General features: G+C 62.2%; 48 protein-coding genes and 1 tRNA gene (1 of these 49 running past the window's edge). 26 read left to right on the forward strand and 23 right to left on the reverse strand.

All coding sequences use genetic code 11. The features are described from left to right. Positions 1–418 precede the first annotated feature (418 nt). Genes AC2FNZ_RS02695 through AC2FNZ_RS02705 form a run of 3 tightly spaced genes read left to right on the forward strand, consistent with a single transcriptional unit; the run spans position 419 to position 2,720 of the window. The gene (locus AC2FNZ_RS02695; protein ID WP_170441367.1) at positions 419–682 is read left to right on the forward strand and encodes a DUF3489 domain-containing protein; all 264 of its coding nucleotides are present in this window, start codon (positions 419–421) and stop codon (positions 680–682) included. Further along, on the forward strand, positions 679–1,092 hold the full coding sequence (locus tag AC2FNZ_RS02700) for a DUF2924 domain-containing protein (RefSeq protein ID WP_496839454.1): 414 nt from the start codon (positions 679–681) through the stop codon (positions 1,090–1,092). Before AC2FNZ_RS02695 ends, AC2FNZ_RS02700 begins: the two co-directional genes overlap by 4 nt. Beyond that, complete coding sequence (locus tag AC2FNZ_RS02705; RefSeq protein WP_496839455.1) at positions 1,092–2,720, forward strand: recombinase family protein; 1,629 nt, start codon at positions 1,092–1,094, stop codon at positions 2,718–2,720. Before AC2FNZ_RS02700 ends, AC2FNZ_RS02705 begins: the two co-directional genes overlap by 1 nt. Before the next feature lie 182 nt (positions 2,721–2,902). Here the strand turns inward: AC2FNZ_RS02705 and AC2FNZ_RS02710 are convergent. Further along, positions 2,903–2,977: transfer RNA gene (locus tag AC2FNZ_RS02710), tRNA-Gln, on the reverse strand. Positions 2,978–3,068: 91 nt separating this feature from the next. After that, entirely contained in the window at positions 3,069–4,058 is a 990-nt protein-coding gene (locus AC2FNZ_RS02715) for an NADPH:quinone reductase (protein ID WP_496839456.1), read from the reverse strand. 89 nt (positions 4,059–4,147) lie between these two features. Here AC2FNZ_RS02715 and AC2FNZ_RS02720 point away from each other — a divergent pair, with 89 nt between their 5' ends. After that, positions 4,148–5,056, forward strand: a complete 909-nt coding sequence (locus tag AC2FNZ_RS02720) for a haloalkane dehalogenase (protein ID WP_496839457.1) — start codon at positions 4,148–4,150, stop codon at positions 5,054–5,056. A 9-nt stretch (positions 5,057–5,065) separates the two neighbouring features. Here the strand turns inward: AC2FNZ_RS02720 and AC2FNZ_RS02725 are convergent, their stop codons facing one another. Beyond that, entirely contained in the window at positions 5,066–5,530 is a 465-nt protein-coding gene (locus tag AC2FNZ_RS02725; RefSeq protein ID WP_244952386.1) for an SH3 domain-containing protein, read from the reverse strand. Between the two features lie 191 nt (positions 5,531–5,721). On the opposite strand from AC2FNZ_RS02725, the gene AC2FNZ_RS02730 reads away from it, so the two are divergent. From AC2FNZ_RS02730 to AC2FNZ_RS02745, 4 genes are all read left to right on the forward strand, one after another. Continuing rightward, positions 5,722–6,708, forward strand: coding sequence for a 2-hydroxyacid dehydrogenase (locus AC2FNZ_RS02730; RefSeq protein ID WP_496839458.1), 987 nt, complete (start codon positions 5,722–5,724; stop codon positions 6,706–6,708). A 138-nt stretch (positions 6,709–6,846) separates the two neighbouring features. Beyond that, entirely contained in the window at positions 6,847–8,640 is a 1,794-nt protein-coding gene (gene ggt, locus AC2FNZ_RS02735; protein WP_496839459.1) for a gamma-glutamyltransferase, read from the forward strand. 88 nt (positions 8,641–8,728) lie between these two features. After that, a complete protein-coding gene (locus AC2FNZ_RS02740; protein ID WP_496839460.1) occupies positions 8,729–10,126 on the forward strand; it encodes an FAD-binding oxidoreductase in 1,398 nt (465 codons plus the stop codon). 176 nt (positions 10,127–10,302) lie between these two features. Further along, positions 10,303–12,810, forward strand: a complete 2,508-nt coding sequence (locus AC2FNZ_RS02745; protein WP_496839461.1) for a GcvT family protein — start codon at positions 10,303–10,305, stop codon at positions 12,808–12,810. Between the two features lie 41 nt (positions 12,811–12,851). Here the strand turns inward: AC2FNZ_RS02745 and AC2FNZ_RS02750 are convergent, their stop codons facing one another. From AC2FNZ_RS02750 to AC2FNZ_RS02765, 4 genes are all read right to left on the reverse strand, one after another. Beyond that, on the reverse strand, positions 12,852–13,187 hold the full coding sequence (locus tag AC2FNZ_RS02750; protein ID WP_496839462.1) for a carboxymuconolactone decarboxylase family protein: 336 nt from the start codon (positions 13,185–13,187) through the stop codon (positions 12,852–12,854). 69 nt (positions 13,188–13,256) lie between these two features. Continuing rightward, positions 13,257–13,910: a DUF938 domain-containing protein gene (locus AC2FNZ_RS02755; RefSeq protein WP_496839464.1), complete on the reverse strand. Its 654-nt coding sequence runs from the start codon at positions 13,908–13,910 to the stop codon at positions 13,257–13,259. Next, the gene (locus tag AC2FNZ_RS02760) at positions 13,910–14,974 is read right to left on the reverse strand and encodes an NAD(P)/FAD-dependent oxidoreductase (protein ID WP_496839466.1); all 1,065 of its coding nucleotides are present in this window, start codon (positions 14,972–14,974) and stop codon (positions 13,910–13,912) included. Before AC2FNZ_RS02760 ends, AC2FNZ_RS02755 begins: the two co-directional genes overlap by 1 nt. After that, positions 14,971–15,912 (reverse strand): aldo/keto reductase, encoded by a 942-nt coding sequence (locus AC2FNZ_RS02765; protein ID WP_496839468.1) that lies wholly within the window; start codon positions 15,910–15,912, stop codon positions 14,971–14,973. Before AC2FNZ_RS02765 ends, AC2FNZ_RS02760 begins: the two co-directional genes overlap by 4 nt. 126 nt (positions 15,913–16,038) lie before the next feature. Between AC2FNZ_RS02765 and AC2FNZ_RS02770 the strand changes: the two genes are divergently transcribed. The 3 genes from AC2FNZ_RS02770 (at position 16,039) to AC2FNZ_RS02780 (ending at position 18,367) form a co-directional block, all read left to right on the forward strand. Continuing rightward, on the forward strand, positions 16,039–16,440 hold the full coding sequence (locus AC2FNZ_RS02770) for a hypothetical protein (protein ID WP_437342871.1): 402 nt from the start codon (positions 16,039–16,041) through the stop codon (positions 16,438–16,440). A 3-nt stretch (positions 16,441–16,443) separates the two neighbouring features. Further along, complete coding sequence (locus AC2FNZ_RS02775; protein ID WP_170337786.1) at positions 16,444–17,676, forward strand: HlyD family secretion protein; 1,233 nt, start codon at positions 16,444–16,446, stop codon at positions 17,674–17,676. A 70-nt stretch (positions 17,677–17,746) separates the two neighbouring features. Further along, positions 17,747–18,367, forward strand: coding sequence for a CDP-alcohol phosphatidyltransferase family protein (locus AC2FNZ_RS02780; RefSeq protein ID WP_496839470.1), 621 nt, complete (start codon positions 17,747–17,749; stop codon positions 18,365–18,367). A gap of 53 nt (positions 18,368–18,420) precedes the next feature. On the opposite strand, the gene AC2FNZ_RS02785 is transcribed toward AC2FNZ_RS02780, so the two are convergent. The 7 genes from AC2FNZ_RS02785 to xdhA all read right to left on the reverse strand — a co-directional run bounded on the left by AC2FNZ_RS02785 (position 18,421) and on the right by xdhA (position 27,804). Further along, positions 18,421–19,494 (reverse strand): BMP family ABC transporter substrate-binding protein, encoded by a 1,074-nt coding sequence (locus AC2FNZ_RS02785; RefSeq protein WP_170337473.1) that lies wholly within the window; start codon positions 19,492–19,494, stop codon positions 18,421–18,423. A gap of 32 nt (positions 19,495–19,526) precedes the next feature. Continuing rightward, positions 19,527–20,447, reverse strand: a complete 921-nt coding sequence (locus tag AC2FNZ_RS02790; RefSeq protein ID WP_170337474.1) for an ABC transporter permease — start codon at positions 20,445–20,447, stop codon at positions 19,527–19,529. A gap of 2 nt (positions 20,448–20,449) precedes the next feature. Then, the gene (locus AC2FNZ_RS02795; RefSeq protein ID WP_496832385.1) at positions 20,450–21,532 is read right to left on the reverse strand and encodes an ABC transporter permease; all 1,083 of its coding nucleotides are present in this window, start codon (positions 21,530–21,532) and stop codon (positions 20,450–20,452) included. A 62-nt stretch (positions 21,533–21,594) separates the two neighbouring features. Continuing rightward, positions 21,595–23,112, reverse strand: a complete 1,518-nt coding sequence (locus AC2FNZ_RS02800) for an ABC transporter ATP-binding protein (RefSeq protein ID WP_496839471.1) — start codon at positions 23,110–23,112, stop codon at positions 21,595–21,597. Then, positions 23,109–24,044: a xanthine dehydrogenase accessory protein XdhC gene (xdhC, locus tag AC2FNZ_RS02805; RefSeq protein WP_496839472.1), complete on the reverse strand. Its 936-nt coding sequence runs from the start codon at positions 24,042–24,044 to the stop codon at positions 23,109–23,111. Before xdhC ends, AC2FNZ_RS02800 begins: the two co-directional genes overlap by 4 nt. Then, a complete protein-coding gene (xdhB, locus tag AC2FNZ_RS02810; RefSeq protein ID WP_496839473.1) occupies positions 24,044–26,446 on the reverse strand; it encodes a xanthine dehydrogenase molybdopterin binding subunit in 2,403 nt (800 codons plus the stop codon). Before xdhB ends, xdhC begins: the two co-directional genes overlap by 1 nt. Then, complete coding sequence (gene xdhA, locus AC2FNZ_RS02815; RefSeq protein WP_496839474.1) at positions 26,443–27,804, reverse strand: xanthine dehydrogenase small subunit; 1,362 nt, start codon at positions 27,802–27,804, stop codon at positions 26,443–26,445. Before xdhA ends, xdhB begins: the two co-directional genes overlap by 4 nt. A gap of 345 nt (positions 27,805–28,149) precedes the next feature. Here xdhA and dnaE point away from each other — a divergent pair, with 345 nt between their 5' ends. Further along, the gene (gene dnaE, locus AC2FNZ_RS02820; RefSeq protein WP_496839475.1) at positions 28,150–31,650 is read left to right on the forward strand and encodes a DNA polymerase III subunit alpha; all 3,501 of its coding nucleotides are present in this window, start codon (positions 28,150–28,152) and stop codon (positions 31,648–31,650) included. A gap of 20 nt (positions 31,651–31,670) precedes the next feature. Here dnaE and AC2FNZ_RS02825 read toward each other — a convergent pair whose 3' ends face one another. The 3 genes from AC2FNZ_RS02825 to AC2FNZ_RS02835 all read right to left on the reverse strand — a co-directional run bounded on the left by AC2FNZ_RS02825 (position 31,671) and on the right by AC2FNZ_RS02835 (position 38,942). Beyond that, positions 31,671–35,762: a translocation/assembly module TamB domain-containing protein gene (locus tag AC2FNZ_RS02825; protein ID WP_496839476.1), complete on the reverse strand. Its 4,092-nt coding sequence runs from the start codon at positions 35,760–35,762 to the stop codon at positions 31,671–31,673. Further along, on the reverse strand, positions 35,759–37,486 hold the full coding sequence (locus tag AC2FNZ_RS02830) for an autotransporter assembly complex protein TamA (protein WP_496839477.1): 1,728 nt from the start codon (positions 37,484–37,486) through the stop codon (positions 35,759–35,761). The genes AC2FNZ_RS02825 and AC2FNZ_RS02830 overlap by 4 nt, the downstream gene beginning before the upstream one ends. Before the next feature lie 232 nt (positions 37,487–37,718). Continuing rightward, positions 37,719–38,942, reverse strand: a complete 1,224-nt coding sequence (locus AC2FNZ_RS02835) for a urate hydroxylase PuuD (protein WP_496839479.1) — start codon at positions 38,940–38,942, stop codon at positions 37,719–37,721. A 95-nt stretch (positions 38,943–39,037) separates the two neighbouring features. On the opposite strand from AC2FNZ_RS02835, the gene AC2FNZ_RS02840 reads away from it, so the two are divergent. Then, complete coding sequence (locus AC2FNZ_RS02840; protein WP_496839481.1) at positions 39,038–39,952, forward strand: LysR family transcriptional regulator; 915 nt, start codon at positions 39,038–39,040, stop codon at positions 39,950–39,952. A 4-nt stretch (positions 39,953–39,956) separates the two neighbouring features. Here AC2FNZ_RS02840 and uraH read toward each other — a convergent pair whose 3' ends face one another. Then, entirely contained in the window at positions 39,957–40,313 is a 357-nt protein-coding gene (gene uraH / locus AC2FNZ_RS02845; protein ID WP_496839482.1) for a hydroxyisourate hydrolase, read from the reverse strand. A 202-nt stretch (positions 40,314–40,515) separates the two neighbouring features. Here uraH and puuE point away from each other — a divergent pair, with 202 nt between their 5' ends. The 3 genes from puuE to AC2FNZ_RS02860 all read left to right on the forward strand — a co-directional run bounded on the left by puuE (position 40,516) and on the right by AC2FNZ_RS02860 (position 43,913). Continuing rightward, complete coding sequence (gene puuE, locus AC2FNZ_RS02850) at positions 40,516–41,934, forward strand: allantoinase PuuE (protein ID WP_496839483.1); 1,419 nt, start codon at positions 40,516–40,518, stop codon at positions 41,932–41,934. Then, positions 41,931–42,419 (forward strand): ureidoglycolate lyase, encoded by a 489-nt coding sequence (locus tag AC2FNZ_RS02855; RefSeq protein ID WP_496839484.1) that lies wholly within the window; start codon positions 41,931–41,933, stop codon positions 42,417–42,419. Before puuE ends, AC2FNZ_RS02855 begins: the two co-directional genes overlap by 4 nt. A gap of 66 nt (positions 42,420–42,485) precedes the next feature. Then, positions 42,486–43,913: a uracil-xanthine permease family protein gene (locus AC2FNZ_RS02860; RefSeq protein ID WP_170337488.1), complete on the forward strand. Its 1,428-nt coding sequence runs from the start codon at positions 42,486–42,488 to the stop codon at positions 43,911–43,913. 40 nt (positions 43,914–43,953) lie between these two features. Here AC2FNZ_RS02860 and AC2FNZ_RS02865 read toward each other — a convergent pair whose 3' ends face one another. The 3 genes from AC2FNZ_RS02865 to AC2FNZ_RS02875 form a co-directional block, all read right to left on the reverse strand. Then, positions 43,954–44,943, reverse strand: a complete 990-nt coding sequence (locus AC2FNZ_RS02865) for a type I glyceraldehyde-3-phosphate dehydrogenase (protein WP_496839485.1) — start codon at positions 44,941–44,943, stop codon at positions 43,954–43,956. A 54-nt stretch (positions 44,944–44,997) separates the two neighbouring features. After that, positions 44,998–45,321, reverse strand: a complete 324-nt coding sequence (locus tag AC2FNZ_RS02870) for a hypothetical protein (protein ID WP_093962808.1) — start codon at positions 45,319–45,321, stop codon at positions 44,998–45,000. A 111-nt stretch (positions 45,322–45,432) separates the two neighbouring features. Beyond that, on the reverse strand, positions 45,433–46,266 hold the full coding sequence (locus AC2FNZ_RS02875; RefSeq protein WP_496839486.1) for a bifunctional allantoicase/(S)-ureidoglycine aminohydrolase: 834 nt from the start codon (positions 46,264–46,266) through the stop codon (positions 45,433–45,435). 177 nt (positions 46,267–46,443) lie between these two features. Here AC2FNZ_RS02875 and AC2FNZ_RS02880 point away from each other — a divergent pair, with 177 nt between their 5' ends. After that, positions 46,444–46,800, forward strand: a complete 357-nt coding sequence (locus AC2FNZ_RS02880) for a hypothetical protein (RefSeq protein ID WP_170456201.1) — start codon at positions 46,444–46,446, stop codon at positions 46,798–46,800. Between the two features lie 7 nt (positions 46,801–46,807). On the opposite strand, the gene AC2FNZ_RS02885 is transcribed toward AC2FNZ_RS02880, so the two are convergent. Beyond that, complete coding sequence (locus AC2FNZ_RS02885; protein ID WP_496839487.1) at positions 46,808–47,743, reverse strand: 2-hydroxyacid dehydrogenase; 936 nt, start codon at positions 47,741–47,743, stop codon at positions 46,808–46,810. A 129-nt stretch (positions 47,744–47,872) separates the two neighbouring features. On the opposite strand from AC2FNZ_RS02885, the gene AC2FNZ_RS02890 reads away from it, so the two are divergent. From AC2FNZ_RS02890 to AC2FNZ_RS02905, 4 genes are all read left to right on the forward strand, one after another. Further along, a complete protein-coding gene (locus tag AC2FNZ_RS02890; protein ID WP_496839488.1) occupies positions 47,873–49,108 on the forward strand; it encodes an acyl-CoA dehydrogenase family protein in 1,236 nt (411 codons plus the stop codon). Position 49,109: 1 nt separating this feature from the next. Further along, entirely contained in the window at positions 49,110–49,925 is an 816-nt protein-coding gene (locus AC2FNZ_RS02895) for a thioesterase family protein (RefSeq protein WP_496839489.1), read from the forward strand. Between the two features lie 86 nt (positions 49,926–50,011). Next, positions 50,012–50,641, forward strand: a complete 630-nt coding sequence (locus AC2FNZ_RS02900; protein ID WP_496839490.1) for a DUF1007 family protein — start codon at positions 50,012–50,014, stop codon at positions 50,639–50,641. Continuing rightward, entirely contained in the window at positions 50,626–51,561 is a 936-nt protein-coding gene (locus AC2FNZ_RS02905) for a nickel/cobalt transporter (RefSeq protein WP_496839491.1), read from the forward strand. The genes AC2FNZ_RS02900 and AC2FNZ_RS02905 overlap by 16 nt, the downstream gene beginning before the upstream one ends. A 2-nt stretch (positions 51,562–51,563) precedes the next feature. On the opposite strand, the gene truA is transcribed toward AC2FNZ_RS02905, so the two are convergent. Beyond that, positions 51,564–52,331 carry a tRNA pseudouridine(38-40) synthase TruA gene (gene truA, locus AC2FNZ_RS02910; RefSeq protein WP_496839492.1) on the reverse strand — a complete coding sequence of 256 codons (768 nt, stop codon included), beginning with the start codon at positions 52,329–52,331 and terminating at the stop codon, positions 51,564–51,566. A 112-nt stretch (positions 52,332–52,443) separates the two neighbouring features. Here truA and AC2FNZ_RS02915 point away from each other — a divergent pair, with 112 nt between their 5' ends. From AC2FNZ_RS02915 to AC2FNZ_RS02935, 5 genes are all read left to right on the forward strand, one after another. Beyond that, a complete protein-coding gene (locus AC2FNZ_RS02915) occupies positions 52,444–53,856 on the forward strand; it encodes a YcjX family GTP-binding protein (RefSeq protein WP_496839493.1) in 1,413 nt (470 codons plus the stop codon). Further along, on the forward strand, positions 53,853–54,296 hold the full coding sequence (locus AC2FNZ_RS02920) for a GNAT family N-acetyltransferase (RefSeq protein WP_496839495.1): 444 nt from the start codon (positions 53,853–53,855) through the stop codon (positions 54,294–54,296). The genes AC2FNZ_RS02915 and AC2FNZ_RS02920 overlap by 4 nt, the downstream gene beginning before the upstream one ends. Before the next feature lie 3 nt (positions 54,297–54,299). Then, entirely contained in the window at positions 54,300–55,289 is a 990-nt protein-coding gene (locus tag AC2FNZ_RS02925) for a YcjF family protein (protein WP_496839496.1), read from the forward strand. Positions 55,290–55,349: 60 nt separating this feature from the next. Continuing rightward, positions 55,350–56,060, forward strand: a complete 711-nt coding sequence (locus tag AC2FNZ_RS02930) for a VIT1/CCC1 transporter family protein (protein WP_496839497.1) — start codon at positions 55,350–55,352, stop codon at positions 56,058–56,060. Positions 56,061–56,167: 107 nt separating this feature from the next. Next, on the forward strand, positions 56,168–57,671 hold the 5' portion of the coding sequence (locus tag AC2FNZ_RS02935; RefSeq protein ID WP_496839499.1) for a DUF2339 domain-containing protein. It continues 1,223 nt past the right edge of the window; 1,504 of the gene's 2,727 nt are visible here — the first part of the coding sequence; it begins with the start codon at positions 56,168–56,170; its stop codon lies off the right edge, out of view.

Below are 57,671 nucleotides of genomic sequence, written 5' to 3' on the forward strand. Positions count from 1 at the left end.
CGACCTGTGTGACCGTGGTCGGAGTGCTTTTGTTCCTCACATCATGGAGTGCGCCCGTTCAACCGCTCGCATCCCAGGCGGGCCCGGCGGAGAAACCACAAGAAAAGACTTTGTCGGCGCTTAGGGATTGAAAGCCGAGAAGGCCTTTCTGGGCGTGCCTTGTACGCACTATCTCTGGGCAGGATCTCTGGGCAGGACGGGCCACAGGTCGCGGGAATGAAGGTCCCCTTTTGCGATCTCATCTGTTACACGCTGCACGGCCGCGAATTCACACTTTCCGCCCGAACTTTTCCATAATCCACTGGACTTCTGAGCGCGACAGAGCGGTACTGGGCGAGCAGCGTGCCGCCCGGAATGTCCGGGCTCCACTCAGTACAGGGCGAGGGATTGGCCTTCACCCGCAGAGTGGAGAAACACGATGGCAATGTCATCTCATCAAGAGAACAAACCGGCGAGCCCAAAACCTTACGGAGGCAAGGCGACGCGCAGCGCCCAGTTGCACAAGCTGTTGACCCGGAAATCCGGGGTAACGCTGGCGCAGTTACAGAAGATCTTCGGCTGGCAGCCCCATACGGCACGAGCCGCGATCTCTGCCCAACGCAAGGCAGGCTGTCAGATCGAACGCAGCGATAGCGACAGAGGTTCGGTCTATCGCGTGGTCAGGGCGGACACTGCGGCATGAGCGGTGATAGCCCGGGCAAGCTGGAAAGCCTGATTGCAGACATCAGTGCCTTTGATCGCGCCGAGTGCCTGGATCGCTGGAGAGAGGTGTTTGGGCGTCCGCCGCCCAAATACCTCTCACCGCAGTTTATGAAACGGGTGCTGATCTGGGAGATACAGAACCGGGCGCTGGGCGGTGTGTCACTCAAGACCACCCGGCGCCTGAACCAGATCGCCTCCGGTAAAACCCTTCCAGCCACGACAAAACCGGGGTCGCATCTAATCCGCGAATGGAATGGCCGCACATATCAGGTCGAGGTCGTCGATGGGGGCTACGTCATGGATGGGAAAACCTGGCGGTCCTTGTCAGCCATTGCCCGACACATCACTGGCGCCCGGTGGTCCGGACCCCGCTTCTTCGGAGTGCAGTGATGCGCCGGATCCGCTGCGCCATCTATACCCGCAAGAGCTCGGAAGAGGGGCTTGAGCAGGATTTCAATTCTCTGGATGCGCAGCGAGAGGCCTGCGAAGCCTATATCGCCAGCCAGAAGCACGAGGGCTGGGAACTGCTCCCGGACCACTATGACGACGGCGGGATCTCCGGCGGGCATCTGGATCGCCCGGCACTGCAGCGATTGATGCAGGCTGTCGATGAAAAACGCGTCGACCAGATCGTTGTCTACAAGATCGACCGCCTGACGCGCTCGCTGGCCGACTTCGCCAAGCTGGTCGATCGTCTGGACGCGGCCGGGACGTCCTTTGTCTCGGTTACCCAAAGCTTCAACACGGCCACCAGCATGGGGCGGCTGACTCTCAACATGCTGCTCAGTTTTGCCCAGTTCGAACGTGAGGTCACGGCAGAGCGCATCCGCGATAAGATCGCGGCTTCAAAACGCAAGGGCATGTGGATGGGTGGGAGCGTTCCACTTGGCTATCAACCAGATGGCAGAACGCTGAAGATCGACGAGAATGAAGCGACCACGATCCGGACGCTCTACGACCTCTATCTGAAACACCGCATCTTACGAGAGGTTAAAGAACGGGCAGAACAACTCGACCTCAGGTCCCGGTGCCGTAAAAGGGCGGGTGGTCGGATATCAGGCGGAAAACACTTTGATCGTGGCCACCTCCAGCACATCCTGAGCAACCCGGTCTATGCCGGACGGATCCGTCACAAACAACAGGTGTATGAAGGGCAGCATCCTGCGATCATCGATCCTGAGATCTGGGACACGGTTCAGGATATGCTGCAAGGCAGGGCCTCCATCGCACGCGGTTCAAAAAAAATGGCAACAACATCTCTGCTGGCTGGAAAGCTCTTCGATGAAACTGGCGATCGCCTGACACCCAGCCACAGCCGCAAGAATGGCAAACGTCTGCGCTATTACATCTCTCATCGGCTGGTGAAGGATCGGAGCCGAAAGCATCCGGATGCCTGGCGTCTGCCGGCAGAGCAACTGGAAAGCCTGATTGCCGATGTCATCCGCAAGAAACTCGGCCAACCCTACATCGTGACAACGTTGATCCGAGACATATCCGCGTCCGAAATTGCCGCCAGATCGGCTGCTCTCAGTGAGTTCCAGCAGGCATCGCAACATCTGAATCTGGTCGACCGCGTTGACCTGACCCCCGGAACCCTCACGGTCCGGTTGAGTGCCTGTGAACTCTCCAAGGCCCTCGACTGTCATACGGACCGGATCAATGGAGACGAACTGACCCTGACATCGCCCTTCCGGATGCGCCGGCGCGGCGTGGAGTTGAAGCTGCATCTGGGCGATGCACCGCCGGAGGTCGATCGGACGCTCGTTCAGAATATCGTCAAAGCCCAAAAATGGTTGGCCATGATCATCCAGGGCAAGACATTTGCAGAGATCGCAGAAACCGAGGGCACATCAAAACGCCGCGTTCAGGACGTGATCGATCTCGCGATACTGGCGCCGGACATCCTCGATGCCATCGCCAATGGCGAACAACCCGAAGGCCTGACCTCCGACTATCTCGTCAAGTCAGGCGTGCCGGCTGTCTGGACAGATCAGCGCGACGTGTTCGGCAGGCAGTAGGCCAGGCTCTCCCCTCATCTTCCAAACTCGTACCGTCGGAATGGCACACTGAGACTAAGGGCTGAAATTGGCCGTTTCTGCGCTCACGTTCGCGTCTCTGTCTGAAATCCCGCAGGCCAAGCATCGGAATACACGCGAGAATACCGCAGTACTATCTCGTCGTCCGAAAATGCGAGAAAGGCTGGCTGGGGTGGTAGGATTCGAACCTACGATACACGGTACCAAAAACCGCTGCCTTACCACTTGGCTACACCCCAACGGTGAGCGGCTATCTACGATTGTTGGTGACGGTGTTCAAGTGCTTTCCCGCAAAAAATCGAGACCCGCGAAAATTTTTTTGCGGGCGATCTATTTGGTCTCCAACAGCACTGCTCCGGTTCGGTTTCCGGCCTCGACCGCACGGTGTGCGGCGGCGCATTCTTCCATCGAATAGAGCTTTTGGATCGGGCAGTTCAGCGCGCCGTCGGCCAGCGCGTGGTGGAGGTTCGCGATGGCCTGGTTGCGCAGATCGGCCGGCAGCAGATACACCAAGACCATTTCCAACGTCACCGATTTGAACATGAGCGGATAAAACGGAAGCGTCGGCGTCATATTCTGGGCCGAGCCATACGCATTGATTCTGCCGCTTTCGGCGATAACTGCCACGTTGGTTTCGACGTTTTGGCCAAACTCCACATCGACGATGCGATCGACCGGATGCCCTTGATTGGCGTCCAGGATCTGTGCCGGCAAATCAGGCGCCGTGTAATCCAGTACCGCATCGGCTCCAGCCTTTGTCACACGTTCGAAGTTGCGTGGACTGGCTGTGGCCAGCACTTTTGCTCCGCCCCATTTGGCCAACTGGACGGCAAGGAATCCGACCGTCCCTGCACCGCCGTGAACCAGCAGGGTTTTACCCGATACCGGGCCTCCGGAAAACACGGTGTGGCTGGCGGTCAGGCCGGGAATGCCGAGGACGGCACCGGTTTGCAGCGCGACCGGGTCGGGCATTTCAACTGCCTGCTCCGAGGGTAGGGTGATTTGGGTGGCGGCCGTCCCCAACGCACGGCCCCACTGGCCGTTCCAGATCCAGACCCTTTGACCCACCCGCGAGTCCGGAACCCCTGGTCCGACAGCAGAGATGACCCCTGAACCGTCGCTGTGCGGTACAATCACCGGGAAAGGTGGCTTGGTGATCCCGGGCCGTGCGCCCGCACGAGCCTTCACATCCGAAGGGTTCACTCCCGAATAGGCCAGCGCAACTGTCACTTCGCCCGGGCCCGGGGGAGTGTCTGGCAGTTCTTGAATGGACAGAACATCAGCGGCGGGTCCAAATGTCTGGTAGGTGACGGCTTTCATGGCGGCTCCGGTTTGTCGCGTCGTGACGTTCACCCTATCGTCGCGGGCCAGGAATGCTAGCCTGTCAAAAAACCATGGGAGATCAGAGTATGAAGGCGTTGCGCACACCGGACGAACGGTTCCAAAATCTGCCCGACTATGATTTCGCACCCAACTACCTTGAGGTGGATGATACTGAAGGTGGCGCGTTGCGGGTCCACTATCTGGACGAGGGGCCGCGCGCGGCAGCTCCAGTACTGATGATGCACGGCGAACCCAGTTGGTCTTATCTGTATCGTCATATGATCCCGCCAGTCGCCGCCGCGGGTCATCGGGTCATCGCTCCGGACCTTGTGGGTTTCGGCAGATCCGACAAACCCGTCGAGCGCGGCGACTATACCTATGCGCGCCACGTCTTCTGGATGGGTGAGGTTCTGCGTCAACTCGATCTGCGGGACATCACTCTGGTCTGTCAGGACTGGGGCGGATTGATCGGGTTGCGCCTGTGGGCCGAGATGCCGGACAGGTTCGCCCGGGTCGTTGTCGCCAACACGGCCTTACCAACCGGGGACCAGCCCTTGGGCGAGGCGTTTGCCGCCTGGCGACAGTTCAGCCAGGAGACACCGGATTTCCGCGCAGGGCGCATCGTCTATGGCGGAACGGTTTCAAAGCTGACCGAAGACGAGGTCGCCGCCTATGGCGCGCCGTTCCCTGACGATCGTTACAAGGCGGGGGCGCGACAGTTTCCGATGCTGGTGCCGGACCGCCCCGACGACCCCGAGTCGGAACCGAACCGACAGGCTTGGAACGTTATCCGCGGTCTGCAAACCCCTGTCCTGACGGCTTTTGGTGCTGAGGACAGGATTATGGCCGGGGTGGATGGGGTTTTTCAGAAACTTTGTCCCGGTGCGGCGGGACAGAAGCATGTTGTGCTGCCGAAAGCCGGTCACTTCCTTCAAGAGGACGTGCCTCTGGAACTTGCGGAAACGGTTCTGGCCTTCATCCGCGAGACGGCCTGAGCAGCGGTCTCATTCTCGGATTTCGTCGGGCTCCACGCCCCAAAGATTGCTTTTGAGGGTCCAGCCGCGATAGCCACCGGCCGAAATGCGGCACCAATCCACCGTGCAGGTGCCCAAGCGGGCCACGACACCTGTTTCGAAATGTGCGTTGACCGGGGATTTGGGGTCGGGGCTGGCATAGACCGGCAGCATGTCCGATTCAATCAGAACCGTGCGGACACCTGACAACAGTGCGTAGTGGACCCATCCGCCGGCCCCGTCGCGATCCTGAACCTTGCGCCAGTTGCCGTATTCGGCCGTCACCTGAAGTGGCATGCCGCGGCGCTTGAAAACCCAGTCAACACGATGAGTCAGCGAAGGGCCGCGGCGTACGTTCGCCTCGGCCGCTTTCATCGACACGTAGCGCGGCAAAGGCAGATTCGTCACCTGCCCACGTTTTTCCTGAGCGTGCGCGATTGCGCCTGTCAGGAACAGAAGCGTTGTTAGAAATGCCAGAACTGGGCGTTTCGCCCTCAAGAAAGCACTCACTGCCTGCCCGCTGATTTGCCTGTCTGCCGTGTTTCAAAAAAGGTTGGGGCGATGCCCATGGGGTTCTTGTGCCCCGGCTGATCCTGCGCCACGATGCCATGACGCGCATCGGAATGCAAAGCGGTAGGAGGGCTGAAGTGCCAAGAGAACGTCTGAGTGTTGTTGTAACGCGACGGTTGCCCGAAGTGGTCGAGACACGTCTGAGCGAGTTGTTCGACGTCCGTTTGCGGGACACCGACGCACCGATGACGCGCGACGAGTTGGTCGAGGCGGTCAAACAGGCCGATGTGCTGGTTCCGACGATCACGGACACGATCGACGCGGGTGTTTTGGGCCAGGCCGGAGAGCAGCTGAGGCTGATTGCGAATTATGGTGCCGGTGTCGACCATATCGATGTCGCGACGGCGCGTCAGCGCGGCATCCTGGTCTCGAACACGCCGGGTGTTCTGACCGACGATACCGCCGACATGACGATGGCGTTGATCCTTGCCGTAACCCGTCGGATTCCCGAGGGTCTGTCGGTTATGCAAAAGGGGGACTGGAGCGGCTGGGCGCCGACGGCTTTCCTTGGCGGGCGGATAGGAGGCCGGCGTCTGGGCATTCTGGGTATGGGGCGGATCGGACAGGCCGTCGCGCGCCGTGCTCGTGCCTTCGGAATGCAGGTCCACTACCACAATCGTCGCCGGTTGCGTCCAGAAATAGAACAGGATCTTGAGGCGACCTATTGGGAAAGCCTTGATCAGATGGTGGCGCGTATGGACGTGATCTCGATCAACTGCCCGTCAACACCTTCGTCATTTCATCTGATGAACGCGCGGCGCCTGAAGCTGATGAAGCCGACGGCGGTCATCGTGAACACGTCGCGGGGCGAGGTGTTGGACGAAAACGCGTTGACCCGGATGATCCGGGCGGGCGAGATCGCCGGGGCCGGGCTGGACGTCTACGAGCACGGAACCGACGTGAATCCTCGACTTCGGCAACTGCCGAATGTCGTGCTGCTGCCGCATATGGGGTCAGCGACGCTTGAGGGGCGCATCGAGATGGGCGAAAAGGTCATCATCAATATCAAGACGTTTGAAGACGGGCACCGGCCGCCTGATCAGGTCGTTCCCGCGATGTTGTAAGAACACGCCAAGGCATACAGGCTCCTGCTGTTTGCAAGGCAGAGCTTTGCCGTGTTTGGTGGTCGTCCCCGCATATGGTTGCGGGGCATGACGGTGCCGTGCACTGTCAGATTCAGTATTTGGATAAGGAGGTTTTTCATGTGCTCCAATTGGTTCCCTACTGTTGTGGCCTGCGCGCTGACCCTGGCGAGCCCTGTGTTTGCCCAGCAAACCGCCGATGATGTCGCGCCCGAGGGTGCATCCGACGGCCAGGTTCAGGCCTTGACCGACGAGGTGATCGCCGCACTGAAGGCCAAGGCCGACGGCGTGCCTGTCAAAGCTGAAACCTGGATGGTTGCGGCGGCCAACCCGCTGGCCGTCGAAGCGGGTGCCAAGGTTCTGGCTGCCGGCGGAACGGCAGCGGATGCAATGGTCGCCGTTCAGGTTGTCTTGGGCCTGGTCGAACCGCAGTCTTCGGGTTTGGGCGGAGGTGCATTTCTTGTCTGGTACGATGCGGCCAGCGGACGCCTGACCACCTTGGATGGGCGAGAAACCGCGCCGAGAGAGGCAAGCCCGACCCTGTTTCAGGACGAAAACGGCGAGCCGCTCAAATTCTTTGACGCGGTTGTTGGCGGGCTTTCGGTCGGGACACCCGGCACACCCGCATTGTTGGAGGAAGCCCACCGGCGCTGGGGGCGCAGCCCCTGGCCCGGTCTGTTCGAGGATGGTATCCGACTGGCCGACGAAGGGTTTGTCGTTTCACCGCGGCTGGCGGGCCTGATTCAGGCCGACGCTGATCGTCTGGCACGCTTCCCTGAGACGGCCAACTACTTCCTGCCGGACGGGGAGCCGCTGGCCCAGGGACAGCGCCTCACCAACCCAGACTATGCCGAAACCCTGCGGGTTTTGGCGTCCGAAGGGGCTGCGGGCTTTTATGGAGGAGAGATCGCGGCGGACATCGTGCGGACTGTCCGAAACGCTCCGGGCAACCCGGGGGTTCTGTCCGGAGTTGATCTGGCGCTGTATCAGGTGATCGAGCGCGAGCCGATCTGTGCCGCCTATCGCAGCTATGAGGTCTGCGGGATGGGTCCGCCGTCCTCGGGTGCGCTGACGGTAGGACAGATCCTTGGCATGCTCGACAGCTACGATTTGGCGGCGATGGGTCCCGAAAGCGCCGAAGCATGGCGGCTGATCGGCGATGCCTCGCGCCTGGCCTTCGCGGATCGCGGTCGCTACATGGCCGACAGTGATTTCATTCCGATGCCGACGCAGGGTCTGATCGATCCGGCCTATCTGGCCGAGCGTGCCGAGTTGCTGAATGACACTGGGGCGTTGACCGAGGTTGCGCCGGGGAATCCTGAGTTTGACCACGCGCTGAACTGGGCCGACGATGCGTCGATCGAACTGCCGTCGACGTCCCATATTTCGATCGTCGACGCTTATGGAAACGTGCTTTCGATGACAACGACAATCGAGAACGGTTTTGGTTCGCGTCTGATGACCAACGGCTTTCTGCTGAACAACGAACTGACCGACTTTTCCTTCCGGACCCACAGGGACGGGGTTCCGATTGCCAACCGGATCGAACCGGGCAAACGCCCCCGTTCCTCGATGAGTCCGACGATTGTCATGCAGGACGGGTCTCCGGTTCTGGCGATCGGGTCTCCGGGTGGCAGCCGGATCATCGGTTACGTCGCAAAATCCATTATTGCCTGGGCGGATTGGGGTATGGACGTCCAGCAGGCGGTCGCCCTTCCGCATCTGGTGAACCGTTTCGGGACCTATGATGTCGAGGTCGGCACAAGCGCCGAAGGCTTTGCGGACATGTTGGGCGAGCTGGGCTTTGAAGTGAACGCGCGGGATCTGACCTCGGGCCTTCATGCCATCGAAATCCGCGACGGTCTGCACGGCGGAGCTGATCCACGTCGAGAGGGCATCGCACTGGGCGAGTGATCACGTCGCAGCGATGGGTATTGCTCCTGTGGCGTGGGCCTTCTAGTCATTGTCTGGGCCTGCGCCACTGCACCAAGGGAGGGTTGCCATGGTTGAAGCGACAGCATTGTTCCGCAATGCGGCGGGGATCGACACCGCCATCAGCATTCTGAAACAGCGGTTCGGGGACCGGTTGCAGACCGGCGCCTCGGTCCGCGAGCAGCACGGGCACACCACGACCTGGATCGAAAACCAAAGCCCTGATGCAGTGGTCTTTCCAACCTCGACCGAGGAGGTCTCGGACATCGTCAAGACCTGTGCGGCGCACAAGGTTCCCGTCATTCCTTTCGGCACCGGGACGTCGCTGGAAGGTCACGTGAACGCGCCCGCCGGCGGGGTTTGCATCGATCTTGGCCAGATGAACCGGGTTTTGGCCGTGAACGAAGGTGATCTGGATTGCGTCGTGCAGCCCGGGGTCACCCGCGAGGACTTGAATATCCATCTGCGCGACAAGGGGCTGTTCTTTCCGATTGATCCCGGAGCCAATGCCTCATTGGGCGGGATGGCGGCAACCCGAGCGTCGGGTACCAATGCGGTTCGCTATGGAACGATGAAGGACAATGTCCTGAGCCTCGAGGCGGTTATGCCCGATGGCAAAATCATCCGTACCGGTCACCGGGCCAAAAAATCCTCGGCCGGCTACGACCTTACCCGCTTGCTTATAGGTGCCGAGGGCACGCTGGGCATTATCACGGAACTGACTCTGAAACTGCACGGCATCCCCGAGGCGATTACCTCGGCCCGGTGTTCTTTCCCGACGGTGGATGCGGCCTGTCAGGCCGTGATGACGACCATCCAATTCGGCGTTCCGGTTGCTCGGATCGAACTGTTGGACGCGATGTCGGTCAAAGCGGCCAACGCGTATTCCGGGCTGAAGCTGCCGGAAACGCCCTTGCTTCTGCTCGAGTTTCACGGCTCGGAGGCCGGCGCAGCGGAACAGGCCGAAACCTTTGGCGAAATCGCCGAGGATTTTGGCGGCACGGGCTTTGTCGCTACGGCCAGCACCGAAGAAAGGTCCAAGCTCTGGCAGGCGCGGCACGACATGTACTGGGCGTCCCTCCAGCTTCGGCCCGGAGCGCGAGGAATCTCGACGGATGTCTGCGTCCCGATCTCGCGCTTGGCCGAATGCGTCACCATGGCTCAAGACAAGGCAGCCGAGTTGGACCTGCTGGCCCCGGTCGTCGGTCATGTCGGTGACGGAAACTTCCATACGCTGGTGCTGATCGACATGGAGGATGCCGACGAAGTGGCGCGGGCCAGTCAGTTTGTCGGATGGCTCAACGATCTGGCGATCTCGATGGACGGGACCTGCACGGGTGAGCATGGAATCGGGCAGGGCAAGAAACCGTATCTGGTCCGGGAACTTGGGGATGCGACCCGGTACATGGCGGCGATCAAGGCCGCCCTGGATCCTGACAACATCATGAACCCCGGCAAGATCGTCTGACCAGGCCGGGAAAGCGCACGCAACTATCGGCTCTTGGTGTGTGCCTGTTCGGGGATTCGCGTCCCAACGTGTACGGTAGGTCGGTTTTGCACCGTTTTGCGTCGGATGGACTTGGCGCTGATTGGTCCCGTTCGGCATAAACCTTGCCAAACAGACTCAATCCGGAGAGCGGGCGTATGAAAACCCAAGTCAAAGCACTGGTCGTTGGCGGCGGCGCCGTCGGGACCTCGATAGCCTATCACCTGGCCAAGGCGGGCTGGGATGATGTCATGCTGATCGAGAGGGACGAGTTGACCTCGGGCTCGACCTGGCACGCCGCGGGTCTGCTTCCGCTGTTCAACATGTCCTATGCGACGACCCATATCCACAAATACTCGGTGGATTTCTACAAGACGCTGGAAGAGGAAACCGGCCTGAACGCGGGGTTCGCGGTGGTTGGAAACCTGCGCATGGCGCAGACGCAGGACCGCATGGATGAGTTCATGCTCTATGCCTCGACTGCCGAGACCTGCGACGTCAAATATGAATGGTTGACGCCCGAGCAGATCAAGGAGCGCTGGCCGCTGATCGAAACCTCGGATCTGAAGGGCGCGCTTTACCATACCGAGGACGGTTACATCAATCCGGCCGACGTGACCCAGGCGATGGCCAAGGGCGCCCGCCAGCGCGGTGTCGAGATCGTGCGCAAGATGCAGGCCGATGCCTTCCATTGGAACGGAACCCACTGGGAAGTCACCTGCACCAAGATGGTCGAAAAGGGTGGCAACCTTGTCCCCAGCGACGAGCAGGTGGTCATCACCGCAGAGCACGTCGTGACCGCTTCGGGAAACCATGCCCAGCGTACCGCCAAGCTGCTTGGGATCAAGATGCCGGCGATCCCGGTCGAGCATACCTTCATTGTCATGGACAAGGACCCGGAACTGGTGAAATGGCGTGAAGCCGGCAATCCGGAACACCCGGTCGTGCGTGACGCCGACAACGAATCCTACGCACGCGAGGAGCGCGGCGGCTGGATCCTTGGCATCTACGAGCACGGTGCCCCGGCACGTTTCGAATACGGTGTGCCCGACAGTTTCCGCGCTGACCTGTTCCCTCTGGATCTGGACCGGATCGCCGATCAGTACATGGCCATGGCCGAGCGTGTCCCGTCCTGTGCCGAGTCCGGCCTCAAGGACGATTTCAACGGTCCCATCTGCTATACGCCTGATGGCAACCCGCTGGTCGGCCCGGCGCCGGGCCTGCGCAATATGTGGCTGGCCGAAGGGTTCAGCTTTGGCATCACCGCCGCCGGCGGCACCGGCTATTATCTGGCGCAGATGATGGTCGACGGCGAAGCCGAGATCGACATGGCCTCGCTGGACCCCAAACGCTATTCGTCCAACTGGATGACCACCGAATTCGCCGCGCGCAAGAACGAGGAATGCTACGAGCACGTCTACATTCTGCATCACCCGGATGAAGAGCGCGAGGCCTGCCGTCCGCTGCGCACCGTTCCGGCCTATGATCGTCAGAAAGCCCGCGGCGCGCAGTTTGGGTGGGTCAACGGATGGGAACGCCCCAACTATTTTGGCCCGGTCGATGCCCCTGACAACTTCGACAGGGAAAGCCGCAGCTTCCGCCGTGGTGGATGGTGGCAGTATGCCGTCGAAGAAGCCAAGGCGATCCGCAACGGTGTCGGTCTGATCGACGCGTCAGCCTTCACCAAGCATGTCGTCAAGGGCCCCGGCGCCACCCAGTTTCTGGATTGGTTCACCTGCAACAAGCTGCCCAAGGTCGGTCGCATCAATCTGACCTATGCGCTTACGGCGCATGGCACCACGCGTACCGAGTACACCATCGTTCGCCTGAAAGAGAACGAGTATTACCTCGTCTCGGCCGGTGCCTGGACCGAGTATGACGCCGACTTCCTGCGCAAGGCGGCCGAGGACAAGATGGACGAGTTCGGCTACATCGAGATCCAAGACGTGACCACCCAGTGGGGCGTCTTTGCCATCGCCGGGCCGAAATCGCGCGATGTGCTGAAAGAGGTCATCAAGGACGCCGAGCCGGAAACCGCCCTTTCGAACAAGCGCTTCCCCTGGCTGTCGGCACGTCAGATCGAACTGGGCATGTGCCCGGTCAACGCGATCCGCGTGGCCTATACAGGCGAGCTGGGCTGGGAACTGCATCACCCGATCGAGATGCAGAACTACTTGTTCGATCTTCTGGAGAAGGCCGGCGAGAAGCACGGCATGAAGCTGGTCGGCGCCCGCGCGCAAAACTGGCTGCGGCAGGAGAAATCCTATCGCGCCTTCGGCACCGAACTGGGCCGCGACGCCACCCCGCTCGAGGCCGACCTGCCGCGTTTCGTCGATCTGAACAAAGAGTTCCACGGCAAGGACAAGCTGATCGAGACCGGCGTGCGGGTGAAATGCTCTACGTTGCTGATCGACGGGCCCGAGGACGCCGACCCGTGGGGCCGTGAGGCGCTCTATACGCCCGAAGGTGAGCGCGTGGGGCGTCTGACCTCGGGCGGGTATTCGGTGGCTTTCGAGAAATCCATCGGATTGGGCTATGTAAAGCCCGAACTGGCCGTGGAAGGAACCAAACTGAAGGTCAAAATGCTGGACCAGCTGTGGGATGCGGTCGTGACGTGCGACAGCCCCTATGACCCCAAGAACGAGACCATCCGCAAGGACGGTTGATCGGACAGAGGCCCCGGACAACTCCGGGGCCTTTTTTTTGGCTACGCGCTGAGCTCGTCGAAGCACTCCAGCGCCTTGGCTGCGTACATCATCGACGGACCGCCACCCATCTGGATCGCCATGGCCAGAACGTCCGAGAATTCTTCACGCGAAGCGCCCGCCTTGACCAGTGTTTCGGTGTGCAGCGAAATGCAGGGTTCGCACCGTACTGCTATGGACATGCCCAAGGCGATGAACTCCTTGGTCTTGAAATCCAGTGTTCCGCCTTCCTTGACCGATTTCCCGAGCGTACCGAAAGCGCGGGCGGTATCTGGTATGGCTCCGTTCAGGTTGCGCAATCCGCTGCGCGTTTCAGCAAGTCTGTCTGACCAGGTCATGTCTTGTGCCTCATGTACATATTGCATCTTGCATATGTATCAGCGGCGTCAGAGCGGCTTTGATCTTGATCAGATCGAGGGCTTTTCTGCGACAAAAGCCAGATTGTTCGCAGGCATTGGAACCACTCCGACAACCCGCAGCCCTTTGCTTTCCAGGTAGTTGCTGATCTGGCTGTCGTCCTTGTAGCCGATCTCGGGGTCTTGCCGGGTCAGGTCGGCATGAAAGCGTCGGTCCCCGTCGCTGATCAGCTTGCCCTGGCGCATGAACGGTCCGTAGAGAACGAACCGCCCCCCGGGGCAAAGGGCCAATGCGGCCTCGGACAGAACATTGCGGGCTTCTTTCCAGCTGATCAGATGCAGCAGGTTAATCAGAATGATAAGGTTCTGGTTGCCAAAGTTCTGGTGCCATCCGGACAGGGTTGCGTCCAAATCTACGGCGGGAAGGATGTTTGGCAGGTCCTCCGCATAGGCGTCGATGCTGGCCCGGCGGGCGGGATCGATCTCGCTTGGCTGCCAAGTCAGGTCAGGAAAGATACGGGCAAATGCGGCGACGTGTTGACCCGTGCCGCTGGCCAGTTCCAATGCGTTTCCAGTTGCGAAGGGCATCTCGGCTAGCAACGCGCACAAGGCGTCTGTATTGCGGCTGGCCGCAGGAGCGATCATCTTCGCGCCGTCACCCTGAGAGGCGACGCTTGCCGTCGGAGGCAGTTTCCGCCTGCCCATCAGCGTAACCGGGACACGGATAGCGCGGAGACCATCGCGGCATCCAACTCGGGCGCGCGGCCTAACGCAAGATCCGCGACCAATCGCGACGCGGCCGGTGCGGTTTGAAACCCGTACCCTCCCTGACCGGCAGACCAGACAAAACTTTCATCTGACGGGTCGGGACCCAGAACAAGCGTGCCATCCGGGGCAAAGCTGCGCAGCCCGGCCCAATTGGTCTCGACACGGGTGACCGGGCTGGTCACCATTTCTTCGTACCGGGCCAGGCCCTCGGCCAGCACCATATCGTCGGCATAGGCGTCATGCGGTTCGACCGGGTCGGCCTCGGACGGTGACACCAACAGCTTGCCGGCATCCGGTTTGGCGTACCAGGTTTCACCCGCGCCCAGCATCATCGGCCAATTTTTCACATCATGGCCCCCAGGTGCTGGCAGTCGGGCCATAGAACGGCGGCGCGGCGTGATTCCGATCGGTGCGATCCCGGCCATCCTTGCGACCTCGTCCGCCCACGCACCAGCGGCATTGACGATGGTGCGCGCCTGAAAGACCTCGGCCGCTTCCACCAGCCAATGGCCGTCCTTGCGGATCCGCGCCACTTTTTGGCGGGTCAGTACCGATCCCGCGTTGGCGCGAATGGTGCGGGCGAAATCCTGTAGTACACGGTCGGTGTCGATGTCGTAAGCGCCCTCACTCAGCGCTGCGTATGCGACGGTTTCCGGGTTCAGGACCGGGACACGGGCCAACGCATCGGGGACCGAAATTTCGGCCATTCCCAGCTCGCCCAGGTCTTTGCGGAACTGGTCGGCCTGATCACTTTTGGCCAGCAGCATCAACCCGCGCGGGGTCAGATAGTCGTTCGAAAAAAAGAACTCGGCGCTGGCCTTGTTCAGAGCCACGACCGAAGGCGGGCCATAACCTTCTTCGAACAATGCCGCCGATCGCCCCGAGGCGTGATAGCCCAGCGCGTCCTCGGCCTCGAGTACGGTCACCGATCCATGCTCGGACAGACGCGCGCCGGCGCTGAGGCCGGCAATACCTCCGCCGATGATCAGAAAATCAATCACTGGACTTCCTCCAACCGGTCCGTCGCCGGTGGCGGTGTCTGGCTGAGCGCCGTGATGCGGGCATAGAGCTCAGCCGGAAGGTCGAGCGTCAGCGCAGCCAGCGACGGCGCCAGCTGTTCGGCAGATCTGGCCGATATGATCGGCGACGGGGCAAACGGGCTGGCGGCAACCCAGGCGACGGCAAGCGTCGCCGGATCCACGCCAGCCTGATGTCCCAAGCGAGCCAGCTCGGCAGCTGTTTCGGCCATCCACTCAGCTCCATAGCGGCTGGCATATCGGTCATCTTCGGACAGCCGGCCGGCTGCAGCGCCATGGGAGTACTTCCCGGTCAGCAACCCGCCACCCAGCGGCGAGTAGGCAAAAACCGATATACCTTGATCCGCACACATCGGCAGGATCTCGACCTCGGCCTGTCGCTTGACCAGGTTGTACATCGGTTGCAGCGCGTCAATGGTCAGGCCGAAATCTGCGGCGACGCGCACGGCTTTCATCACTTGCCAGGCGGCAAAATTAGACAGGCCGACATAGCGGATCTTGCCCGCGTCTTTGAGCTGGGCAAAGCACTCAATCGTTTCGGCAAGATCGGTATCCGGGTCGAACCGGTGCAGGTACAGCAGGTCGACCATGTCCTGACCCAGACGTTTGCGCGAAACGTCGAACTGCGCGCGGATGTTGGCTGCGCCGGCGCCGCCGGTGTAACCCGCTTTGGTGGCGATCGTCAGCTGCTCGCGCTGAGACGCGATCATCTGGCCCAGCAATGTTTCCGACGCACCGTCGGTATAGACATAAGCTGTATCGAAATGCGTGATACCGGCCGCGCGACAGGCGTCGAACATGGCCCGGCTTTGCTCGGCATCGGCGCGGCCCCCGAACTGCATCGTGCCAAAGGTGAAACGGCCAATGTCAGTGCCGTCGGGATTGGAAAGCCTGAGTGTCATGAGAGTGCCTGAAATGAGCCCGACGAACGGGGGTCTTTGATCAATTGTCGCCTCAAGTTTTAATCAGGGTTGAATTTGAGCATCAACCCTTCCAAACATTCACAACCAAAAACGCAGGAGGGCAGGGTGACCAGCGCAGACCTACACCCAATGGCCACAGGGCACATTCCGTCATATGTGACCCAGGCGGATGGCAGCGATTTTCTCTTCAATTTCATGGTGATCTTCACGGTTGGTCTGATCCTGCTGATCGGTGTCGCGTATTTCACATTGCACTCGATCCCCGAGAAGATGGCCCATGAGAACAACCACCCGCAGTTTCAGTTGGTCGGTATCCTGGCGTTGTTGGCCCTGTTTACACACAACGGGATTTTCTGGGTTGCTGCTATCCTGGTCGCGGGTTTTCAGTTTCCTGACTTTGCAGCGCCCCTGCGCGCGATTGCAGATGCAATTCGGTCGCTGGCACCCGGGGCGTCACCTCCGCCCGCCGTGCCTGACCCTGAGCCCGCCGCTCCGCAGGAGCACTGACGCATGATCGAAACATTTCTGTGCGCACTGGTCACCGTTCTGCCCGACTTTCTGTTCCGACGCTTCGTTCAGGGAAAACGTATTGGTCACGAAATCACTCTGTTCACCATGTGGTACGAACTGCGCTGGGGGCTGACCGCCTGCGCGATCCTTGCGCTGACGGTGATTACCACGCTGTTCTACTTCCACCCGGCGAGCAAAACGGCGGCGTCCTATTTTCGGACCGTAACGATTCTTCCGCAACTGGGTGGGCGCGTGTCCGAGGTCTATGTCACCAACAACCAGATGGTCACCGCGGGCCAGCCGATCTTCCGTATCGAGGATTTCACCCAGCGCGCGCAGGTCGAAGCCGCACATGCCCAGATTGCTCAGATACAGGCCTCGCTGAAGGTCGCGCAAACGGATCTGGCCGAGGCCGAAGCCGGTATTGCAGGCGCGCAGGCGGCGCTGGCGCAGGCGCTTGAGGATTTGGAGCGCAACACCACCCTGCGCGATCAGGGATCCAGCGCAGTCCGCCTGACCGAGATCGAGCGACTGGAAAACCTTGTCGCCGAGCGCGAGGCCAAGGTTCTGGCCGCGCAATCCCAAAAGGCGGCCGTTGTTCAGAAGATCGAAGAACTGATCCCTGCCCAGTTGGCCAGCGCCGAGGCGCAGCTGGATGCCGCTCTGGCCGAATTGGACAAGACGACAATCAGCGCCGGTGTGACGGGCCGGGTCGAGCAGTTCGGGCTGCGGGTCGGCGATTTTGTCAGCCCGCTGATGCGCCCGGCGGGAATTCTGGTTCCGACGGATTCCGGGCGCGACCGGTTTCAGGCGGCTTTCAACCAGATGTCGGCGCAGGTGATCAAACCGGGAATGATCGGAGAGCTGGGCTGTATGACGCGGCCATTCACGGTGATTCCGGTCGTAGTGGTCCAGGTGCAGGATGTGATCCCTTCGGGGCAGATCCGACCCACTGACGAATTGCGCGACGTTCAACAGAACACAACCCCCGGATCAATCCTCGTGTACCTGGAGCCACTTTATGAAGGGCTGGCAGACAAGGTGCCCCCGGGCAGCAACTGTCTAGCCAATGTCTACACCGACAATCACGACAGGCTTGAACACGAAGATCTGGGGTTCTGGGAAAGGGCATTCCTGCATGTCGTGGACACGATCGGTGTGGTTCATGCGGCAGGCTTGCGACTGCGTCTGATCCTGATGCCGGTGAACACGCTGGTTCTAAGCGGTCACTGATGGCGGGAACGTGAGTGTTCTCGCGCTATTGTGTCTGGAAATGGCGCCTGTCCCCGGTTAACTGCCGCACATGTTTGATGCGCAAATCCGCCCGATTATCGACCCGGCCCTGAACGCTCAGGGCCGTTTTCTCGCGCGGTTGGGCTTTACGGCAAACCAGGTGACGCTGATTGGGCTGGCTCTTGGTTTGGTCGCAGCGGGCCTGATCGTGGCAGGCGCGACGTACTGGGCGCTGCTGCCGTTACTGCTGTCGCGTCTCGCGGATGGCTTGGACGGTGCTGTTGCGCGTGCCCGGGGCGGGACCGATTTCGGCGGCTATCTGGATATCACCTGCGACTTTCTGTTCTACGGCGCGATCCCCTTCGCATTCGTTCTGGCTGACCCGGCTGCCAATGGCGTGGCCGGTGCTTTCCTTTTGCTGTCCTTCTATTTCAACGGCACCAGTTTTCTGGGCTTTTCCCTACTGGCGGACCGGCACGGTTTGAAGACCGACGCCAGAGGGCAGAAGGCCTTGTATTTTTCCGGTGGTTTGCTGGAGGGGGCCGAAACGATCGGTTTCCTTGTTCTTTTGTGTCTGGTGCCGGATGCGTTTGCGGCCTTGGCGTGGGTATTCGGCAGCTTGTGTTTCCTGACCGCCATATCCCGGATCGTGTTGGCAGCGCGCAGTTTCGGCAACCGTTCCGGGAACTGAAAAAGCCCGCCGTTTCCGGCGGGCTTTGGGTTTGTTGACAGTACATGCCAGGCTTATTGCGGGATGTCGCCTTCCAGCCCTTCGACATAGAAGTTCATGCCGGCCAGAGTGCCATCATCGGCCACTTCGCCCTCGGCCAGCCAGGCGCTGCCGTCCTGCTTGTTCAGCGGTCCGGTGAACGGGTGATAGCTGCCATCTGCAATCGCGGCTTTCAGGGCCAGCGCCTCTTCTTTGACGTCGGCCGGAACGGCGTCGGAAATCTCGCCGATTTCAACCATGCCTTCCTTGATGCCGTCCCAGGTGTTCACCGACTCCCAGGTGCCATCCATCACGGCCTGGGTGCGCGCGATGTAGTAAGGCGCCCAGTTGTCGATGATCGAGCTGACGCGCGGCATCGGAGCATATTCGCTCATGTCCGAGGCCTGGCCGAAAGTGATCACGTTGCCGGCTTCTTGTGCAGCCGCCTGCGGTGCGGTCGAGTCGGTGTGCTGCAGGATCACGTCTGCGCCCTGTTCGATCAGAACCTTCGCCGCGTCGGCCTCTTTCGCCGGATCGAACCAGGTGTAGGCCCAAACGATCTTGAACTCGACATCCGGGTTCACCTTCTTGGCGTGGATGAAGGCCGAGTTGATGCCTCGGATCACTTCGGGGATCGGGTACGAGCCGATGTAACCGATGATGTTCGACTTGGTCATCTTGCCGGCGATATGACCTTGGACAGCGCGACCCTCATAGAAACGCGCCGAGTAGACCGACACGTTGTCGGCGGTCTTGTAACCCGTGGCGTGTTCAAATTTCACGTCCGGGAATTTCTTGGCCACGTTGATGGTCGGGTCCATGTAACCGAACGAGGTGGTGAAGATCAGGTCGGCGCCTTCCAGCGCCATCTGAGTCATGACGCGCTCGGCATCCGGGCCTTCGGGCACCGATTCCACGTACACGGTTTCGACCTTGTCGCCAAAGTGCTTCTCGACGGCCTGACGGCCCTTGTCGTGTTCATAGGTCCAGCCGCCGTCGCCCACCGGGCCGACATAGACGAAACCGACCTTTGTCTTGTCCTCGGCCACGGCGCCCGTGGCAAGGCCAAGTGCCATGGCGGCGCTTGCCAGAAGTGAAGTGAATTTCATTTAGTTACTCCCCAAGTTGGTACAGTTGGCCCCTAGTGCGAGGCGTGGAAGGTCCGGCCCAGTGAGGCAGGTGCGCTGCTCTTGTCGGCCGAAAGGATCACAAGCACAAGGATCGTGATGATGTAGGGCGACATTGCCAGATACTCGACAGGTATGGCAACGCCCGCTGCCTGCAGATTAAGCTGCAAGACCGTGATTCCGCCAAACAAATAGGCACCCAGCAAGGCACGCCACGGTTTCCAGCTGGCAAACACCACCAGAGCCAGAGCAATCCACCCGACTCCGGCGGTCATGCCTTCGGTCCACTGAGGGACCCGGATCAGGCTGATATATGCACCGCCAAGCCCCGCACAGGCCCCGCCGAACAGGATCGCCATAATGCGGATCTTGATGACCTTGTAACCGAGGGCATGCGCCGCATCATGGTTCTCACCCACCGCACGCAGGATCAGCCCGACGCGGGTGTATTTCAACGTGGCCCACACCGCTGCCGTCAACGCGATCCCGACATAGAGGATCGGATCATGTTGGAAAAGGATCGGACCGATGACCGGAATATCGCTGAGCAGCGGGATGTGGATGTCCCCCATGCTGGGCGGTTTGATGCCCACATAGCTTTGGCCCAGAAGGGCACTGAAGCCCAAGCCAAACAGCGTCAGCGCAAGACCGCTGGCAACCTGGTTCGCCAGCGCGAACTGGGTCAGCAGAACGAACAGCAGCGACAGCAGCGCACCGCCAACGGCCGCCGCGACGAAACCCAACCATGGCGAGCCTGTCTCGACCGAGATGGCAAATCCGCTGATTGCGCCCACGATCATCATGCCTTCGACGCCGAGGTTCAGAACGCCGGCCTTTTCGACGACAAGCTCTCCGATCGCCGCGAGCAGAAGCGGGGTTGCGGCAACCATCAACGAGGCCAGCAAAAGAACGGGGTTGATTTCTCCAAGGTCCATGGTCACGCCACCTCGCTACGGGCCGCACGAATGCGGTAGTTGGTCAAAAGATCGAAGGCCAGCAGGAAGAACAGAAGCATTCCCTGGAACACCTGGATGGCCGCAGCGGGCAGCCCCAGCTGGGATTGTGCGATTTCGCCACCGATATAGGTCAGCGCCATCAGGCCGCCGGCCAGCAGGATGCCCACCGGGTGCAGACGGCCCAGAAACGCCACGATGATCGCGGTAAAGCCGTAGCCCACGTTGAAGTCGATGCTCACCACGCCTGACGGGCCCGAGACCTCGAACATTCCGGCAAGACCGGCCAGCGCACCCGACAGCCCCAGGCAAAACAGGATCAGCCGAGGAGGGTTCACGCCAGCAAATCGCGCCGCGCGCGGAGCTTCACCCGTGAGGCGGATGTGAAACCCCAGCATGTGCCGGTTCAGCAGGACATAGGCAAAGATCACCGCGATAAAGGCCGCGACGACGCCCCAGTGCATGCCTGTTCCGGCGAACAGTTCAGCATTGTGGGCGCTTTCATAGGACTGCAGGTTGCGCGAGCCGGGAAATCCGAACCCTTCGGGGTTTTTCAGCAAACCCAGCGACATCGAGGCCAGAAACTGCTCGGCCACGTAAACCAACATCAGGGAAACGAGAATCTCGTTGGTGCCGAACCGAACCTTGAGCAGGGCCGGGATCATCGCCCAGATCCAGCCGCCGAATGCGCCGGCGATCACCATGATTGGAAAGACGTACCACGCATCCAGAGGGTAGAAGGCCAGACCGGCCGCGGCGCCGAAGATAGCGCCCATGATGTACTGGCCCTCGGCGCCGATATTCCAGATACCGGCGCGGAAGCCCAGCGACAGACCGATGGCGATCAGAACCAACGGTGCGCCCTTCACCAGCAGTTGCGGTCGGTAATAAAATGAGAACTCTCCGAACAGGGGTTCCCAGAAGATGGTTCCGATCGCTTCGACCGGGTTCTTGCCCAGAATTACAAACAGCAACCCGCCGAAAACCATGGTGGCCAGCACTGCGACCAGAGGGGTGGCATAAGACCACGCCTTGGACGGCTGTGGCCGTTTCTCCAACACTATCATTTGCTCATCCCCCCAAAGTCTTCGTCTTTTTTGGATTTTTGCGCCAGAGGCGGCAGCGTAGGTTACACATGGGCCACCTCCATCCCATGCGCGCCGCCCATCATCAGACCGATCTCTTCGACGGTCAGGCCAGTTGTGGGACGCGGAGCGCTGAGGCGCCCTTCGTTCAAGGCGGCGAAACTGTCGGAAATCTCCATCAGCTCATCTAGATCCTGGCTGATGCAGACCACCGCCGTTCCCTTGGCCGCAAGGTCCAGAATGGCCTGACGGATCGCAGCGGCTGCGGCGGCGTCGACGCCCCAGGTCGGCTGGTTCACGACCAGAACTTCGGGGTTTTGCAGGACTTCCCGGCCGATGACGAATTTCTGCAGGTTGCCGCCCGACAGCGACCGCGCGGCGTTTTCCGGCCCCGGGGTCCGCACGTCGAATGCCTGAATGATCTTCTCCGCAAAAATGCGGGTGTCCGCCCATTTCAAAAAACCGTTCTTCTCCAAAGACTCGCGCACCGAGCCGGTCAGCAGAGCGTTTTCCGTCAGGCTCATGTCCGGCGCCGCGGCATGTCCCAACCGCTCTTCCGGGGCCGTCAGCACACCCAGTCTGCGCCGGGCCGTCGGACCCAGTTTGCCAATCGGCTGGCCGTTGAAGCGGATCGCATCCGCGTCCGTCAGAATTTCGCCGGACAAAACGCCCAGCAGTTCGTCCTGACCGTTACCAGCCACGCCGCCGATGCCAAGGACTTCGCCCTTGCGGACGGTCAGGTGCACGTTCTTCAGCGCGGTCCCGAATTCGGAAGGGGACGGAACCGAAAGCCCGGTAACATCCAGTGCTACGGGTCCGAACTCTCGCCCGGACCGTTCAGGGGTCTGAAGGGCTGATCCCACCATCATTTCGGCCATGTCGCGGGCGGATGTTTCGCTGGGTGTGCACTCACCCACGTTCTTGCCCAGCCGTAGAATGGTGGCGTGGTCGCACAGCGTGCGGATTTCCTCCAGCTTGTGCGAGATGTACAGGATCGAGGTTCCCTCCGACCGCAGCTTTTTCAGTGTTTCGAACAGGATATCTACCTCCTGCGGGGTCAGGACCGAGGTCGGTTCGTCCATGATCAGCAGCTTTGGGTCCTGCAGCAGGCAGCGGATGATCTCGACCCGCTGGCGTTCACCGGCGGACAGGTCACCAACCCGACGATACGGATCCAGTGGCAGGCCATAGGTCTCCGAGACCTCGCGAATGCGCGAAGCCAGATCACCCATCGGCGGCGGGCTTTCCATGCCAAGGGCGATGTTTTCGGCCACGTTCAGCGCGTCAAACAGCGAAAAATGTTGGAACACCATGGCAATGCCGTCGGCACGGGCCGCGCGCGGCTCGGCCGGCGCATAGGGTTGGCCGCGCAACAGCATCGTGCCGCTGTCCGGCTTGACCAGCCCGTAGATCATCTTCACCAGCGTGGATTTTCCCGCGCCGTTTTCGCCCAGCAGGGCGTGAACTTCGCCCTCACCGATGTCAAAGGACACTTGGTCGTTGGCCACGACGCCGGGATAGGCCTTGGTCAGCTCCTGCAAGCTCAGTAGTGGAGTGGTCACGCGCTCTGGTCCTTCTTCAAGTCGTTCTGTCGGGCGGGGCGCAGGATTTGCGCTGCCACACCAACTGCGATCATCTGCGGGTGCTTGCCCAACGATGGGTCACCGATCGGGCAGGTGATCCGGGCGATCTGAGCCGGTGAATGACCCAGCGCAGCCAGGCGCGAGCGGAATCGCGCCCATTTCGTAGCCGAGCCGATCAGCCCGGCAAAGTGAAAACCGTGCGTCAATAGCCGGTTGCACAGTTCCAGATCCAGATTGTGTGAATAAGTCAGCACCAAGTGCTCGGCTTGAACCGGTGCGTGGTGCACGAGGTCGGCCGGGTTCGCTGCCGGAACCACGGTTACACCTGCTGGGATGCCAGCTGGAAACCGATCGGCGGCGGTGTCTACCCAAGTGATGGCAAGATCGGGGAGAGGCGACAGCACATCCACCAGCGCCCGTCCGACATGACCGGCCCCCCAGATCCACAATCGGCGGGTCGGTGTGTGCACCGGTTCGATCATCCAGCTGTCAAGCAATTGCGGTTCAGGCGCGATACCCTGTGCGCGTGCGGTTGCCAGCAGCCGCTTGACCGACAATGGCATGTCGCCACCGGCAGTCGAGCGAGCGATGACGGTGTCGTCCAAGGCCTCGACGGACTTCAGGTCATAGACCTCGCTCAGCAGCGTTACGGCACCGCCGCAGCATTGCCCGAGGTCGGGACCCAGCGCATGGCGGGACAGGCGGGTTGGGCTTTGCTGAACCCGGGCGGCCTCAGCCGCCTGATACTCCAGCGTGCCGCCCCCGATCGTGCCGGATTGCCCGCCCTTCCAGACCAGCATCGCGGCGCCGACCTCGCGCGGGGACGAGCCTCGGATTGCGGCAATGACCACGCGGGTCACCTTGCCATGCGTTTTGACCGCCTCCCTCAAAGTCTCCCGGTCAAATCCCATCAGGTGCCTCCACGCATGCGTTGAACGGCGGTCCAGACCTCTTCGGCGGTGGCTGGGGCATTGATCGCCGGATACCCGTCACCGCAGGCCGCAACCGCGTTCGACAGCGCCAACCAGGCCGAGATGCCCAGCATGAAGGGCGGCTCGCCCACCGCTTTTGAGCGATAGATCGTGTCCTCGCGGTTCCGGCAGTCCCAAAGTGCGACATTGAAGATGTCGGGGCGGTCCGAACAGGCAGGAATCTTGTAGGTCGATGGCGCATGGGTGCGCAGCCGGCCCTTGTCGTCCCAGACCAGTTCCTCGGTCGTCAGCCAGCCCGCACCTTGCACATAGCCGCCCTCGACCTGCCCGATATCCAGCGCAGGGTTCAGCGAAGCACCCGCATCATGCAGGATATCCGTCCGAAGGATGCGGTTCTCGCCGGTCAGAGTGTCCACGGCGACTTCGGTCACCGAAGCTCCATAGGCGAAGTAGAAGAACGGGCGCCCGCGTCCGGCAATCCGGTCCCACTCGATCTTGGGGGTCTTGTAGAACCCGGTTGCCGACAGGCTGACGCGCCCCTGATAGGCCAGCGCTGCCGCCTCGGCAAAGCTGTAGCTTTCCTCGCCCACGCTGACCCGGCCATCGGCAAAGACGACCGCCGTTGGATCGGTCTGATGCCGCTCGGCCAGATAGGCGGCCATCCGGTCGCGGATCGTGTCGCATGCGGCCTTGACCGCCATCCCGTTCAGATCGCTGCCGGACGAGGCCGCCGTGGCCGAGGTGTTCGGCACTTTGGCGGTATCGGTCGCGGTGATCTTCACCATCTCCAGCGGAATGCCGAACCGCGCGGCCGCCACCTGTGCCACTTTCTGAAACAGGCCCTGGCCCATCTCGGTGCCGCCATGGTTCAGATGGACCGAGCCGTCCTGGTAGACATGCACCAGCGCCCCGGCCTGGTTCAGATGGGTGAGCGTGAAGGAAATCCCGAACTTGACCGGTGAAAAGGCGATGCCCTTCTTGATCACGCGGTTCTGGGCATTCCACTTCTCGATCGCCGCCTTGCGGGCTGCGTAATCGCAGGACTCCAGCAAGGCTTCGGTCATGGAATGCAATTCGAAATCGGTGACTTCCATGCCATAGGGGGTGGTGTTCCCACCCGCGGGAACAGGGCGCACCACCGAGCGGCCGGTTTCGACCGCGCCGCGGCTGGTCAGATCCTCGTTCGGATCCGGGTGGCCCAGCGGCTTGTCCCGCACTGGTTCTTCAACGCCTGCGTGCGCCGGTTCATAGTAGTTCCGCCGCCGCAGCTCGACCGGGTCCAGACCCAGTACATGCGCGGCGTGATCCATCACCCGTTCGATGCCCACCATTCCCTGCGGCCCGCCAAAGCCGCGATAGGCGGTGGCCGATTGTGTGTTGGTCTTCAGCCGATGGCTCTCGATCCGCGCATTGGGCAGAAGGTACGCATTGTCGGAATGCAGCATCGCTCGGTCGGCGACCGGCAGCGACAGGTCCTGCGCCCAGCCGCAGATGGCGTAGTGCAGGAAGGAAACGCCCTGAATGTGGCCGTTTTCGTCGAAGCCGGCCTTGTAGCTGATGCGGAAGGCGTGGCGCTTGCCGGTGATGGTCATGTCATCATCGCGGTCATAGCGCATCTTGCAGGCTCGACCGGTTGCCCGTGCCGCAACTGCGCAGGCCACAGCCAGCGCGTTGCCCTGGCTTTCCTTGCCACCGAACCCGCCGCCCATCCGCCGGGTTTCGACCCGCACCGCGTGCATGGGAACGCCCAAAGCATCAGCTACCTTGTGTTGAATCTCGGTCGGGTGCTGGGTCGAGGAATGCACCAGCATGTCGCTGCCTTCGTTCGGCACCGCCAACGCGGCCTGACCTTCCAGGTAGAAATGCTCCTGCCCGCCGATCTCGAACGTGCCTTCGACCACATGCGCCGCCTGCGCGATGGCGGCTTCCGCATCACCTTTGGCATAGATGCGGGGGCCGTCCTCGAACCGGCTGTCTGCGGCCAAAGCCTCTTCGATCGTCAGGATCGGCGTTTCCTCGGCATAGTCGATCCTACCCAACCGCGCGGCTTTGCGCGCCGCCAGATGGCTGGTGGCGACAACCAGAAACACGGGCTGGCCCACATAGTTCACCGTCCCATCCGCCAGCAGCGGCTCGTCATGGATCGAGGGCGAGACGTCATTGGCAAAGGGCAGGTCCTCGGCCGTCATCACCATCACGACTCCCGGGGCCGCACGGACATCTGACAGGTCCATCGCCGTGATCCGGCCCTTGGCGATCGGGCTCAGGCCGAACGCCAGATGCATCGTGCCCTTCGGCGTCGGAATGTCGTCAACATAACGGGCGGTTCCCGACACATGCAGGGGTGCCGCGTCATGGGGCAGGGGCTTGGTCACGCTCATGCCGAAACCTCCAGCACATTGGTCAGTTCGCCCTGATCTTCTAGGAAATAGCGTTCGAGCATGGCCTTTGCGGCCTCCAGCCGGTAGCGGGCCGAGGCACGCATGTCGCTCATCGGGGAATAGTCCTCGGCAAAGGCCGGCAAGGCGCTTTGAACCGTTTCCGCCGTCCACGGGCGACCGGTCAGCGCGGCCTCAACCTGTGTCGCGCGTTTCGGCACACCGGCCATTCCGCCAAAGGCGATCCGGGCTTGCGAGACGACGCCGTCCGAAACGGTGATGTTAAAACAGCCGCAGACGGCCGAGATATCCTGATCGAACCGTTTGCTCAGCTTGTAGCATTTCAGCCGATCGGGTTGGCGCATAAAGCTGACCGCTTCCACGAACTCGCCGGGCGCGCGATCCTGCTTGCCGTAATCAACAAAGAAATCCTCCAGCGGGATCGCCCGCCTCTCGTCGCCCTTGCGCAGGTGCAATGTGGCCCCCAGCGCGATCAGTGCGGGCGGATTGTCTCCAATGGGAGAGCCGTTGGCGATGTTGCCGCCCACCGTAGCCGCGTGGCGCACTTGAACGCTGGCATAGCGCCGGATCATCTCGGCATAGGACGGATGCAGATCGGCCATCGCCGCGCCCATGCGGTTCATGTCCACCATCGCGCCGATGCGCACTTCGTCTTCGGTGACCGAGATCTCTTTCAGATCATCGCATCCGCCCAGAAATATCACCGGGTCCAGGTTCCGCAGTTGCTTGGTGACCCAGAGGCCGACATCGGTGGCACCCGCGATCAAAGTTGCACCAGGATGTGCGGTGTAGACTTTGGCCAGTTCGTCTGATGACTTCGGCAGAAGGGGCGAGGCCGGCTTGGCCGCAACCGGCTTGTCCTTGACCCAGACCGGCACCGGCTGGTCTTCGACGGCCTTTGCCGCGCGGATGATCGGCGCATAGCCGGTGCAGCGGCACAGGTTGCCGGCCAGTTGCGTGTCGTGATCGGTCGCGCCATTTGCATGGCTCGCCACCATCGACATCACGAAACCGGGTGTGCAGAATCCACATTGCGAGCCATGAAGATCCACCATCGCCTGCTGGACGGGATGGGGCTCGCCGTCGGGCCCGCTCGCCCCCTCGACCGTGCGCACAGCCTTGCCGTGCAGTTGAGGCAGAAAAAGAATGCAGGAATTCAGCGCCTTGGCACCGGCCTCATCCGTAACCATGACGGTGCAGGCCCCGCAATCGCCCTCGTTGCAGCCTTCCTTGGTGCCGGTCAGGCCGCGATCCTCGCGCAGCCAATCCAGCAATGTGGCCGTCGGATCGACATCCGTCAGCTCCACTGTCTCTCCGTTCAGAAGAAACGTGATATTCATTCTTGAAACCCGTCGCCTTACCCGGTTGCGCCCATGGGTGCTCCTGTCTCGATGCGACGTAGAGAAAGAAGCGGGCTTGTAGCTTGCCTGAAGATGTTAGAAACAGCCTGTGCGCGCTGGCAAGAAAAACTGCCTGCCGAATGTACCATTCCCGGTCCCATGCCTTGATATGCACCACGTCATTATTATCTAGGCATCTGAATTGAAAGAGATTTTGGTGAAACGCCGGCGGCGTCGGCTGAAGCACCTTCTGGAATCTCCGAATAATGCGCGGCTATTTTTTCAGCAATCACCCTTAACTGTTCCGGCTTTTTCCCGGGTCGCGAGTGCGATAGCCTGCCTCGTATGAGCAGTACTCCTCGATTCATCCACCTCCGAGTTCACACCGAATATTCCCTTCTTGAGGGGGCGGTGCGACTGAAAAAACTGCCAACGCTGTGCGAGCAGATGGACATGCCCGCAGTTGCGGTGACGGACACCAACAATATGTTCGCGGCGCTGGAATTTTCGGTTACCGCAAGCGGTGCGGGTGTGCAGCCGATCATGGGCTGCCAGGTTGATCTGGCGTATATTCAGGCGCAGCCGGGGGAAAAACCCAAGCCCCCTGCGCCGATTGTACTGCTGGCACAATCTGAGACGGGGTACGAGCATCTGATGAAGCTCAGCTCGTGCCTGTATGTGGACAAGGGCGGGCAGTTGCCGCAGGTCACGCTTGAGGAGTTAGCTGCGCATTCCGATGGGCTGATCTGCTTGACCGGCGGACCGGACGGCCCCGTTGGCCGCCTGTTGCAGCAGGGCCAGCGTCCGGCGGCCGAGCTGCTGGTCGATCGGTTGGCCGCGATGTTCCCCGATCGCCTTTATATCGAACTGCAACGTCATCCCGGCGAAGATGGCCAGCCCGAGGCCGAGCGCATGACCGAGCGCGGCCATGTGGAAATGGCCTATGCCAAGAACCTGCCTCTGGTGGCCACGAATGACGTCTATTTCCCAACCTCAGATATGTATGAGGCGCATGATGCGCTGATCTGCATTGCCGAGGGTGCCTATGTCGACCAGCAAGAGGGCCGCCGCCGCCTGACCGCGCAGCATTACTTCAAATCGCCGCAGGAAATGGTCACGCTCTTTGCCGATCTGCCCGAGGCGATCGAAAATACGGTCGAGATTGCCAGACGTTGCGCCTTCATGGCCTACAAGCGGGATCCGATCCTGCCGAAATTCGCCGATGACGAGGTCGAGGAGCTACGCCGCCAGGCCAACGAAGGTCTGCAGGCCCGACTGGCGGTGATCCCGCACGCTGTCCCACCCGAGGAATACCAGAAGCGTCTGGATTTCGAATTGGACATCATCGAGGGCATGGGGTTCCCCGGTTACTTCCTGATCGTTGCGGATTTCATCAAATGGGCTAAGGATCACGACATCCCCGTCGGTCCGGGCCGTGGCTCGGGCGCGGGCTCGCTGGTGGCCTATGCGCTGACGATTACCGACCTTGATCCGCTGCGCTACAGCCTGCTGTTCGAACGCTTCCTGAATCCCGAACGGGTGTCGATGCCCGACTTTGACATCGACTTCTGCATGGACCGCCGCGAAGAGGTGATCCGGTATGTTCAGCAGAAATACGGCCGCGACAAGGTTGGCCAGATCATCACCTTCGGCGCGCTCTTGTCCAAGGCTGCGGTGCGCGACATCGGGCGGGTGCTGCAGATGCCCTACGGCCAGGTGGACCGCCTGTCCAAGATGATCCCGGTCGAAGGCGTCAAGCCGGTGTCGATCGAGAAGGCCCTGAAAGACGAACCGCGCCTGCGCGAAGAGGCCCGCAACGAAGAGGTGGTCGACCGCCTTCTGACTTACGGCCAGCAGGTCGAGGGGCTGCTGCGCAATGCTTCGACCCACGCCGCCGGTGTGGTGATCGGCGACCGGCCGCTGGACGAGCTGGTACCGCTCTATCAGGACCCCCGCTCGGACATGCCTGCCACCCAGTTCAACATGAAGTGGGTGGAACAGGCCGGTCTGGTGAAATTCGACTTTCTAGGCCTCAAGACTCTGACGGTCATCCAGAACGCCATGGACCTGATCTTCAAGTCCGGCCGGCCATTGCACGTGGCGGCCGACGGTCGGCAGCTTTATGAGCCGGCCGAGGGGGCCGAGAACCAGATCAATGCCATTCCGCTGGATGACCCGGCCACTTACAAGCTTTATTCCGCGGCCAAGACCGTGGCGGTGTTCCAGGTTGAAAGCTCGGGCATGATGGATGCGCTCAAGCGCATGAAACCCACCTGCATCGAGGACATCGTGGCGCTTGTCGCGCTCTACCGCCCCGGCCCGATGGAGAACATCCCGACCTATTGCGAGGTCAAGAATGGCCAGCGCAAGATCACTTCGGTCCACCCGCTGATCGACCACATTCTGGAAGAAACGCAAGGCATCATCGTCTACCAGGAGCAGGTGATGCAGATCGCGCAGGTCATGGCGGGCTACAGCCTCGGCGGCGCCGACCTGCTGCGCCGCGCGATGGGTAAAAAAATCAAAGAGGCGATGGACGCCGAGCGCCCGAAATTCGAGGCCGGGGCAGCCGCGAACGGGGTAGATGCCAAGAAGGCGTCCGAGGTGTTCGACCTGCTGGAGAAATTCGCCAACTACGGCTTCAACAAATCTCACGCGGCGGCCTACGCGGTGGTCAGCTATCAGACCGGCTGGCTGAAGGCGAACCACCCGGTCGAATTCATGGCCGGTGTCATGAACTGCGATATCCATCTGACCGACAAGCTGGCGATCTATTTCGAAGAGGTCCGCAAGGGTTTGGAACTGCCCTATGTGCCGCCTTGCATAAACCGGTCGCAGGCGACGTTTGATGTGGTGGATGGCAAACTGGTCTATGCGCTGGGCGCGCTCAAGAACGTGGGCGTCGAGGCGATGAACCTCGTGGTGCAGGGCAGGGGCGACAAGCCTTTCGTCAACCTCTTTGACTTTGCCCGCCGGGTCGATCTGAAGAAGGTCGGCAAACGGCCGCTGGAGATGCTGGCCCGTGCGGGGGCCTTTGACGAGCTGGACAAGAACCGCCGCCGGGTCTTCGAAAGCCTGGAACAGCTGGTGCAGTATTCCGCCGCGATCCACGAACAGAAGAACTCGAACCAGGTGTCGCTGTTCGGCGAGGCGGGCGACGATCTGCCCGAACCGCGCCTGTCGAAATCGCCCGACTGGCTGCCCGCCGAACGGCTGAGCGAAGAATTCAAGGCGATCGGCTTCTACCTGTCCGGCCACCCGCTGGACGACTACATGCCGGCCCTGAAACGCAAGCAGGTGATGACGCTGGACGAGGTTACCGAAAAGGCACGCTCGGGTCCGTTGATCGCCAAGATGGCCGGTGTGGTCGCCGGGCGACAGGAGCGGAAATCGGCCAAGGGCAACCGGTTCGCCTTTGCACAGCTGTCCGACCCGACGGGGGCGTACGAGGTGACGCTGTTCTCGGAAACCCTCGAGAAATCACGCGAATACCTGGAAACCGGCGCGCAGGTCGTGCTGACGGCCGAAGCCACGATGGAGGCCGACCAGCTGAAGCTGCTGGCGCGCTCGGTCGGGCCGGCGGATTCAGTCGTGGCCGAGGCCGGCGCGACCGGGCTTCGTATCTTTTTGGATCAATCACAGGCGCTGTCGACGGTCGCGAGCGTTCTCGCGAATGCTGCGGGAGCGGCCAAAAACGCCTCGAAAGGGCCGATCCATTTGTGTCTGCTGGATCCAGGCTTGCCGGGAGAGGTCGAAATGGATCTGGGGCAGGAATTCCCGATCAATCCCCAAATCAAGGGTGCCATCAAATCACTGGATGGGGTCTTGTCCGTCGAAGAGGTCTAGGGTGGCGGTCCCGCCCAACCCTAGTAGTCACGCTCGAAGAAAATCCCGATGCCGGTATCGCCGCGCCCATCTATGGTGCCGCGCACCGTCACGCTGTCGCTGACGTCCAGGTTCAGGTTCACCTCGGTGTCGCCTTCGGTGTTCACGGTGAAATCGGTGTACAGGTTGTCGCTCAGATAAGCGCCGGCGCCCAGACGCCCGCCGCCGCCCTCGGTCGCGCCGACGTCGACGGTATCTACGCCCGTGGCGTCCCGAACGCCCTTGGTGGCATCGCCACCGGCACCGCTCAGCTGGGCCAGCGACGCGGCCATCTGGGCAATGACAAACGGGGACAGTTCGGAAAAGCGGTTGCCGAACAGCAGCATGGCCAGCGCCTCTTCGGCGGGGCGTTCGGGGTCCGAGAACACATCGACTGTCGGAGAATCCAGCGGGCCCGCGATTTCCAACGTCGCGGTTCCATCCGACGTGCTGGCCGAGGATTCGAACTCGATATACGGCGTCAGGTCGCCCTGCAGGCTGACCACGCCCTTGGTCAGCGCCAGCCTCCGGCCAAGGATGTCCAGATTGCCGCGGATCAGTTCGATCTGGCCCGATGGGATGACGGATTTGGTGGTGCCCTTGATGAAGATAGCACCGCCCAATTCAGCATTCACACCGCGGCCCCGCACGAAAACCGCCTTGGGGGCCAACAGGCTGATGTCGAGAGAGATGCGAGAGTCCGATTGCGACGTTTCCTCTTTTTCAACCAGCTGCGCCCGTTCCCGAGTGACGTAGCTTGCATTGCTTTCGTTCACGTGTTCGATCTTCGGGATCGGCGCGGCCCCAACCGCACCGGATGCCGCGGCCAGGTTGATGTTGGTCTCGCCAAACGTGATCTGCCCGACCAGCGAACTGTTCCCTGCCAAGGCGCCCGTCATTGCGATCTGGCCGTTCAACGTGGTCTCGTACAGAAGATTGTCGGTCAGGACGAGGTTGTTGATTGCAGTTGTGATCTGCGCGTTGAACGGCGGTGTCAGGTCGACCGGGCCACTGACTGTAAATCCGCCTCCGGCGCGCATGCCGCCGCGCATCGAAATCGTTGCGCGGCTGTTGGCAAGGTCTACAGTTCCGCCGATATCGGTGATGGTCTGCCCAACGCTGGGGATCGCCATCGACGTCCCTGAGGTGGTGATCTGACCACTCACCGACTCCAGCGCCGGCTTGCCCTTCAACGCCAGGTCGAACCGGGCCGATCCGTCGATCTTGTTGGGCGTTATGAAGATGTTTGCAATACCCAAATTGACGCCGCCCTGTGCAGAAATGTCGGCATTGCCCGAGGCTTCGTCATAGGTTCCTTTGACTGCACTACTGATTTCGGCCGGTCCGGCGGCATTGGCATCAATGGTCCACACGCCGTTCTGGCGCGTTGCATTGCCTTTCGCCGTCAAGCTGCCCGGAAACTCGGGCGCAAAACGTTCGACCCGATCGAACTTGGCGTCAAAGTCTAGGTCGGCCGAGCCATCCGTATTCACGCTGCCTACAAGATTGGCGTAGGACGTCTCCGGGCCGGTCACTCTGACCGTGCCCTCGACTCCGCTGGATGTGGGGGCCACATTCCCGTTCACCTTCAGCGGTCCCGTCAGGGTCTGTGAAACCCGGGCGAGGTCGTCCAACGCGGCGGAGAAGCTCAGCCCGCCGCTTTCGCGGCTCAAGATGCCGGATGCGTTGGCGGACAAGGCTGTCCCTGCAAGCCGGAAGTTTCGGATGTTCAACCCTTCATCGCCGTTCGATGCGTCGACTGTCAGCGTCGTCTGTCCGGGGATCAGCGTATCCACCGCTTCGATTCCGGTCAGAATGTCCTTTGCGTTGATTTTGCCCTGCACGTCGAAGACTTTGCTGCCACGGGCCCCTCGACCGGTCACATCCGCTGTGACCGCGCCCGCCAACGTACGGCCTGCCAGTCCGGAAAAGACGGACAGGTCGGGGGCATCGACCTGCGCCTGACCGTCAAAAGCCAGGTTTCCGGTCGGATCGTCGATGGTTGCCGCGACTTGGGCATTCAGCGCGGCTGCGTCAACGGTTGCTTTTCGAATTTCGATCCGGTCACCGGTGCGGGCCCCGTCGAAGTTCAGGACAACGCGCCCGGTCACAAGCGGATCCACCTGATCCAGCCCGGTTTGCAGTTCTGTAGTCGTCACCTGCGCAGTGCCATCAAACTCAAGGGTCTGCACGGTGCCCTTGCCATCCACCTGGGCCTGAACGGCCCCCGCAAGATCGCGCTTGGCGAGGCCGGAGAATACTGAGAGGTCCGAGGCATTCACGCGGGCCTGGCCGTCGATGGTCAAATTGCCGTTCGGAGTGGTGACAGCGCCATCCGCCTGTGCGTTCAATGTTTCGCCGTCGATGGTGAAAGCGCGGATCAGGATGCCGTTTGCATCCCGCTTGGCGTCCAGCGTGATGTCCGTCTCGCCCGCGATGATGGGGTCGATGTCGCCCCGACCAGTGGACAGGTTTTGTCCGGAAACGGCCAGCTTGCCGTCAAAACTGCCCTCCAACGGCGAGCCCGCCCCCTCGACCCGGATCGACGCCCGGCCGCCCAGATCCAATTTGGCGACCTCAGAGAAACGAGACAGATCTGACGCCTCCACCGTTGCCGATCCGTCAATTTTCAGACCGCTTTCCAGCCCGCTGACGACCGCATCGGCGGTCGCTGAATAGTCGGTTCCCCCAAGTTCGAAACCCGAGAGTCGGAGCGATTTGTCCCGTCCGTATTCGAACTGACCATCAAGGGTGACGCGATCGCCCACCGCTGTGTTCAGGGCAGGGTCAGCCAAGTCCAAACCATCCAGAGAGGCTTGAAGATCCCCGGTCAGGTCCAGACCGCCGATCTGAGTCAGGGTGCCCTGTGCGGTCAACCGCGTGTGCGCAATCTGGACTTGGGGTGTGACAACATTCTCGGTCGTCAGGCTCAGGTCCCAATGATTGCCGTTTTCGTGGTCGAACAGGGCAGAGAGCTGTGCGGCCTTGACGGATGTGTCTCCTCCACCGAATGGCAGGACGACGTCGTCCCCGGCCGGCGGCGAGATCCGTGCCTGGACGGCTGCCAGTTGCAGCGCCCCGCCCGTTCCAAGGCTGAGCTGCGCTTCCAGTTTCAAAGCTTCGGACGTGATGTCCGCCTCGGTAATCTCCAGCGCACCTTCGGCTCCGGTACGGCCATCGACATACAGGCGTGTATCCGTACCGAAGAAGGTATCCATGTTGGCGGCCAGAAATGGGGTCAGGTCGCCGCCCAGGTCGGCGGTAAAGGCAATGCCTTCGTCTGCCGCCCCTTCGGTCTTCTCGATCCCGCGCAGGCGCACCTGGCCCGAGACACGGTCGACATTGTCACTGCTCAGCCCGATATCCGCCGTGAAATCGGTGATCGGACCGGACCCTTTGGCCGTCAGGCCGATGGGTGGGCTGTCCGGAATATTCAATGCGGTCGAAATCAGCCCACCTGACGCCTCGGAGATGGTCAGGTCCAGGTCGATTTGCCGGCTTTCGTTCTGGAAACCGGCCACAAGATTTATCTGATCGCCGGCCCGGTCCAACCGATTGATGTCCAGCTTGGTGTCCAGCGCGCCATCGGCCAGATTCAAGTTTCCGTCCACCGAAAGGTCTGCCGCAACGCCGATCAGCGGTTCGCCCAGAGACAATTCGTCGACGCGCAGTTCACCGATCTCGATCGCCACGGGCAGTTCGGGCAGTTGAAAGGGTTTGGTCTCGGCGGTGGCGGCCGGTTCGTCCGTGGTGGTCTTGCCGGGTGCGCGTGCGATGTCGATTTCTTCGGCGGTCAGGGCGTTCACGGAAAACCGGCCGCGGATCAGCGCCAGCCGGTTCCAATCCAGTTCGGCATTCTTGATGGTCAGCCAGACACCTTCGTCGTCGGCCACCGTGATCTCCTGGATGCGTGCGCGAGAGCTCAGCGCGCCCTCCAGCCCGATGACCCGGATATTGCGGTTGTCCCCGGATAGCGTGTTTTGCAGGAAATCGGTCAGCAGACCGCCGCTCTCTTCCTCTTGCGCGGCCACGGGACCCGAAAGGGCAAAGGTGGTTGCCCCGACTGCCAGAGGATATGAAAGGTAACGCCTCAAAATGCTTGCCCGATCCCGATATAGAACTGCAGCCCGTTGCCCGTGTCACCTTGCACAGGCACCGCCAGGTCCAGCCTCAGCGGGCCGAAGCCGCCCAGATCATACCGAACGCCAAGGCCCGCGCCCGCGTGGTACTCGGCGCCGCTGCCGATGAACGAGGACGTGTCCACGATACCGTAGTCGTAAAACCCAACAAGAGACAGCTTTTCAGTGACCTTGCCGCGCACCTCGCCCGACAGGCCAAGAAAGGACTTGCCCCCGGCAATGCCCGTGCCGACGGGGACACCAAGGCTTTCATAGGGCTGACCGCGAACGGTGCCCGCGCCGCCGGAGAAGAACAGGAAATCCGGTGTGACACCATCCGCCGGGGGTCCGAGAATCGATCCAAGTTGCACCCGCCCGGCCAGCACGATCCGACCGCCGGTGCCCAGGCTGGTATAGGCGCGACCGTCGAAAAACAGGCGCAGCCCGGTATCCGTGCCCGAGATGCCGACAAAGGGCATGAACTGGCTGTCCAGGTAATACCCGCGGGTGGCGCTGACCTTGCTGTCGCGTTTGTCCCACTCGGACCGGAACGGAATGATGAAATATCGGAACTTGCGGCCGTCACCATAGGCGTCGTCAGCGTTCGAGATGGAGAAGCCCACAGCCGCCTCGGCATACAACTCGTCCGAGAACGTCCGCCGCGCACCATAGGTCAGCGAGGCAACCGACACGCTGTAGTTGTCGGTGTTTCGGCGCTCGAGCAGCGCGCTCCAGAAGGTATTGTCGTCCGGGCCCAGTCGGTCGGGTTGATCCAGACGCAGACCCAACCGCCCGTCGATATCCTCTGACCCGCCGATATTCCGGATGGCGGCCTCAAAACGCAGCCGTTGAGCGCGGCGGAACACGTTGCGGTGGGTCCAGGTGGCGGTCAGGTCTAGACCATCGCGCGAGGCCAGTTCGACCCCGAACGTCAGGCGGCGTTTGGGCAAGTCCTCGAAAGTGGCGTCGAAATCCAGCGTGCCGTCCGGGTTCGGCGTGTCCCGTTCCTGGATCGAGACGGTGCTGAACGTACCGGTCCGCCGCAGCCGTGTGCCGACTTTCTGCAGCTTTTCCGGCGAGTAGACCTCGCCCGAGGGGAAGCCGGCGATTTTTTCGATCGAGCTGTGGCGGACATCGGTGCCGCCTTCGATATACATCTTGCCGAACTTCAGGCGCGGTCCTTGGTCCAGGTCGATCCGGGCGTCCAACTGTGCCTGTGCGTGCCGGGCGATGATCTGTTGATCGCGCAGCTTGGCTTTGGCGTGGCCCGCGTCCTTCCAGGCCTGAATCCCGGCCGAAGTCGCCTGTTGAATGGCGCCGGTCGTGGCCAGCTTGCCGGAGGCAAACTCTTCGGGCAATTCGGTATCGGGGGCCAAAGGCTGAACGACTGCGGTTCCGAAATTGTACGCTTTGCCGGGGCGAATGGTGATCGTTGCCCGGTTAATCTGTGCAGGAACGCTCAGCGAGCTGAGATCTGCCGCTTCCTTTCCGTCCAGTTTGATGCTGACCGACGGGCCGAAATATCCGGCATCATAGAGGATTTGCACGATCGTTCGGTAATCCGACAATGCGGCGGACAGAACTTCAAGCGGCGTGTCCAGACCCCGGTTGTCGGCAGTCATGACCGAGGACGTTTCCTCAATCTGCTTTTTTATGTCGTCCGACAAACCTGGCGCTGCAAGTGATGTTTCCAGTGCCATCGCACAGGTCGGGGCGAGGGCAAAAAACACACCCGCGCACCAGTTCTTCAGACCGCCCCTACGTCTGCTCGCCTGCATCAAATGGCTCCACCTGTCCCGGGCCGCATTGATTTGCGCCGCTTGTCTTGGCGCCGCGATCCCTTGGAAAACAGTTAGACCATCTCAAACCGCTCAGGCAAAGAAATAAACGCGGATTTCCCAGTTCCCAGGCGAAGTTGTGGAAAAGCTGCCGCTACAGGCCCGCGTTTCGGAACCAGCGGATAATGGCTTCGCGGTCTTCGGGTTCCATATAGGTGATGTTGGCCGGCGGCATCGCGTGGCTGACGCCAGCCTGCAGATAGATTCGCTCGGCATTGCGGGCGATGTCACCTTCGGTTTCCAGAAGAACACCCTTGGGGGCCCAGAGGATTCCGTCCCAGACGGGCTCGCGCGCGTGGCACATCGAACAGCGCCCCAGCACGACGTCATGGGCTTCTTCAAAGCCGCTGGCCTGCACAAAGCGCTCCTCGAACTGGGTCAGGGGCTGCGCCTCGGCCTCTTCCAGCGGTTTGTACATCGGCGCAGTGGACAGCCACATGATGGCGATGAACAGCAGGGCCGTCACAAGCCAGGTCCAGGTCGGGTTGCCGGCCCGGGCGTGGCGTGTGTTGAAATAGTGCCGGATGGTGACGCCCATCAGGAACACCAGCGCCGCGATGATCCAGTTGTATTCGGTCGCAAAAGCCAGCGGGTAATGGTTCGACAGCATCAGGAAGACCACCGGCAAAGTCAGATAGTTGTTGTGGGTCGAGCGCAGCTTGGCGATCTTGCCGTATTTCGGGTCCGGGGTGCGGCCATTTTTCAGGTCATCCACCACGATCCGTTGGTTGGGCATGATGATGAAAAACACATTGGCCGTCATGATCGTGGCGGTGAAGGCGCCCAGATGCAGCATCATCGCGCGGCCGGTGAAGATCTGGTTGTATCCCCAGCCCATCGCCACCAGCAGAACGAACAGCAGCAGCATCAACAGGGTCGGACGCTCACCCAGACCCGATTTGCACAGGAAATCATAGATCAGCCAGCCCACGGTCAGCGATGCCGCCGAGATCAGGATGCCCTGCCACAGCGCCAGATCGGCCTTCTGTGCGTCGATCAGATACAGCTCGCCGCCCACCCAGTAGACGATCATCAGCAGTGCCGCGCCGCTGAGCCAGGTTGCATAGCTTTCCCATTTGAACCAGGTCAGGTGGTCGGGCATCCGCTCGGGCGCCACGAGGTATTTCTGGATATGGTAGAAGCCGCCGCCATGCACCTGCCATTCCTCGCCATCAGCAGGACCGGGGATGTCGCGGTTCAGGCCAAGATCCAGCGCGATGAAATAGAACGACGATCCGATCCAGGCGATTGCCGTGATGACATGCAGCCACCGCACCGCAAATGCCATCCAGTCCCAGAACACGGCGAATTCATACATGCAAAGCTCTCCGATTGCTTGCCGACACACTAGGCAAACGGGGTTTTCTTCGGTATTCCCGTATATTGTCAAACTGTATCAAAAAAAACGAAAAGATGTCCTATCTCGACAATATCCGTACCTTTGTCCGGGTCTATGATCTTGGCAGCATGTCCGCGGCCGGACGCGATCTGCGAATCTCGCCAGCGGTGACTTCGGCGCGGATTTCCCAGCTCGAAGATCATTTGGGTGTGCGATTGTTCCAGCGTACCACCCGAAACCTCAGCCCGACCGAGCAGGGCCGGGCGTTCTACCCCGGTGCGGTTGCGGTTCTCGATGCCGTGAACGAGGCCGAGGCGCAGGTCGTGCACCTGACCGAAGCGCCCCGGGGGTCGCTTTTTGTAGCGGCTCCACTGGGGGTCGGGCGACGGCTGTTGGCCCCTCAAGTGCCTGAATTTCTTGCCGACTACCCCGAGATTGACGTGCGGCTGCGTCTGACGGACAGGTCTGTTGATCTCACGACCGAAGGGCTGGATCTGGCGTTCTTCATCGGTCAACCCGAAGACAGCACATTGCGAATCCGCAAAATCGCGGATTGCCAGCGCGTCTTGTGTGCTGCGCCAGACTATGTTGCGCGCCGGGGCATGCCCCGGACCGGGGCGGACCTGATCTCGGACCGGCACGAATGCCTGAACCTGCGATTCCCCGGTGCAACCGAGTTCCAATGGCTGCTGCAGACAGCCGAAGGATCGAAACGGTTTGCGGTGTCCGGGCGGTTCGAGTGCGACGACGGCGATGTTCTGACGGATTGGGCGCTCGCCGGGCAGGGGATCGCGATGAAACCCGTTTTTGAAGTGGCCGAGCATCTCAAGGCCGGGCGATTGGTGCCCGTTGCCGTCGACACGCCACCGGTTTCGGTCCAGATGGCGTGTCTCTACACGCATCGGCGTCATCAGGACCCCAAGGCGCGCCTGTTCATGGATTTCATGATCTCGCGGATCGGCGACGTGGTGCGGACGTCGCAGGTCTGAGGGGTCAGCTGCCCCGGTAGGTCGAATACCCGAATGGCGACAGTAAAAGCGGCACGTGGTAATGCGCCTCGGGGTCGGACATGCCAAACCGGATCGGTATTTGATCAAGGAAAAGAGGGTCTTCAATGGCTTGCCCGGAGGCACGTAGGTAGTCCCCCGCAAAGAAGATCAACTCGTAGATACCGGTCTTGAAAGTCTTTTCCGGCAGGATGGGACTGTCGGTGCGCCCGTCCGCGTTGGTTTCCATCTCAACCAGTTTCCGGTGCGAATTGCCGGACACCCGGTACAATGCGATTTTCAGCCCGTCGGCCGGACATCCGCGCGCCGTGTCCAGAACGTGGGTCGTCAGATAACCTGCCACGAGTTGCTCCTGCTGTTGTCTGCACGTTTCGTGTTTGGATGCCATTTTAGGCAATCCGGTTTGCATTGCCCATCTTGCGGCAAAGGCCATGGCGCAGGGAACGCCGAAACAACCGGAAACAGCGTTCGGATTGATTTGATAATCCATCACGGTTTTATGGGATAAACCGAATGGAAGCCTGAAATTGAAGACGGAAAGCAGAATGCAGCCCCCCCGATACCCCCGCGACATGATTGGATACGGAGCCAACCCGCCAGAAGCCCAGTGGCCGGGCGGGGCCAAGCTAGCGGTGCAGATCGTGCTGAACTACGAGGAGGGCGGTGAAAACTGCGTGTTGCATGGCGACGCCGCGTCCGAGGCGTTTCTGTCCGAAATCGTCGGCGCCGCGCCTTGGCCGGGCCAGCGACATTGGAACATGGAATCCATCTATGAATACGGCGCCCGCGCCGGGTTCTGGCGGCTGCATCGCCTGATGGCCGACCTGCCGGTGACCGTCTATGGCGTGGCCACCGCGCTGGCGCGCTCGCCCGATCAGGTGGCGGCGATGAAATCCGCCGGGTGGGAGATCGCCAGCCACGGCCTGAAATGGGTCGAGCACAAGGACATGCCGGAAGACGAGGAGCGCGCCCAGATCGTCGAGGCGATCCGCCTGCACACTGAGGTGGTCGGAGACCGCCCGCGCGGCTGGTACACGGGACGGTGTTCGGACAACACCGTTCGGCTGGTGGCCGAGGAAGGCGGGTTTGCCTATGTGGCCGACACCTACGCTGACGATCTGCCCTATTGGATGCACGTTAGCGGACGCGATCAGCTAATCGTGCCCTATACGCTGGACTGCAACGACATGCGCTTTGCCACGCCGCAGGGGTTCAACTCGGGCGATCAGTTCTTCGCCTATCTCCGCGACAGTTTCGATGCGCTCTATGCCGAGGGGCAGGCGGGCGCGCCCAAGATGTTGTCGATCGGTCTGCATTGCCGCCTGATCGGCCGACCGGGTCGGGTGATGGCGCTGAAGCGGTTTCTGGATTATGCGCGCGGCTTCTCCGATGTATGGTTCGCGACCCGGTTGCAGATTGCCGAACATTGGGCGGCGCATCATCCGCCGCAGGATCGCCCACGCCCCTCGCAGATGGACCGCGACGCCTTCGTGGCGGCCTATGGCGGCATTTTCGAACATTCGCCCTGGATCGCCGAGCGCGTCTGGGCGCTGGAACTGGGCCCCGCCCATGATACGGCGGGCGGGCTGCACAACGCGCTGGCGCGGGTGTTCCGTTCGGCCTCGTCCGAGGAACGCTTTGGCGTTCTGACCGCGCATCCAGATCTGGCGGGAAAGCTGGCACAGGCCAAACGGCTGACGGCCGAAAGCACCTCCGAGCAGGCCTCGGCCGGGTTGGACGCCCTGACCGACGCCGAGCGCGACGCCTTCACCGATTTGAACACGCGTTACACCGAAAAATTCGGCTTTCCCTTCATCATCGCGGTGCGCGACCACGACAAGGCCTCGATCCTGCATGCGTTCCAGCAGCGCATCGAGAATGACCGCGAGACCGAGCTCGCCGAAGCCTGCTGTCAGGTCGAGCGCATCGCCGAGTTCCGGCTGCGCGACGTGCTGCCCTCATGACGCGAGTCGTCCATATCGCGCCGCTGACGGCCCAAGCTTTTGCGCCGTTCGGTGACGTGCTCGAGGTTTCCGGCGCGCCGGACAAGATCATCAATCAGGGTCAGTGTGGGCGATACCATGACCGGGCGGTTCTGGACTTTGCGGACGGGCGCGCGGGGATCAGCCTGTTCGACGCCAACCCACGGACATTGCCCTATCAACTGGACATGGTCGAACGTCACCCTCAGGGCAGCCAGGCCTTCATTCCCATGTCCCACAAGCCGTTCCTGGTGATCGTCGCGCCGGATGAGGATGGCGTTCCGGGCCGGCCACAGGCCTTCGTGACGCAGCCGGGACAGGCCGTGAACTTTCATCGCGGCACGTGGCATGGCGTGCTGACGCCGCTGCACGCGCCTGGCCTGTTCGCTGTAGTCGACCGTATCGGTTCGGGTGCAAACCTCGAGGAGCACTGGTTCGACACCCCTTACGAGGTGGTTGAACGCTAAGCCAATTTTGAAGCCGTCGGAGAAGCGGCAAGACCCCCATGAGAAAACAGGGAGACAGTTGAGATCATGGCCGAAACTTCGATAGGAACACCCGATCAGCTTCGGGATCCGAATTACACGCCCGCGCTGCACAAGGCGATACCACTCGGGATTCAGCACGTTCTGGCAATGTTTGTGTCAAACGTGACCCCCGCCATCATCGTGGCCGGTGCGGCCGGGTTTGGCTTCGGGTCGAACTCGCCCGATTTTCCCGAACTGCTGTATCTGATCCAGATGTCGATGCTGTTTGCAGGGCTGGCGACCTTGTTGCAGACCATCACGCTGGGCCCGGTTGGTGCGGCATTGCCCATCGTTCAGGGAACAAGCTTTGCGTTCCTGCCAATCATGATCCCATTGGTGGCTGGCAAGGGCGTCGAGGCCCTTGCTGCGCTGTTCGGAGGCGTTCTGATCGGCGGTATCTTTCACGCCTGCCTTGGGATGTTCATTGGCAAGATTCGCTTCGCTCTGCCGCCATTGGTCACGGGCCTTGTTGTGACGATGATCGGATTGGCACTGGTCAAGGTCGGCATCCAGTATGCGGCGGGTGGTGTCCCTGCGATCGGTACGCCGGAATACGGATCGCTGCTCAACTGGTCTGCGGCACTGGTCGTCGTGATCGTCACGCTGGGCCTCAAGTTCTTTGCTCGCGGAATGCTGTCGGTGTCTGCGGTTCTGGTCGGATTGGCTGTCGGCTATGTCTACGCCCTGATGGTCGGAATGGTGACGTTCGAAACCATTGGAACAAGCTGGTCGCGGGCCGCTGGTTTCGCGCTGCCGGTGCCCTTCAAATATGGGTTCGAATTCTCGCTTGCGGCGGTGATCGGGTTCTGCCTCATGGCTTTCGTGTCAGCAGTCGAAACCGTCGGTGACGTTTCGGGCATTACCAAAGGCGGCGCGGGTCGCGAGGCCACGGACAAAGAAATCGCGGGAGCGACCTACGCAGATGGTGTGGGTACGGCGGTCGCCGGTATCTTTGGCGGTTTGCCGAATACCTCGTTCAGTCAGAACGTTGGTCTGATCGCGATGACCGGTGTCATGAGTCGCCATGTCGTCACGATTGGTGCGCTGTTCCTGATCCTGTGCGGACTTGTTCCCAAGGTCGGCGCAATAATACGCACTGTTCCGATCGAAGTTCTGGGGGGCGGCGTGATCGTCATGTTCGGCATGGTGGTGGCTGCCGGTATTTCGATGTTGTCTGACGTGGACTGGAATCGCCGCAACATGGTGATCTTCGCTATCTCGCTGTCGATCGGGCTTGGCTTGCAACTGGAACCCGGCGCGGTTCAGCACTTGCCGGACACAATCCGCATCCTGATGACAAGCGGACTGTTGCCCGCAGCGCTGATCGCCATCGTGCTGAACCTCATTCTGCCGCATGAACTGGCCGAGGAGTCGACCGAAGAGGTCTCGGGCGGAATGGCCGGTCACGGCGCTGGCAGTCTGCCGCACGACTGAAACCTGTAGCTCAGCCCTGCAGCGCCAAGCGCGCTGCGGGCTATTCCGACTGGGCCATCATCCCGGCGACATCGAGCATACGGGCCGAAAAACCCCACTCATTGTCGTACCATCCGAAAACCCGAACCTGGTTTTGCCTGACGACCCGCGTTTCCGGTCCGGCAATCACCAGCGATTCCGGTCGCGCACGCAGATCAGACGAGACCAGCGGCAAGTCGGTCCAGCCGAGCACCTTTGATGCCTCGACGGCGCGGCGCAATTCGGCCGAGAACAGCTCGGGCTCCATTCCTTTTTGCAGGGTCACGACCAGGTCTACGGCGGAGACGCTGGCAGTGGGCACCCGCACCGCCGCACCGGAAATTCTCCCGGCCAGATGCGGCAGAATCACGTCGATCAGATGGGTCGCGCTTGACGTTGTGGGCACCATCGACAAGGCCCCGGCCCGTGACCGCGCCAGGTCGCCACGCGGAGCGTCCACCATCGGCTGGCTGTTGGTGTAGCAGTGAATCGTGGTCATGTGCGCTGAGGCGATGCCCCCGATCTCGTCGATCACCTTGACCAGCGGCGCCAGCGCGTTGGTGGTGCAGGACGCGTTCGATACAATCCGGGCATTGCCCAGCATGTCTTCGTTGGCACCCAGAACGATCGTTGTCTCGGCGGCCGGGGACGGGCCGGAAATCAGCACTTTGCCAGCCCCTGCCTGGAGGCCCCGGATCGCCACGTCCGAACTGCGCGCGATACCCGTGCAATCCAGCATCACGTCCACGCCGGACAGATCGACGTCGGCAAGGTCGTCGCTGTGGCTCAGTGGAATCGATTGTCCATCCACTTGCAGGGCCCCGGCGCTGGTTTCCACCGAACCGCCATAGGGGCCGAACGTACTGTCGTACTGGAACAGATAGGCACAGGTTTCCAGCGGTGCGATGTCGTTGATCAGCACCACTTGAACATCCGAACCCGCTGGCAGGGCCATGACCTGCCGCAGGATCGTGCGGCCGATGCGGCCGAATCCGTTGATTGCGAGTTTCATGCGCAAGCTATGGCAGGCCGTCTGACCGACCTCAATGCCCCTATGGAGTCTCCGTTATCCGCAGCTGACCTGGGAGAAGAACTGGCCCGAAATATTCTGGTACATGCTTGACCGGATCACCTTGCACCCGGTTGCCTGCTGGATGGCCGCAATGGCCTGAACCGTGCGCAGGCGCGGCGGCGGGCCGAACGGGTTGAGGTTGTTGTTGTCGCGGGTCGCACGATACACGACAGGGGCATCCGCAACCTGCGTCACAGCCCATGTGCGGCTCATGACGGATACGGTTTTGGTCGCTTCCTTCGCCTCGACCGGGGCGGTGTCGACGGCGACCATCAGGCCGATCATGGCCAGTGCCGTCAGAGGGGCGCGCAGTTTCATCGACCAATCTCCACGAATGAACAAAACGAAATCACCTCTGATTTCAGCAAATTCCGCCGTCCCTGTGAACCCCTGCCGACGCAAAAGCCCGTTTTCAGGACCTTTTGCTGGTCATCGTGTGGACAGTTTCAACGGCATGTGCCGATTGACGTCCTTGTAGAGCAGATACCGGAATCGCCCCGGCCCGCCCGCGTAGCAGGCTTGAGGACAGAACGCACGCAACCACATGTAGTCACCGGCCTCGACCTCGACCCAATCCTGATTCAGTCGATAGACGGCCTTTCCCTCAAGCACATAAAGCCCGTGTTCCATGACATGCGTTTCGGCAAAGGGGATGACCCCGCCCGGTTCAAACGTGACAATGTTCAGATGCATGTCATGGCGCAGATCATTCGGGTCCGCGAAGCGCGTGGTGGCCCACCGACCTTCGGTGCCGGGCATTGGGGTTGGGGCGACGTCGCGTTCGTTGGTGATGATCGGATCGGGGGCTGGCAATCCGGGTACGGCCTCATAGGCCTTGCGCACCCAATGGAACCGGGCCACGGCGTCAGAGCGGTTGTGCAAGGTCCAATCGGACCCGGGCGGAATGTAGGCATAGCCCCCTGTGTCCAGCACGTGGACCTGCCCCGCCAGGGTCAGGGTAACCGACCCTTCGACGACGAAGAGCACGCCTTGGGCTTCCGGGTCCGTCTCGGGCGTATCGCTGCCGCCGCCCGGCTGGACCTCCATGATGTATTGCGAAAACGTCTCGGCAAACCCGCTAAGGGGACGCGACAGGACCCACAGTCGGGTCTGTTCCCAAAAAGGCAGAAAGCTGGTCACGATGTCGCGCATCGTGCCTTTCGGGATGACGGCATAGGCGTCAGTGAACATGGCGCGGTCAGTTAGCAGCTGCGTCTGGTCCGGAAGCCCGCCGGTGGGCGCGTAGTAGTTTTGATGAGCCATTCCTGTGCCTCAAGCTTGGTTTCCGGTTACTATGGTCACATCAGCAGCAGGCGGATAGCGCCAGCAGTCCAATAGGTTTGTTCGGCATTATTTGAAGGTCCGGCCGCGGGGGCTTGGCCCTGATTGCTCGGATGTATATTCTTGGTGCAGTTCAATTTTCACGAAAGCGAGTTCCTTATGACTGTCCGGTTGCCTGCTGCCCTGTTTGCGCTGTTTTTGTCGGGTGTCGTGGGGGCGGTCGATGCCAAGCCTCTGTCCCGGATCATCGCCGAAATGGGGCTGAGCCCGGAAGACTACCAAGTTCTGGACGCGACGACGTCTTCGATGCTGGCAGGCGGAACCCCAAGCGTTGGGCAGGAGCGGAACTGGGTCAACGAGAAAACGGGCACCAAAGGCACGGTCAGGATACGGGACGTGAAGGACAACTGCGTTCACTTCCAGCACTTTGTGCAGCCGTCCGGGGCGGCGCCCAACCCGGAAATCCGCACCCGTCAGTGCAAGGATGCCAGCGGCAATTGGATTCTGACGCCGTAATCGCGGCTCAGTAACCGCGGCTGCGATCAACCTCGTACAGCAGGGGCTGACCTGCGCTCAGCCGCAGAAAGTTCTGGGCGACATCCGCCAACGCATCACCCAGATGCCATCCCGACACGTGCGGTGTGATCGTGACCGACGGGTGCCGCCATAAAGGGCTGTCTTCGGGCAATGGCTCTTGTGAGGTCACATCGAGAACCGCATGGCCCGGACGACCCCGGTCAAGTGCCTCGATCAAGGCTGTTTCGTCGATCAGGCCGCCACGTCCCGCATTCAACAACTGGCTGCCGTCCTTCATTGCGCTGAGCATTTCTGCGTCGAACAAGCCGATGGTTTCGGGGGTCGAGGGCAGGATCGCGCAGACATGGTCGCAACCGCCCAGCATTCCCGGCAAAGCATCCTGCCCGTGCAGACAGGTGACATCTTCGATTTGCTTGGGTGACCGGCTCCAGCCGATGACCTGAAACCCGACATCGCGCAGCATGCAGGCGGTACGGCTGCCGATATGGCCCAGCCCCAGAACTCCGACTACGGTGTCAGATGTCAGCACCGGCGCTTTGGGCCGCCACTCGGCCCGCCGCTGAGCGTCCGCGTGAAAGCCCATGTTCCGGTGAGCGTACAGGATATAGGCCAGAAACCACTCTGCGATGCCTTGCGCCGGGGCGTCCGGTTTCAGGCGGGCCACGCGAACATGCGCGGGCAGGGCGGGGTTCGACACGATTGTCTCGACCCCGGCGCCCAACTTTTGCACCAACTGCAGATTGGGCAGGCGACTCGCGTGATCGTCCCGCAGGGCGACAACCGCCACCATGGTGACCTCGGCCGGGTCACCAATGGTGCTTGGCGTGCGCACATCGGCCGTTGGTGCATGTCGCCGTACTTCTTCGGCAATCTCGGCATCGCTCATCCAGTCGGACAGGCCGGTATCGATCAACAACGCCATCTGCACCCCTCTTCCGTTTCAAATTGATTGCAAGTGACGTGCCGTCACGCGGCTGGACACAGTTGCTGCAGCTAAGCCATCCTCGGCGCAAAGGTAAAGCCCGGTTCCGGGAACTACGGAGGATTCTTCATGAACATGTCATTCGTCTTGCGCGAGGAGAACCGGGCGCTGCTTGAGCGGGTCCGCGACATGATCCGCAACGAAATCATGCCCTTGGAAGAGGAATACCAGGCCGAGATCAACAAGGGCGACCGCTGGCAGTACACCGAACGCCAGGCCGAGATCCTCGAGGGTTTGAAGGCCAAGGCCAAGGCGGCCGGTCTGTGGAACTTCTGGCTGACCGACAGCGACAAGGGGTTCGGCCTGACCACGGTCGAGTACGCCTATTTCGCCGAAGAGATGGGCAAGACCCCGCTGGGCGCCGAGGTGTTCAACTGTTCCGCCCCCGATACCGGGAACATGGAGGTGTTCGAGCGCTACGGCACCGAGAAGATGAAAGCGCAGTGGCTCAAACCGCTGCTCGAGGGCGAGATCCGCTCGGCCTATCTGATGACCGAGCCGGATGTGGCCTCGTCGGATGCCACGAATATCTCGATGTCCTGTGTGCGGGACGGGGACGACTATGTTCTGAATGGCGAGAAATGGTGGTCGTCCGGCGCGGGCGATCCGCGCTGCAAGGTCTACATCGTGATGGTCAAGACCGGCGGCGACGACCTGCCCAAGCACAAGCGCCAGTCGATGATCGTGGTGCCCGCCGACACGCCGGGGATCGAGATCCTGCGCCCGATGGAAGTGTACGGCCATGACGACGCGCCGCACGGGCACATGCATATCCGGTTCACCGATGTCCGGGTGCCGGCCGAGAACATCCTGCTGGGCGAGGGCCGCGGGTTCGAAATCGCGCAGGGGCGCCTCGGGCCCGGTCGCATCCATCACTGCATGCGCGCAATCGGCCAGGCCGAGATGGCGCTGGAGCAGATGTGCAAACGCGCCCTGCAGCGCGAAGCCTTCGGCAAGAAGCTGGCGCAGCTGGGTGCCAATTTCGACATCATCGCCGAGTGCCGGATAGAGATCGAGATGGCCCGCCTGCTGTGTCTGAAGGCTGCATGGTACATGGATCAGGGCGATGCGCGCGCAGCGGCCCCGTGGATCAGCCAGATCAAGGTCGTGGCACCGCGCGTCGCGCTGAAGGTGATCGACGAGGCGGTGCAGATGTTCGGCGGGCAGGGCGTCAGCCAGGATACGCCGCTGGCCACCGCCTGGACGCATGTGCGCACGTTGCGGCTGGCCGATGGCCCGGATGCGGTGCATCGCCGTCAGGTGGCGCGGGCCGAGCTGAAGAAGCACACTCAGGAAAAGATCTGACATGCAGGACGCGGCGATGCAGCCAGTGGTGGGTGAGACCGCCTATTTCCGGGTCGCGCCCGACGGGGCCTTTGTCGGCAATGACCCGGCGCGCGGGCCGTGGTCGGCCGACCACTGTCATGCCGGCCCGGTTGCGGGCCTGATCGTGCGCGCGGCCGAGATCGAGGTCGGTCCCGACAAGATGCTGACCCGCCTGACCGTCGATCTGCTGCGCCCGCTGCCTCTGTCCGGTTTGCGCGTGGCCGCCGAAACCGTGCGCCACACCAAGACGCTGGCCACCACGCGTGTCACCGTGCACGATCTGGACGACACGCTGTGCGCCACCGCCACCACGATGCATCTGGCGCGCCGGGATCTGGGGCCGGTGCCGAATGTGGCGATCCAAGCCCCCGACCTTTCGCAGATCGAAGACGGCCCGTTTCCCATCGGTGAAATGCGGCATGACCTGCCCGGCTTTGCCCATCATTCCGAGGTGGCCTATCCCAAAGGCGGTAATCAGGGGGCGGGCCCAAAAACCATTTGGATGCGCACCCCGCCTCTGCTCGAGGGCGAAAACACCTCGCCGATCCAGTCGCTATGCCCGCTGGCCGATTGTGGCAACGGCATTTCGTGGAATGCGCCGACCTCGGAAATGGGGTTCATGAACACCGACCTGACGGTGCAGATCCACCGCGAGCCGATGTCCGACTGGCTCGCCTCGGATTCCGTGTCACACTGGCAACCCAGCGGCATCGGGATGTCGCAGTCGGTTCTGTATGATACTCAAGGGCCGATCGGCACGGCGCTGCAGACGCTGGTCCTGTTTCCGCCGAAATGAGCGGCAAAATCCGTTCTCCCCGCCGAACCGCGTTGCCAGCGCCGGTCGGGCACCCTATCTTCGCGTTCATGCGCTGGATACCCACCTTGATCGCCTGTTGCCTGCCGTTTTCCGCGGTGTCGCACCCGCATGTCTTCATCGACACCGGGCTGGAATTCATCGTGGACGAGTCGGGCAACCTGACGCATGTCCGCGTTACCTGGGCCTATGACGAGTTCTACTCGCTGCTGGTGCTTGAAGACATGAGGTTGGATCAGGACGGCGACGGCGTACTGTCCGAGGCGGAAGAGCAGCGCCTCGCCGGTTTCGACGCGCAGTGGGTCGAAGGATACAACGGTGATCTCGTCATCCTGGCCCCCGATCAGCCGGTTGCCTTGTCCGGTCCGCTGGAGCCGCGCGCCACGACCGAGGATGGCCGCATCGTGACAACCCATCTGCGCAAGGTCGAGGGCGAGCCAGTAACCGCGCAGGCTCTGTCGGCCAAACCCTATGATGAGACATTCTATACCGCCTACGAGGTGACGCGCCCGGTCACCGTATCCGGACCTGAAACCTGCCGGATCGACAGGTTCGAGCCGGATATCGACGGCGAACTGGCCCAGATGCAGGCCTTTCTGCTGACCCTGGACGCCGACTATGACCTCGAGGAGAACGACATCCCTCTGGTCGGTGAACGCTTTGCCACCGAGATCCGCGTTTCATGTCCCGCTACCTGATCCTGCCGGTCGGACTGGCGATTGCGCTGCTGCTGTGGTTCTGGGGCAGCGGAGGGTTTGACAGCCTCGCCTCCTGGGCCGCGGGCGAGCAGCGGGAATTTCAGAACCAGATCGCCCGTGCCCTGCGGGCCGCGCGGGCCGAACAGCCCGAAGCCGTGGCCACGCTGCTGGCCGTCTGCTTTGCCTATGGGTTCTTCCATGCGGTGGGGCCGGGTCATGGCAAGGTGCTGATCGGCGGGTACGGGCTGGGCCGCAATGTCGCCTTTCTGCGCCTGTCGGCGATCAGCGTAATGTCCTCGCTGGGGCAGGCCGTGACGGCGATCGTTCTGGTTTATGCAGGCGTTCTGGTGTTCCAGATGTCGCGGGAAAGCCTGGTCGGCACCACCGAACAGATCATGGCCCCGGTCAGCTATGGCGCGATCGCGGCCATCGGGCTGTGGCTGGTTCTGCGATCGCTGCGCAGTTTCGCCCGGCGCGGTCGTGCGGACAGTGCCCCGCACGACCATCACCATCATCATGATCACGGGCATCATCACCATCACGACGGTGAGGTTTGTTCCGATTGCGGGCATCGTCACGGCCCCACCGCCGAAGAGGTGGCCCAGGTCGGCAGCCTGCGCGAGGCGCTGATCCTGATCGCCGGCATCGCCGCGCGACCCTGTACCGGGGCCTTGTTCGTGCTGATCCTGACCTGGCAGATGGGCATCGCGATGGTCGGTATCGCCGGGGCCTTTGCCATGGCGCTGGGCACCGCGACCGTCACCACCCTGGTTGGCTGGACGTCGTTCGGGTTGCGGGGCGGGTTGCTGGCCTCGGCCTCGGCCACGCGGTTCGCGGCCGTGTTGGCACCCACGATCGAACTGGTGGCCGGGCTGCTGATCGCAGTGATCGCGGGCGGATTGCTGCTGCGCGCGCTCTGACGTCAGTCGAAAACAGGATCGGGATAGCCCACCCGCGCCAGGTACAATCCTTGCGGCGGGCAGACCGGCCCGCAGGCCGCGCGGTCGGCGGCCTCGAGCGCATCGCGCACGTCCTGCGGTGTCCAAGCGCCCGCGCCGACCCGTTCCAGCGTGCCGACGAAACTGCGGACCTGGTTGTGCAGGAAGGACCGGGCGCGGACGTGGAAATGCACCTCGGGGCCGGAAAAGCCCTGAACCTGTTCGACGCGCAGCTCGTCCAGCGACTTGACCGGGCTGGCCGCCTGACAGATCGAGGACCGGAAGGTGGTGAAATCGTGCCGCCCGATCAGCATGTCGGCCCCTTCCTGCATCGCGGCGACATCCAGCGGATGCCCGATCTGCCAGACCTGGCCCTTGTCATGGGTCGCGGGCGCACGGCGGATCAGGATGCGGAACAGGTATTGCCGCTCGATGGCCGAGAACCGCGCATGCCAGTCATCCGCCACCCGCGCGGCCTTGAGAATCGCCACCGGCAACGGCTTGAGGTGATAGTTCAGCGCCTCGGACAGGCGGAACGGGTCCCAGTCTTTTTCAAGGTCGCAATGGGCCACTTGCCCCAGCGCGTGAACACCCGCATCCGTGCGCCCCGCGGCCGCGATCGTGTGCGCACCGGGCTGCAGTTTCGACAAGGCCGCCTCGATGGCGCCCTGGACCGAGGGCAGCTCTTTCTGCCGCTGCCATCCGGCAAACGGCGCACCTTGGTATTCGACTTTCAACGCGTATCTGGGCATGGGCTGCTGGTACCCTGCCGGACGCGCCCGGGCAAGGGCAGGCGGCAAAAGCGCTGGCAACCGGGGCAGCGGCTACCTATCTTGGGACAAACAAGAAATGCGGGGCGGCGGTTTGGTCATCTCATCACTGGCAGACAGTCTTGTGCGCGGCGTCGAATCCGTCGGCGACCGCGTGTCCGAGACGTTTTTCGAACCGGTCGTGCGGCTGGGCGTCACCGGTCTGGCGCGGTCGGGCAAGACGGTGTTCATCACGTCGCTGGTGGCCAACCTGCTGGACCGGGGGCGGATGCCCGGCCTGGTCGCCCAGCAGGAGGGGCGAATCAACGCCGCCTACCTGCAGCCGCAGCCCGACGACACCGTGCCCCGGTTCGACTATGAATCGCACCTGTCGGCCCTGACTGGGCCGCAGCCCCACTGGCCCGACAGCACCCGCGCCGTGTCCGAGCTGCGCCTGTCGTTCAAAGCCCGCCCCGCCGGGTTGATGGCCGGCCTGCAGGGGCCGCGCACCGTGCATCTGGACATCGTCGACTATCCCGGCGAGTGGCTGCTGGATTTGGCCCTGCTCGAAAAAACCTATGACGACTGGTCGCGCGAAACGCTGGAGCGGATCGCGCAGCGACCGGCAGCCGCCGATTTCCTAGCCCAGATCAAGTCCGTAGACCCGGCCAGCCCTCATGATGAACCCACCGCGCAGGCCCTGGCGCGGGACTTTGCCGACTATCTGGCCGCCGCGCGGGATGCGGGTTTCTACGACTGCACGCCGGGCCGGTTCCTGCTGCCGGGTGATCTGGCCGGGTCGCCGGTGCTGACCTTTGCGCCGTTGCCGGTCGAGGGCGCCTCGCGCCGCCGCAGCCTGCACCGCGAGATGGAGCGCCGGTTCGAGGCTTACAAGGCGCAGGTCGTGAAGCCCTTTTTCCGGGATCATTTCGCCCGGATCGACCGGCAGGTGGTGCTGGTGGATGCGCTGGGCGCGATCCACAAGGGGCCGCAGGCGGTCGAGGACATGCGCCGCGCCATGGGCGATATCCTGTCGGCCTTCCGGCCCGGCCGCAATGCATGGCTCAGCCAGCTGCTGCTGGGCAAGCGGGTCGAACGCATCCTGTTCGCGGCCACCAAGGCTGATCACCTGCACCACCTGCAGCACCCGCGCCTGACCGCGATCATGGAGGCACTGACCCGCGAGGCGCGCGACCGCGCCAGGTTCGCCGGGGCCGAGACCGCCGCCATGTCCATCGCCGCGCTGCGCGTGACGACCGAAGAGATCCGCAATCACAACAGCATCGAACTGCCTTGCGTGCGCGGAACTTTGGAGAATGGAAAACAGGCGGCCTTCTATCCCGGAGAGCTGCCTGAAGACCCCGCCCATCTGCTTAATCCTGCGCGCAAGGGGGCCGACACCTGGCTGGGCGAGGATTACGGGTTCATGGCCTTTGCCCCGGCGCATCTGTCGCTGCGCCCCGGTGATGGCCCGCCGCATATCCGGCTGGACCGCGCCGCGCAGTTCCTGATCGGAGACCGGCTGTGACTGTCACCCTCAGGCCCGCGCGCAGCCTCGACGCCGGGGCGGTCGGAGAGATCCTGCACGGCTTTGCACGCGAAAACGACTGGATGCCCGAGCTACATTCCGGTGCCGAAGCCATCGCCTTTTGCGGGCGGATGATCGACAATGGATGGGTCACGACTGCCGAACATGGCGGCAAGGTCGCTGGCTTTCTGGCCGTGAACGGGACCGAGGTTCATTGCCTGTACCTAAGCCCCGCCGCGCGAAATCAGGGGATCGGCGCACAATTGCTGGACAGCGCCAAGGCAGGTCGCCGCGAACTGGCGCTGTATGCGTTTCAGGCCAACACGGGCGCGTGCCGGTTCTACCAACGGCACGGCTTTGTCGAAGTGGCGCGCAGCGACGGGGCCGACAATGATGAACAGCTGCCGGACATTCGGTTCGTCTGGCGACGGAAGGAGTGATGCATGGCCAAGGGTCCGGTTCTGATCGAGCTTGACGAGGATGCCCCGGCCGCCGACGTATCGAAGGCCGCGCCGGTACCGGATATCGCGCCGCCCCAGGGGCAGGCGATGCAGGCCGCGGCACGACTGGCCGCGCGCAAGCCATCGGTTCTGGGCCGGTGGTTCTGGGGGCTGGCGTTGGCGGTCGTGGGGGCGGCGGTCTCTGTCGCCGCATGGAACTTTGCCACCTCGTTGATCGCCAGCGTTCCGGTGCTGGGTTGGATCGTGACCGGCCTGATCTGCGCGCTGGTGCTGGTGGCCCTGCTGATCGCGCTGCGCGAACTGGCCGCGCTGGGCCGGCTGTCGCGGGTGGACGGGATGCGCCGCGCCGCCGATGCCGCGCTGGCCGATGCCGATCTGGCGCAGGCCCGGGCCGTGACGCAGCGCCTGATCGCGTTCTATCGCGGGCGCGAGGATACGCGCTGGGGCCGCGACCGTCTGGCCGAACGGATTGAGGAACAGTTCGACGCCTCGGGCCTGCTGGGACTGGTCGAGGACGAATTGCTGGCCCCGCTGGACGCAGCCGCCAGCCGCGAGGTCGAGGCCGCCGCGCGCCAGGTCGCGACCGTGACGGCGCTGGTTCCGCTGGCGCTGGCAGATGTGGCGACGGCGCTGCTGGCCTCGCTGCGGATGATCCGCCGGATTGCCGAGATCTATGGCGGGCGGGCCGGGTTTCTGGGGGGCTGGCGGTTGACCCGTGCGGTGTTCGTTCACCTGGTGGCCACCGGTGCGGTGGCCGTGGGTGACGACCTGCTCGAACCGGTTCTGGGCGGGTCGGTCCTCAGCAAGCTGTCGCGCCGCTTTGGCGAAGGACTGGTCAACGGCGCCCTCAGCGCCCGCGTCGGCGTGGCTGCGATGGAGGTCTGCCGCCCGCTGCCCTTCTCGGACCGGCACAGGCCGTCGACCCGCGGCATGGTTTCGCGCGCGCTGGGCGGGCTGTTTTCCAAGGGTTGATCTGCCGCAAAGCCATCGGGCCGCCACGCAGGGCACAATCTCTTGGAAGGGAGACCAGCCATGGCGGATCACGGCCACACCCAACAGGAAATCGCAGACCGGATCGACGCCCCACCCGGGCGCGGGGTCCTGCGTGACGTGGTATATGGCGGGATCGACGGATCGGTGACCACGCTGGCCATCGTGGCAGGCGTCGCCGGGGCTGGGCTGTCGCCCTTCGTCATAGTGGCTTTGGGTTTGGCAAACGTGCTGGCTGACGGGTTCTCGATGGCGGCGGGCAATTACTCGGGGACCAAGGCCGAGTTGGACAATATCCGCCGGATCCGCGCCATCGAAGAGCGCCACATCCGCCTCTACCCCGACGGCGAGCGCGGCGAAGTGCTGGAGATCCTGTCCCGCAAGGGCTTGTCAGGCCGGGTGCTGGAACAGGCAACCGACGCGATCACCGCGGATCGTGACACCTGGATCAACCTGATGATCGAGGGCGAATACGGGCTGGGCAGCGTCGATCCGCATCCGCTCAAGGCCGCAGCGGCCACGTTCGCGGCCTTTGTCGTGGCCGGCATGGTCCCGCTCGTGCCGTTCCTGTTGGGTGTCGAGGGCGCGTTTCCAGCCTCGGTCCTGATGACGCTGGGCGTGTTCTTTGCCATCGGCGCGATGAAAAGCCGGTGGTCGCTGGCGCCTTGGTGGCGCTCGGGGCTTGAGACGCTGGCGATTGGTGGAGCGGCGGCGGCAATTGCCTATCTCGTCGGGTCTCTGTTCCATCCTTAGATCACTGGCGTCAGATCGCAACAGGCTGAAACCATTAGGGATTTCCCGACTGTCTTACCGCGCCTGCACAGGATAGCCTGTAATGCAGATTTGCCCGGAGGTGCGGTTTGGAATCTCTGCTTGTTCTTGTTGGCTTGGTCGTTTTGGCGATGCCGGTATCTATTGTCGTCTTGCTGGTCGGCCATGCCCGTCTGCGGCGGCGGGTCGAGCAGTTGGAGAGTCGGTTGGGTGCCGAGCAGCAACCGGACGCGGAGCGGCCACCAAAGACGCAGTCCGCGCCAATCGAAGCGCCGACGCCTGAACCGCGGCCGGCCCCTTGGGGTTCACCGAAACAGGAAAGCCCACCGACGCCGGACCAACGGCCTGACCCTGAAGAGTCGGCAGCTGTTACTGAGAGTGCATCGCCTCCGGCGGCAGTGGTGTTCCGCGCCGAGCGGTTCGACGATCTGGGCGCGTGGCTGCGCGAGAACTGGTTCTATGCCGTATCCGCTCTGTCGCTGGCGCTGGCGGGGATCTTCCTCGTGCAATACGGGGTCGAGAACGGTTTGCTGCCGCCTACCGCGCGCGTGTTGGCGGCCCTGGGCTTCGGCGCGCTGCTGATCGTGGCGGGTGAAATTGTGCGGCGTCGGTATGGCGATGACGAGTCGTCGGCCACCGCCTACCTGCCTTCGGTATTTTCCGGCGCGGGGCTGGTCACGCTGTTCGGCGGTGTGCTGGCGGCGCGTCAGCTCTATGACTTGATCGGCCCCGAGGCGGCCTTGGCAGGCATGATCGCCATCGCTCTAGTCGGGCTGGTACTTGGCTGGTTCCACGGCCCGCTGCTGGCGGCGATCGGGTTGATCGGCGCCTTTGCCGCGCCATTCGTCGTGGGTGGCGGCTCGGCTGACCCGTCTTGGCTGTACGTATATTTCTTCGTGATCACCGGGCTGGGGCTAGGGATCGACACGGTGCGGCGCTGGGCCTGGGTGTCGGTGATGTCGCTGGTGGGCGCCTATTTGGCGGGCCTTTTGCTGGTGATGGGTTCGCCGATCACGGAACCGGCTTTCCTCGTCTACGTGGCCGCCGTTGCCGTGATCGCCATTGCCATTCCCGTGCGCCGGATCTGGCCCGATCATGACGGCGCGATGTTCAGCGAAATCCTTGTCAGAAAAGCGAGGGGTCCGTGGCCCGAATTTCCGACGCGCCTGGCCTTTGGGGCGGTGCTGGCAAGCTCGGCCATTCTGGCACTGCAATGGGCGGATTCGAGCGGTGAGTTCTGGCTGGGTGTGATCCTGCTGGCGGGCCTGACGTTTGCCCTGCTGATCTGGGCCAAGGACGCGCCGGCCCTGCAGGACATGACCGCGCTGCCCGCCGTGGGTCTGGGTGGTTTCGTGTTCACGCATGGATTTGATGGCGGCGCGGTGGCGCGTGGGTTCTGGCAGACCTATTCCGAAACGCCCGAGGCTGCTTTTCCGTTGGCCGTGACCTTGCTGGTTGCGTTGGGCGCGATGATCTCTCTTCTGGCGGCATGGCGGTCGTTCCGGGGTGGACGGTACCCGCTGGTCTGGGCCGCTGCCGCCGCGCTGTACGCCCCGGCGCTGGCCATCGCGCTTGAGCTTGGCTGGCGTCCTG

It is taken from the genome of Ruegeria sp. SAZA006, assembly GCF_059613465.1.

Bases quoted from the DNA above. Each gene is read 5' to 3' on its own strand.
- AC2FNZ_RS02855 (WP_496839484.1), top strand. From the start codon at position 41,931: ATGACGCGAGTCGTCCATATCGCGCCGCTGACGGCCCAAGCTTTTGCG.
- AC2FNZ_RS02925 (WP_496839496.1), top strand. From the start codon at position 54,300: ATGGCCAAGGGTCCGGTTCTGATCGAGCTTGACGAGGATGCCCCGGCC.
- AC2FNZ_RS02755 (WP_496839464.1), bottom strand. From the start codon at position 13,910: ATGGGCAGGCGGAAACTGCCTCCGACGGCAAGCGTCGCCTCTCAGGGT.
- AC2FNZ_RS02715 (WP_496839456.1), bottom strand. From the start codon at position 4,058: ATGAAAGCCGTCACCTACCAGACATTTGGACCCGCCGCTGATGTTCTG.
- AC2FNZ_RS02775 (WP_170337786.1), top strand. From the start codon at position 16,444: ATGATCGAAACATTTCTGTGCGCACTGGTCACCGTTCTGCCCGACTTT.
- AC2FNZ_RS02785 (WP_170337473.1), bottom strand. From the start codon at position 19,494: ATGAAATTCACTTCACTTCTGGCAAGCGCCGCCATGGCACTTGGCCTT.
- AC2FNZ_RS02700 (WP_496839454.1), top strand. From the start codon at position 679: ATGAGCGGTGATAGCCCGGGCAAGCTGGAAAGCCTGATTGCAGACATC.
- AC2FNZ_RS02835 (WP_496839479.1), bottom strand. From the start codon at position 38,942: ATGTATGAATTCGCCGTGTTCTGGGACTGGATGGCATTTGCGGTGCGG.
- AC2FNZ_RS02890 (WP_496839488.1), top strand. From the start codon at position 47,873: ATGAACATGTCATTCGTCTTGCGCGAGGAGAACCGGGCGCTGCTTGAG.
- AC2FNZ_RS02765 (WP_496839468.1), bottom strand. From the start codon at position 15,912: ATGACACTCAGGCTTTCCAATCCCGACGGCACTGACATTGGCCGTTTC.
- AC2FNZ_RS02740 (WP_496839460.1), top strand. From the start codon at position 8,729: ATGGTTGAAGCGACAGCATTGTTCCGCAATGCGGCGGGGATCGACACC.
- AC2FNZ_RS02790 (WP_170337474.1), bottom strand. From the start codon at position 20,447: ATGGACCTTGGAGAAATCAACCCCGTTCTTTTGCTGGCCTCGTTGATG.
- AC2FNZ_RS02745 (WP_496839461.1), top strand. From the start codon at position 10,303: ATGAAAACCCAAGTCAAAGCACTGGTCGTTGGCGGCGGCGCCGTCGGG.
- puuE (WP_496839483.1), top strand. From the start codon at position 40,516: ATGCAGCCCCCCCGATACCCCCGCGACATGATTGGATACGGAGCCAAC.
- AC2FNZ_RS02875 (WP_496839486.1), bottom strand. From the start codon at position 46,266: ATGGCTCATCAAAACTACTACGCGCCCACCGGCGGGCTTCCGGACCAG.
- xdhA (WP_496839474.1), bottom strand. From the start codon at position 27,804: ATGAATATCACGTTTCTTCTGAACGGAGAGACAGTGGAGCTGACGGAT.
- AC2FNZ_RS02795 (WP_496832385.1), bottom strand. From the start codon at position 21,532: ATGATAGTGTTGGAGAAACGGCCACAGCCGTCCAAGGCGTGGTCTTAT.
- xdhB (WP_496839473.1), bottom strand. From the start codon at position 26,446: ATGAGCGTGACCAAGCCCCTGCCCCATGACGCGGCACCCCTGCATGTG.
- ggt (WP_496839459.1), top strand. From the start codon at position 6,847: ATGTGCTCCAATTGGTTCCCTACTGTTGTGGCCTGCGCGCTGACCCTG.
- AC2FNZ_RS02750 (WP_496839462.1), bottom strand. From the start codon at position 13,187: ATGACCTGGTCAGACAGACTTGCTGAAACGCGCAGCGGATTGCGCAAC.
- AC2FNZ_RS02880 (WP_170456201.1), top strand. From the start codon at position 46,444: ATGACTGTCCGGTTGCCTGCTGCCCTGTTTGCGCTGTTTTTGTCGGGT.
- AC2FNZ_RS02930 (WP_496839497.1), top strand. From the start codon at position 55,350: ATGGCGGATCACGGCCACACCCAACAGGAAATCGCAGACCGGATCGAC.
- AC2FNZ_RS02830 (WP_496839477.1), bottom strand. From the start codon at position 37,486: ATGGCACTGGAAACATCACTTGCAGCGCCAGGTTTGTCGGACGACATA.
- AC2FNZ_RS02720 (WP_496839457.1), top strand. From the start codon at position 4,148: ATGAAGGCGTTGCGCACACCGGACGAACGGTTCCAAAATCTGCCCGAC.
- dnaE (WP_496839475.1), top strand. From the start codon at position 28,150: ATGAGCAGTACTCCTCGATTCATCCACCTCCGAGTTCACACCGAATAT.
- truA (WP_496839492.1), bottom strand. From the start codon at position 52,331: ATGCCCAGATACGCGTTGAAAGTCGAATACCAAGGTGCGCCGTTTGCC.
- AC2FNZ_RS02860 (WP_170337488.1), top strand. From the start codon at position 42,486: ATGGCCGAAACTTCGATAGGAACACCCGATCAGCTTCGGGATCCGAAT.
- xdhC (WP_496839472.1), bottom strand. From the start codon at position 24,044: ATGGGATTTGACCGGGAGACTTTGAGGGAGGCGGTCAAAACGCATGGC.
- AC2FNZ_RS02885 (WP_496839487.1), bottom strand. From the start codon at position 47,743: ATGGCGTTGTTGATCGATACCGGCCTGTCCGACTGGATGAGCGATGCC.
- AC2FNZ_RS02870 (WP_093962808.1), bottom strand. From the start codon at position 45,321: ATGAAACTGCGCGCCCCTCTGACGGCACTGGCCATGATCGGCCTGATG.
- AC2FNZ_RS02905 (WP_496839491.1), top strand. From the start codon at position 50,626: ATGTCCCGCTACCTGATCCTGCCGGTCGGACTGGCGATTGCGCTGCTG.
- AC2FNZ_RS02840 (WP_496839481.1), top strand. From the start codon at position 39,038: ATGTCCTATCTCGACAATATCCGTACCTTTGTCCGGGTCTATGATCTT.
- AC2FNZ_RS02895 (WP_496839489.1), top strand. From the start codon at position 49,110: ATGCAGGACGCGGCGATGCAGCCAGTGGTGGGTGAGACCGCCTATTTC.
- AC2FNZ_RS02705 (WP_496839455.1), top strand. From the start codon at position 1,092: ATGCGCCGGATCCGCTGCGCCATCTATACCCGCAAGAGCTCGGAAGAG.
- AC2FNZ_RS02780 (WP_496839470.1), top strand. From the start codon at position 17,747: ATGTTTGATGCGCAAATCCGCCCGATTATCGACCCGGCCCTGAACGCT.
- AC2FNZ_RS02695 (WP_170441367.1), top strand. From the start codon at position 419: ATGGCAATGTCATCTCATCAAGAGAACAAACCGGCGAGCCCAAAACCT.
- AC2FNZ_RS02865 (WP_496839485.1), bottom strand. From the start codon at position 44,943: ATGAAACTCGCAATCAACGGATTCGGCCGCATCGGCCGCACGATCCTG.